General features: G+C 44.5%; 43 protein-coding genes and 3 tRNA genes (1 of these 46 cut by a window edge). 36 read left to right on the top strand and 10 right to left on the bottom strand.

Annotated elements, in window-relative coordinates; translation table 11 throughout:
- The first annotated feature begins 354 nt into the window (after nt 1–354).
- The 12 genes from G517_RS0105505 (at nt 355) to G517_RS0105450 (ending at nt 20,787) form a co-directional block, all read left to right on the top strand.
- Nucleotides 355–4,491, top strand: coding sequence for a PAS domain S-box protein (locus G517_RS0105505; protein ID WP_028303582.1), 4,137 nt, complete (start codon nt 355–357; stop codon nt 4,489–4,491).
- A 137-nt stretch (nt 4,492–4,628) separates the two neighbouring features.
- A complete protein-coding gene (locus G517_RS19990; protein WP_051206109.1) occupies nt 4,629–8,315 on the top strand; it encodes a bifunctional diguanylate cyclase/phosphodiesterase in 3,687 nt (1,228 codons plus the stop codon).
- 229 nt (nt 8,316–8,544) lie between these two features.
- Nucleotides 8,545–9,747 (top strand): methyl-accepting chemotaxis protein, encoded by a 1,203-nt coding sequence (locus G517_RS21200; RefSeq protein WP_051206107.1) that lies wholly within the window; start codon nt 8,545–8,547, stop codon nt 9,745–9,747.
- Between the two features lie 22 nt (nt 9,748–9,769).
- Complete coding sequence (locus tag G517_RS0105490) at nt 9,770–10,135, top strand: response regulator (protein WP_028303581.1); 366 nt, start codon at nt 9,770–9,772, stop codon at nt 10,133–10,135.
- 31 nt (nt 10,136–10,166) lie between these two features.
- Complete coding sequence (locus G517_RS0105485) at nt 10,167–12,800, top strand: chemotaxis protein CheW (protein WP_028303580.1); 2,634 nt, start codon at nt 10,167–10,169, stop codon at nt 12,798–12,800.
- A 13-nt stretch (nt 12,801–12,813) separates the two neighbouring features.
- Nucleotides 12,814–13,326, top strand: a complete 513-nt coding sequence (locus G517_RS17900; RefSeq protein WP_036590467.1) for a chemotaxis protein CheW — start codon at nt 12,814–12,816, stop codon at nt 13,324–13,326.
- Between the two features lie 56 nt (nt 13,327–13,382).
- Nucleotides 13,383–16,127 carry a methyl-accepting chemotaxis protein gene (locus G517_RS21195; protein ID WP_051206105.1) on the top strand — a complete coding sequence of 915 codons (2,745 nt, stop codon included), beginning with the start codon at nt 13,383–13,385 and terminating at the stop codon, nt 16,125–16,127.
- Nucleotides 16,128–16,193: 66 nt separating this feature from the next.
- Nucleotides 16,194–17,027, top strand: coding sequence for a CheR family methyltransferase (locus tag G517_RS0105470; protein WP_211224248.1), 834 nt, complete (start codon nt 16,194–16,196; stop codon nt 17,025–17,027).
- A 20-nt stretch (nt 17,028–17,047) separates the two neighbouring features.
- A complete protein-coding gene (gene cheD / locus G517_RS0105465) occupies nt 17,048–17,659 on the top strand; it encodes a chemoreceptor glutamine deamidase CheD (protein WP_028303578.1) in 612 nt (203 codons plus the stop codon).
- A 23-nt stretch (nt 17,660–17,682) separates the two neighbouring features.
- Complete coding sequence (locus G517_RS0105460) at nt 17,683–18,726, top strand: protein-glutamate methylesterase/protein-glutamine glutaminase (RefSeq protein ID WP_084632078.1); 1,044 nt, start codon at nt 17,683–17,685, stop codon at nt 18,724–18,726.
- A gap of 40 nt (nt 18,727–18,766) precedes the next feature.
- Nucleotides 18,767–19,015, top strand: coding sequence for an STAS domain-containing protein (locus tag G517_RS17890; RefSeq protein WP_051206103.1), 249 nt, complete (start codon nt 18,767–18,769; stop codon nt 19,013–19,015).
- Nucleotides 19,016–19,083: 68 nt separating this feature from the next.
- On the top strand, nt 19,084–20,787 hold the full coding sequence (locus G517_RS0105450) for an ATP-binding SpoIIE family protein phosphatase (protein ID WP_028303576.1): 1,704 nt from the start codon (nt 19,084–19,086) through the stop codon (nt 20,785–20,787).
- Nucleotides 20,788–20,892: 105 nt separating this feature from the next.
- On the opposite strand, the gene G517_RS0105445 is transcribed toward G517_RS0105450, so the two are convergent.
- A complete protein-coding gene (locus G517_RS0105445) occupies nt 20,893–21,342 on the bottom strand; it encodes a cyclic nucleotide-binding domain-containing protein (protein WP_028303575.1) in 450 nt (149 codons plus the stop codon).
- Between the two features lie 224 nt (nt 21,343–21,566).
- On the opposite strand from G517_RS0105445, the gene G517_RS0105440 reads away from it, so the two are divergent.
- Both G517_RS0105440 and G517_RS0105435 read left to right on the top strand, forming a co-directional pair.
- Entirely contained in the window at nt 21,567–22,754 is a 1,188-nt protein-coding gene (locus G517_RS0105440) for an HD-GYP domain-containing protein (protein WP_028303574.1), read from the top strand.
- 16 nt (nt 22,755–22,770) lie between these two features.
- Nucleotides 22,771–23,214: a c-type cytochrome gene (locus G517_RS0105435; protein ID WP_028303573.1), complete on the top strand. Its 444-nt coding sequence runs from the start codon at nt 22,771–22,773 to the stop codon at nt 23,212–23,214.
- 116 nt (nt 23,215–23,330) lie between these two features.
- Here G517_RS0105435 and G517_RS0105430 read toward each other — a convergent pair whose 3' ends face one another.
- Nucleotides 23,331–23,828, bottom strand: a complete 498-nt coding sequence (locus tag G517_RS0105430) for a YchJ family protein (protein WP_028303572.1) — start codon at nt 23,826–23,828, stop codon at nt 23,331–23,333.
- Nucleotides 23,829–23,900: 72 nt separating this feature from the next.
- On the opposite strand from G517_RS0105430, the gene msrA reads away from it, so the two are divergent.
- The 10 genes from msrA (at nt 23,901) to G517_RS0105380 (ending at nt 32,374) form a co-directional block, all read left to right on the top strand.
- On the top strand, nt 23,901–24,506 hold the full coding sequence (gene msrA / locus G517_RS0105425) for a peptide-methionine (S)-S-oxide reductase MsrA (RefSeq protein WP_028303571.1): 606 nt from the start codon (nt 23,901–23,903) through the stop codon (nt 24,504–24,506).
- Between the two features lie 85 nt (nt 24,507–24,591).
- Nucleotides 24,592–26,139, top strand: coding sequence for a sigma-54-dependent transcriptional regulator (locus tag G517_RS0105420; protein WP_028303570.1), 1,548 nt, complete (start codon nt 24,592–24,594; stop codon nt 26,137–26,139).
- A gap of 162 nt (nt 26,140–26,301) precedes the next feature.
- On the top strand, nt 26,302–26,946 hold the full coding sequence (gene uvrY, locus G517_RS0105415) for a UvrY/SirA/GacA family response regulator transcription factor (protein ID WP_028303569.1): 645 nt from the start codon (nt 26,302–26,304) through the stop codon (nt 26,944–26,946).
- Nucleotides 26,947–26,950: 4 nt separating this feature from the next.
- Nucleotides 26,951–28,774, top strand: a complete 1,824-nt coding sequence (uvrC, locus tag G517_RS0105410; protein ID WP_028303568.1) for an excinuclease ABC subunit UvrC — start codon at nt 26,951–26,953, stop codon at nt 28,772–28,774.
- 8 nt (nt 28,775–28,782) lie between these two features.
- Nucleotides 28,783–29,331 (top strand): CDP-diacylglycerol--glycerol-3-phosphate 3-phosphatidyltransferase, encoded by a 549-nt coding sequence (pgsA, locus tag G517_RS0105405; protein ID WP_028303567.1) that lies wholly within the window; start codon nt 28,783–28,785, stop codon nt 29,329–29,331.
- 115 nt (nt 29,332–29,446) lie between these two features.
- Nucleotides 29,447–29,522: transfer RNA gene (locus G517_RS0105400), tRNA-Gly, on the top strand.
- 18 nt (nt 29,523–29,540) lie between these two features.
- Nucleotides 29,541–29,614, top strand: a tRNA-Cys gene (locus G517_RS0105395).
- Between the two features lie 66 nt (nt 29,615–29,680).
- A tRNA-Leu gene (locus tag G517_RS0105390) sits at nt 29,681–29,767 on the top strand.
- A gap of 517 nt (nt 29,768–30,284) precedes the next feature.
- Nucleotides 30,285–31,343, top strand: a complete 1,059-nt coding sequence (locus tag G517_RS0105385; protein ID WP_028303566.1) for a hypothetical protein — start codon at nt 30,285–30,287, stop codon at nt 31,341–31,343.
- A gap of 47 nt (nt 31,344–31,390) precedes the next feature.
- Entirely contained in the window at nt 31,391–32,374 is a 984-nt protein-coding gene (locus tag G517_RS0105380) for a TAXI family TRAP transporter solute-binding subunit (RefSeq protein WP_028303565.1), read from the top strand.
- 6 nt (nt 32,375–32,380) lie between these two features.
- On the opposite strand, the gene G517_RS0105375 is transcribed toward G517_RS0105380, so the two are convergent.
- A complete protein-coding gene (locus G517_RS0105375; protein ID WP_051206101.1) occupies nt 32,381–34,051 on the bottom strand; it encodes a sensor histidine kinase in 1,671 nt (556 codons plus the stop codon).
- A gap of 378 nt (nt 34,052–34,429) precedes the next feature.
- On the opposite strand from G517_RS0105375, the gene G517_RS0105370 reads away from it, so the two are divergent.
- The 3 genes from G517_RS0105370 to G517_RS0105355 all read left to right on the top strand — a co-directional run bounded on the left by G517_RS0105370 (nt 34,430) and on the right by G517_RS0105355 (nt 38,905).
- Entirely contained in the window at nt 34,430–35,434 is a 1,005-nt protein-coding gene (locus G517_RS0105370) for a TAXI family TRAP transporter solute-binding subunit (RefSeq protein WP_245543198.1), read from the top strand.
- 203 nt (nt 35,435–35,637) lie between these two features.
- Nucleotides 35,638–38,289 (top strand): TRAP transporter permease, encoded by a 2,652-nt coding sequence (locus G517_RS0105365; protein WP_051206099.1) that lies wholly within the window; start codon nt 35,638–35,640, stop codon nt 38,287–38,289.
- Between the two features lie 166 nt (nt 38,290–38,455).
- A complete protein-coding gene (locus tag G517_RS0105355) occupies nt 38,456–38,905 on the top strand; it encodes a universal stress protein (RefSeq protein WP_028303561.1) in 450 nt (149 codons plus the stop codon).
- Nucleotides 38,906–38,934: 29 nt separating this feature from the next.
- Here the strand turns inward: G517_RS0105355 and G517_RS19980 are convergent, their stop codons facing one another.
- Together G517_RS19980 and G517_RS0105345 are read right to left on the bottom strand one after the other, a co-directional pair.
- On the bottom strand, nt 38,935–40,011 hold the full coding sequence (locus tag G517_RS19980; RefSeq protein ID WP_051206097.1) for a response regulator: 1,077 nt from the start codon (nt 40,009–40,011) through the stop codon (nt 38,935–38,937).
- Nucleotides 40,012–40,137: 126 nt separating this feature from the next.
- Nucleotides 40,138–42,732: an AraC family transcriptional regulator gene (locus G517_RS0105345; RefSeq protein ID WP_028303560.1), complete on the bottom strand. Its 2,595-nt coding sequence runs from the start codon at nt 42,730–42,732 to the stop codon at nt 40,138–40,140.
- Nucleotides 42,733–42,868: 136 nt separating this feature from the next.
- Here G517_RS0105345 and G517_RS17880 point away from each other — a divergent pair, with 136 nt between their 5' ends.
- Nucleotides 42,869–43,582: a substrate-binding periplasmic protein gene (locus G517_RS17880; RefSeq protein WP_245543197.1), complete on the top strand. Its 714-nt coding sequence runs from the start codon at nt 42,869–42,871 to the stop codon at nt 43,580–43,582.
- Between the two features lie 23 nt (nt 43,583–43,605).
- Here the strand turns inward: G517_RS17880 and G517_RS0105335 are convergent, their stop codons facing one another.
- Nucleotides 43,606–45,036 carry an aminotransferase-like domain-containing protein gene (locus G517_RS0105335; protein ID WP_028303559.1) on the bottom strand — a complete coding sequence of 477 codons (1,431 nt, stop codon included), beginning with the start codon at nt 45,034–45,036 and terminating at the stop codon, nt 43,606–43,608.
- Nucleotides 45,037–45,190: 154 nt separating this feature from the next.
- Here G517_RS0105335 and ccoG point away from each other — a divergent pair, with 154 nt between their 5' ends.
- The gene (ccoG, locus tag G517_RS0105330) at nt 45,191–46,627 is read left to right on the top strand and encodes a cytochrome c oxidase accessory protein CcoG (RefSeq protein ID WP_028303558.1); all 1,437 of its coding nucleotides are present in this window, start codon (nt 45,191–45,193) and stop codon (nt 46,625–46,627) included.
- Between the two features lie 98 nt (nt 46,628–46,725).
- On the opposite strand, the gene G517_RS0105325 is transcribed toward ccoG, so the two are convergent.
- Entirely contained in the window at nt 46,726–47,433 is a 708-nt protein-coding gene (locus G517_RS0105325; protein WP_036590464.1) for a UTRA domain-containing protein, read from the bottom strand.
- Nucleotides 47,434–47,620: 187 nt separating this feature from the next.
- Between G517_RS0105325 and G517_RS0105320 the strand changes: the two genes are divergently transcribed.
- From G517_RS0105320 to G517_RS0105295, 6 genes are read left to right on the top strand one after another with little or no spacing between them, the layout of a single operon-like run.
- On the top strand, nt 47,621–48,679 hold the full coding sequence (locus tag G517_RS0105320) for an ABC transporter substrate-binding protein (RefSeq protein ID WP_028303556.1): 1,059 nt from the start codon (nt 47,621–47,623) through the stop codon (nt 48,677–48,679).
- Nucleotides 48,680–48,689: 10 nt separating this feature from the next.
- Nucleotides 48,690–49,493, top strand: coding sequence for an alkaline phosphatase family protein (locus tag G517_RS0105315; RefSeq protein ID WP_028303555.1), 804 nt, complete (start codon nt 48,690–48,692; stop codon nt 49,491–49,493).
- A gap of 56 nt (nt 49,494–49,549) precedes the next feature.
- Nucleotides 49,550–50,386 (top strand): ABC transporter permease, encoded by an 837-nt coding sequence (locus tag G517_RS0105310; RefSeq protein ID WP_051206093.1) that lies wholly within the window; start codon nt 49,550–49,552, stop codon nt 50,384–50,386.
- Nucleotides 50,373–51,161, top strand: a complete 789-nt coding sequence (locus G517_RS0105305; protein WP_028303553.1) for an ABC transporter permease — start codon at nt 50,373–50,375, stop codon at nt 51,159–51,161. Before G517_RS0105310 ends, G517_RS0105305 begins: the two co-directional genes overlap by 14 nt.
- Nucleotides 51,158–52,177 carry an ABC transporter ATP-binding protein gene (locus tag G517_RS0105300; protein WP_028303552.1) on the top strand — a complete coding sequence of 340 codons (1,020 nt, stop codon included), beginning with the start codon at nt 51,158–51,160 and terminating at the stop codon, nt 52,175–52,177. Before G517_RS0105305 ends, G517_RS0105300 begins: the two co-directional genes overlap by 4 nt.
- 1 nt (nt 52,178) lies before the next feature.
- Nucleotides 52,179–52,847 (top strand): HAD family hydrolase, encoded by a 669-nt coding sequence (locus G517_RS0105295; protein ID WP_028303551.1) that lies wholly within the window; start codon nt 52,179–52,181, stop codon nt 52,845–52,847.
- Between the two features lie 165 nt (nt 52,848–53,012).
- Here the strand turns inward: G517_RS0105295 and hydA are convergent, their stop codons facing one another.
- The 3 genes from hydA to G517_RS0105280 all read right to left on the bottom strand — a co-directional run bounded on the left by hydA (nt 53,013) and on the right by G517_RS0105280 (nt 57,283).
- Complete coding sequence (gene hydA / locus G517_RS0105290; protein WP_028303550.1) at nt 53,013–54,452, bottom strand: dihydropyrimidinase; 1,440 nt, start codon at nt 54,450–54,452, stop codon at nt 53,013–53,015.
- 15 nt (nt 54,453–54,467) lie between these two features.
- Nucleotides 54,468–55,958 (bottom strand): NCS1 family nucleobase:cation symporter-1, encoded by a 1,491-nt coding sequence (locus G517_RS0105285; RefSeq protein ID WP_028303549.1) that lies wholly within the window; start codon nt 55,956–55,958, stop codon nt 54,468–54,470.
- Between the two features lie 86 nt (nt 55,959–56,044).
- Nucleotides 56,045–57,283 (bottom strand): Zn-dependent hydrolase, encoded by a 1,239-nt coding sequence (locus tag G517_RS0105280; protein ID WP_028303548.1) that lies wholly within the window; start codon nt 57,281–57,283, stop codon nt 56,045–56,047.
- A 323-nt stretch (nt 57,284–57,606) separates the two neighbouring features.
- Here G517_RS0105280 and G517_RS0105275 point away from each other — a divergent pair, with 323 nt between their 5' ends.
- On the top strand, nt 57,607–57,671 hold the 5' portion of the coding sequence (locus G517_RS0105275) for a TetR/AcrR family transcriptional regulator (RefSeq protein WP_028303547.1). The gene runs 580 nt beyond the window's last position; only the first 65 of its 645 coding nucleotides appear in the window; the start codon lies at nt 57,607–57,609; its stop codon lies off the right edge, out of view.

Genomic DNA, 57,671 nt, shown 5'->3' with positions numbered 1-57,671 from the left:
CTCCTGTTTTGTCCGTCTTGTTATTTAATCAATGGCTGATTTGCTATTGATCAATAGATGTTAACTGCCAGTACATTTGGGGTAGGGGTTGACCGTAATTAATTGATTACGTTCATAAATAATTATTATTTTTAGGATGGGCATAGTGTAGCGTTTTTTTATTGGCACTGCACTTTAGCTTAATGCCATAAATATAAAGCAAGAGCATCAAAAATGGCAGCTTAATACAGTTCTTCATGGGTGGAGATCAACTCTTTTAGTGTATGTTTATGCTTGTTATGATCCCCATAGGCTACAATTTGTTTCACTAAGGCGTTGTTTTTGTAAGTAGATCCATTAAACAAGGATTTCATTTTGCCGAATAGCTCGTTAAATATTCAATGGTCGAAATTTCTCGCATTGCTCGTGGTCTGCATGCTTTTAGTGCTTGCTGCTTTTAGTAGCTATAGCCATCTTCGGTCACTGTATTTTGATCGGGCAGAGGAAAATCTAAAAAGCCAAATGGGTACGCTGCATCAAAGTTTATCGGCTTGGGGGCGCTCTAAGCGTAACTATGCTTTTTCATGGTCGAGACAGCCAGAAATCACGCGGTACACGCAGACTATTTTAGCAAATAAAGCATTATCGCTGAGTAAGCTTAGCCGGTTTGCTCTTGGTGATTACCTTAGGCCTGCCATTTCAGATCCTGAAATTATACATTTTTACCTAGTCGGGCCAGGTAATAATGTTATTGCTAGCGATAACACTCAAGAAATAGGTTTGAAGTCCCATCTTATGGCTATGCCTTACCTTCTTAATCAAGCTTGGGGTGGTATGAGTGTGATTACTTACCCTGTGCGGGTATTTGACCACAAGACGCCGTCAATTTATGTGGCAGCGCCTATAAAAAATGCAACCAGTGATGCTATTGCATTGCTGGTTTTAGAGATTGACCCAACCATTAGCTTTAATGAAGTCTTTAAGAAATTTTCCTTTGCTCAGACTGGAGAAGCATATGCTTTTGATCGAGATGGCTTCCTTCTAACGCCGGGCCGAGATTGGGCGTTAACCGCGCTAAAGCAACGATCAATATACAGTGATGTGTTTTTTTCAAAAAATCTTGCGCCCGATGACGCTGCATCTAAAAATGCTCTTGACCGTGCCTTGGAAAAAACAGAGCAAAGAACTCAAGAAAAAGAGCCAAAAAGAACACGTTTAGCGGCTAAAATTGGCGATGAAACTTCTGGTATTTATGTTCATGAGCAGTTTGTCGGCCATGATGGGCATATAAAAATAGGCGCTTGGGTTTGGGATTCGCAGTTTCATATGGGATTGGCCATTGAGCAATCTGCAGATGAGGGGCTCAAGCTTCTTCTAAAAATGCAGTGGGTATTTTTAAGCTTTATTGCTTTAGTGCTTATTATTAGCTTGGGCTTTTTCTTTATTCTATCGTATTGGGCTGTGATACGCGGTAGAAAAGAAGCTCTGGCACGACAGGCATTAGTGCAAGAATTAGAAGCGCTCCATGAGAGTAATACACTGGAAATGGCTGACCGAGAAGCGAAGCACCGAGCGATTATTGATACGGCTTGGGATGCTATTTTTACAGTAGACAGCTTCGGGATTATTCAATCAGGCAACCCTGCAACATCAAGAATATTTGGCTGCACTCAGCATAAGCTGATAGGGCATCTTCTGGAGGATTCTATCTGGCTGGAAAGCCGTGATAAATTTTCTGCTCATTATCTGGCTCAGGCGGTAGGGCAAACCGTGGAGGCAATGGGGATTCGGCGAGATCATAGTACTTTTCCCGTGGCCGTTTCGATCGGTGAAACCCAGACTAGTCAAGCTACGTTTTACACCGTGATTGTGCGGGATATTAGTCGCCAAAAAGCATCAGAAGACTCTCTTTTACGCGCTCAAAGACGGTTGGAAATGAGTCAATCGTTTGCCTATATCGGGACTTGGGAGTGGGATGTGCTTCGTGATTCTATTACGGCGACAGAGATGGCCTTAAAGCTTAATGACTTAGAATGTTCGGAGTCTCGTATCAGCTTAGGTGTTTTCTTCAGTAGGATTTTTCCCGCGGATCGAACACTTCTCAGTCAAGAGATTAATAAGGCGATTGTGTCTCAAAAACCTTTTTCTATCGAGTGTCGTATACAGCGCGGGACAGAAACATTAGCCGCAATGACAGCAATCGAATGGTTGCTGGTTCAAGGAACACCCTTGGTCGAAACAGGCAGCGTGACACGGGTTATTGGGCATATTCAGCAAATTACCAAAAGTAAGGCCAGTGAACAGGCCCTAGAGAAAGCACGAAATATGCTGCGCTTGGTGTTGGATACGATTCCAACGGGTGTGTACTGGAAAAACACAGATCTAAAAATTGCCGGTGTGAATAAAAGATACTGTGAAGACATTGGGCTAATGGCAAGTGATATTATCGGTAAAACAGAAGGGGATATTTACGAGAATAAAAAACAAGCCATGCTGGTTGAATGCCTGGATCGCACTGTTGTAGAGACCGGTATCGCCCGTAATAATGATAATGGTTGTTATTATATGAACGATGGCAGTTTGCGCCATATTGAGATTAGCCGGTTGCCGATCCATGATGAGCAAGGCAATACGCTGGGTATGTTAGGGGTTTACTCCGATATTAGTGAACGACTTGAAACACAGCAGACCCTTCAGCAGCATCACCGATTACTGGCTTCTATCTACACCGCCCAGCTTCGTTATTTTGCCGGAGACAGCCGACAGCAGATTTTTGCCACTTTACTTGATGAAGTTTTGAGCCTGACAAAAAGTGAATACGGTTTTATTGGGCAAGTGTTGTATAAGCTGGACGGCTCCCCCTATCTTAAAATGTATTGCGTGAATGATCTCAATGTAAAGCAGCCTTCTGAGGCAACAGATGACTTAGATGCAGAGGCCAGTTTGGAACTCTATGATTTAGATATCCTGTTTGATCATGTATTAACCACCCATGAGCTGGTGATTCGACATCATCCCCATGCCAGAAGCTGTCCAAGTGATCTTCTAGAAAGTAACTCTATCGGCAACAGCCAGGATTGGCCGAAAGAACATCCTGTTATGGCGGGTATGAACTGTTTTATGGGTATCCCTTTGCTAAAAGGCAATGAACTGGTTGGTATGATCGGTATTGCGCATGGGAAAGAGCGATATGAGCCAAGCATCGCAACGTTTTTACAACCGATGTTTACAACTTGCTCCAACTTGATGGCAGCCTTGGAGAGTGATGCCAAAATTATTGCGACGCAGAAGCAGTTATTATTGGCGAAGAACTCAGCAGAACAAGCGAATCGAGCCAAAACTGAATTTTTATCACGGGTAAGCCATGAGCTAAGAACGCCCATGAATGCAATTCTTGGCTTTGCGGACCTGCTTTCAGAGACGGTTCAAGGCGAGGAGCCAGAGAGCTTTCTTAGCGAAATTGAGAAGGCTGGCGGCCATCTTATGAGCTTAATTAATGAAGTATTAGATCTGGAGCGGATTGAGTCAGGGAGAATTGAGCTACAGTTGGAGCATTTGCACCTTAATCGACTGATTGATGAGTGTTATTCGGTCACGGCTCAATTGGCCGCGCAGCAGAAAGTGAGTCTTGCCGTTTCTCCTGGTAATGAAGAAGAGGTCTATGTTCTGGCAGACTCGGCGCGGCTAAGACAAATATTGCTTAACCTTATTTCTAATGGAATAAAATACAACAGACCCCAAGGCCAAGTGCTGATTAGCGTACATACTACCGATGATGCGCGGGTTTGTATTACCGTTGAAGATACGGGCGTTGGTCTGACAAAAACAGAGCAAGAGCACTTGTTTGAATCCTTTAACCGGCTGCATGCGGAAAGCTCAGAGATTGAAGGCACCGGGATGGGTTTGGTTATTACTCGTCATTTGGTTGAATTAATGGCCGGAGTGCTAATGGTTGAGAGTGATAAAGGCATTGGCAGTCGGTTTATCGTATCTTTACCTTTAGAGGGTATGTCTAAAGGCGTATCTAAAGAAGGGACTAAGGTTAGTGCTGGCGCTAATGCTAACGGCTCAAGGGTTAATTGTTTAGGGCCTAGTGGTGCAAGCTTTAGCAGTGCAGACCCAGATGAGCGTACACTGAGAGCGTTAATTGCTAGCCCTCATTCATGTGTTAGTGAATGTTGTCCTGAACTGGAAACGCAATTGATTAACTATGATGTTGAACTTTCAAGTAGTGGTATTGAATTTTTAGAGTCTTGTTTACAAAAAGAATATGAGCTACTTATTTATGATGTTGCGCTCACGGATTTTTCTGCAGAAGAGTTGCTGGGTTATTTACTGGATGCTCAGCTTATAAATACCACCCCATTGCTTTTTGTTTCCGACTCTCTAAAGCTTGATCTTCCTGCTGACATTGTGTTGGGCGAAGGGGGGTACAGAGGTGTGCAGTTGCATCGTCTTGGTAACCCTGCAAAAGGTGTGTTGCAGCGACTAATCTCTGGTGAAGGCCAGTAGAATTATTTCCTGTAGAAGTGTGGGGGCTTTCTAAGTTTCTTAGAACAAAATAAAACAACTTAACCTTTGATTTTTCAGGGTTTTTGCATTATTAAGTGGTGTCCATTCATTGTTTGATTCAAATATAAGGCGTTATAGTGAATAGTCGAGCCTATCTATTAAATTGGCTTGCTGCAGTCGTAGCCATCTTTACGGTTATCGGTGGTGCCATTTATGTGGAAGAGTCTTTCTTAGAGCAAGTCCGACAAAACCGGGCGCTTGAGACACGTGCGCGCTTATCAGAAATTGGTGTTCGGATAGAAAGTGTTATCGAGTCGAACATTGTCAGTATGCAGGGTCTGGCGGCTTACCTCTCACTTGATGAAAATATCTCACAAAAAGATTTTGTAGCAACAGCTCATCTTTTTTTAAGCAACAATCCACTTATTGATACGGTGTATCGTATTTCTGGTGAGCATCAATACACCCATTACTATCCTGAATCTCTGAGTCTTGATGCTTTAAACCGTTCGGCTCAAAACAGCCCGGTCGGCGCTGATACTCAAATATTTCGTATGGCCAGTAAAGCGGTGGCGGCTGGTGAGGTATTTATTTCTGCGCCTCTGGCAATGGCTGAGGACCTTGACAAGGTCTATATTGGATTGCCTTTGCAGCAGGGATCGCAGCTTGAACCGCAGCCGAGCCAACAACAAGCAGCCTTATTACTTTTTCCTATGTCACTTCGTTTGTTATATGAGTCGTCAGGTTTGCTACGGCTCGATAGTGAAATAGATATAGCGGTGCGTGAGATACGTAATGATAGGCCTGGGTCTGTTTTTTTCGGCGAGGCCTCGCTGTTCAGCGTTTCTGATATGACTTATACGCTCTCATTGCCAGGTGCTGAATGGCAAATTGTAGCGCTAAATAATAGAGATACCTTTGTTGAGCGCTCGTCCCGTGCTTGGATCAAGCTAGCGGCAGGTTTTTTAATCGGCGTTATTTTTCTTGTGTTATGGCTGCGTATAAAAGAGTTACGTTCCTTAGGCTTGATCGAGAAGCAGCAGGTCATGCTTGACCAAGCCCAGCGTGTTGGCCGAATCGGCAACTGGTCTTGGCATGTTGTCAAAGGTGATATTTTTTGGTCTGACGAAGCGTATCGCCTTTTTGGTTTAGCAAAGGGTGATCCTGCCTTGGGTAAGGATTATTTAGATCTGGTCTACGCAGATGACCGGCCTTCTGTTAAAGACGCCTTAGATGATGCGATGGCTCGGGGAGGGCGTTATCAAGCGGACTTTAGGGTTGTTCGGTCTGCGTTTGATCAGCGATGGATTCATTCAGAGGGGTTTGTTGAGTTAAATACGGATCGCAAACCTGTACGTGTCTTCGGTACATTTCAAGATGTGACGGCTAGCCGAAAAATTGAACGTGAGTTAAAGCAGCGTGAGGCGCAGTTAAGTGCCATTACCGACGCGGCCCAAAGTCTAATTATGATTACGCGTGTGGCTGATGGCGTGGTGAAATTTTGTAACCCTTCATCATTACGCTTGCTTGGTATTCCGCCGGAGGAGTTGATCGGGCGCTCAATTATTGAGCTTTACCCAAACCCTGACGATCGCAAACACCTTCTTGAACAGGTTGATCGCGACCAATTCCTAAGCAACTATAAACTGAAACTCTGCCGTGTGGATACTGACGAGCCTGTTGTCTTTCTGATTGGGCTGCAGAGAGTGCAGTTTCAGGGCGATGACTGCTTTGTTGTCGATATGGTCGATATTAGTACGATGTTGGACGCACAGGCTGCATTGGCAGATAGTGAAGAAAAATTCCGGTTATTTGCGGAAAATGTTCCTGGGATTTTTTGGCTATCAGACCCCGATGGACATCCTGTTGAATTTTTAAGTCATGGCTATGATCGCATTACAGGACGCTCATCAGAAGATGTCTTAACGGGGCGAAGCAGTCTTTTTTCTGCGGTTGTACCTGAGGACTTAGCCTTAATTGAAGAACATATTTTTGAAGTGTCAAAGCAGCCGGTCAAATTAGAGTTCCGTATCCAGCGCCCTGATGGTGAAATACGTTGGTTGCGCAATTTATCCTTTGTGACCTACGACAAGCTTGGCCGAGTGAAAAATATCGCAGGTTTTGGGGAGGATATAACGGATGCTTACTTGAGTAATCAGCGGTTAAAATTGGCTGCATCGGTATTTGAGAATACGGCTGAAGCGATCGTTGTCACCAATACTCGCAATAGAATTGTTTCGGTTAATGATGCCTTCAGTCGAATCACAGGCTATAAGTCAGAAGAGGTTATCGGTGAGACGCCTGCGCTTCTTAGTTCTGGCAAGCAAAGCGCTGAGTTTTATGCCCAAATGTGGGAAGGACTTAATGAAAGAGGGCGCTGGCAGGGTGAGGTTTGGAATCGGAAGAAAAACGGTGAACTTTATGTTGAGTGGCTATCAATAACCGCACTAAGAAACCGTTTTAACGAGCTTGAAAATTACGTGGCGGTTTTCTCTGATATTACAGATCGTAAAGAGAAAGAGGAGTTGATTCGTTATCAAGCGAATTACGATGCGCTTACGGCGCTGCCAAACCGCGTATTGTTCAATGACCGGCTGACTCAGGCCATTAATTCCTGTAATCGCTACTCAAAAGATCGTGGCGCTTTGATGTTTATCGATCTTGATCACTTCAAAGAAGTCAATGATACCTTAGGACATGAGGCTGGTGATCATCTGCTGAAAGAAGTGGCGCAAAGACTGAAAAAATATACCCGTGAAGCAGATACCGTTGCACGACTCGGTGGTGATGAGTTTACGGTTATGATTCCTGCTATCCATTCTATTGAGCATGTGGGTAAGGTCGCTGAAAAAATTATTGAGGCGCTATCAAAGACCTTTCTACTTCATGGTAATGCGGCACACATCTCTGCCAGTATCGGTGTCACTATTTTCCCCGATGACGGTGATGAGTTGACTCGGATTTTACAAAATGCAGACCAAGCGATGTATGCGGCTAAATCTGCTGGTCGACGTACTTATCGTTTCTTTACACCTGAAATGCAGCATGAAGCGGAGCGACGTCAGTCATTGCAAAATGACTTACGTATCGCACTGATAAGGCATGAATTCGAAGTTCATTATCAGCCTATCGTTGATCATCAAGGCAAGGCCGTAAAGGTTGAAGCACTCGTGCGTTGGAATCATCCCGAGCAGGGGCGTATTTCTCCGGATCAATTTATCCCCTTAGCAGAAGAGACTGGGCTGATTATTACCTTAGGGGGATGGGTTTTTGAGCAAGCTGTGCGTGATATCGCAAAAATCCATAAGCAATACCCTGACTTAGGGGTTGCCATCAACTTGTCCTCTAAGCAAATAGGCACGGATTCCCCCCATACTGAACACTTTATTGATATTTTGCAGCAATATGACCTGCCTTCTAGTCATGTGACTTTAGAAGTGACTGAATCTCTATTTCTTGACCCCAGTGGTGATTCCGTAACCAAACTGAAGAATCTCCGGCATCAAGGGTTTGGTGTGGCGATTGATGATTTCGGTACGGGCTATTCTTCATTGAGTTATTTAAAACAGTTACCGCTGACAACCATTAAAATCGATAAGAGCTTTGTCTCTGATCTTGATAAAGATTTTGGTGATAAAATCTTGGTTGATGCGATTCTGTCAATTGCAGAGAGTATGCAACTTAGCGTAATTGCGGAAGGTGTTGAAACTCAAGCGCAGGCTGACTACCTTATTGGTAAAGGTGCGCAAATGCAGCAGGGTTGGCTTTATGGACGCCCAATGCCATTTGATGCCTTAAATGATTGGTTAAAAGGAAATAAATGACTGTTTGAACAGATAGATGCCGAAAAGAAAGTGACGAGTAAGGCTTTTTTATTAACTTTATTCGCGTATATTTACGCTATGCTTAAAAAAGTGCTGCATTTTCAATGGGAAACTCGTTTTTTGATGCAATATGTAGCCTCTTTTAGGTCGAGCTTATGCCTTTATCTCGCCTTTTTATAGTAAATTAAGCCCCGTAGATCATGCTGTGTTTTAGTTACAGGAGTTTTGGATGAATCGTGCTACAAACCCCGGGGCGGTTTCTGTCTCAGTGATGTCATTGGTTAGTGGTTTTTTTGTTTCGAGTTTAATTTGGGTTCTAGGCCGTTACCTAACGTTGAACGATAACCTTGTTTTTTCAGCCGCTATAATTGTTTTTGCTGCTATCGTTTATTTTTCTAATAAAGTAACAGCCAATAGTGATGATGATAACGCAAACGCTGATCTATTATTTGCTCGGCAAACGGCTGAGACTTTTAATGCATTTTCTACCGGGCTTTCCCAAGAGCTTAAAGAGTCCCGAGAAGAGATCGTTCAAGTTAAAACACTGCTTAATGATGCGATTGGCCAGCTCATTGGTAATTTCACTCAAGTGCATCAGAAAACACAAGAACAGCAGGCATTAACCGATAGAATTGCGCAGCATATGTCGGCGGGTGAAAATGTGGACTCCATTTTTTCTGGCTTTATTCACGACACAACAGAAACCTTTGAAATCTTTATGGATAACGCCGTGCAAGCCAGTAAGTTTGCCATGGGGCTCGTTGAAATCATGGATGATATGGCGAGCAAGATAGGCGGAATTGTTAAGCTTCTTGACGAGATTGATGAAATCGCCAATCAAACGAACCTTTTAGCCTTGAATGCTGCCATTGAAGCTGCTCGTGCAGGGGAAGCCGGTAGAGGGTTTGCCGTGGTCGCCGATGAGGTACGTTCATTGTCTCAGAAAACGGCGCATTTTAGTGATCAAATTCGCTCATTAATGACAAATTTACACAGCTCTTTTTCCAATGCGGATACTTCAATTCAGAAAATATCATCTGTTGATATGGGCTTTGCGAGTGAGTCAAAGCGACGAATTGAACAGGTCCTAGAGCAGCTAGAGTGTATTAATCATGAGTCATCAGAAGCGCTGTCATCGCAAAGCGTGCTCGCTGCTGAAGTATCAGAGAATATCAATCAAGCGACAACAGGCTTGCAGTTCCAAGATATGACAAGCCAATTATTGGATCATACGGATAGTCGATTAGATGCTATTCACGTGTTAATGGATGAACTCTCCCATTTGACCAAAGATGATAGCGGGCGTTCTTCTTGCGAAATTCTTCAGCATATCAGAGAAAAATTGCAGGAAGCCCGTTCAAAGATAGATAGCATGAAACATAGTCCAGTTTCCCATGGCAACATGGATTCTGGTGATATTGAACTCTTTTAAAAATTAGGTGGTGGATGAATTTATGGCCAAAAAAATTCTGACGGTAGACGACGCAGCCTCAATTCGTCAGATGGTGGCTTTCACCCTCAAAGGCGCAGGGTATGAAGTTGTCGAAGCAGTCGATGGGCAAGACGGTTTAAATAAAGCTAAGTCGGGCCAGTTTGATCTTGTTTTAACAGACCAAAATATGCCAAAGATGGACGGTCTTACGCTGATTAAGTCTTTGCGGGCGCTACCACAATACAGCCGTACTCCCATTCTCATGTTAACCACAGAATCCAGTGATGATATGAAAACAAAGGGGCGAGCAGCAAGAGCAACAGGCTGGTTAGTTAAGCCCTTTGATCCTGCTAAGCTTTTAGAAGTTGTGAAAAAAGTACTGGGTTAACCTCTAAAGCTATGAAAGCGGATGGTATCTAATGTCGTTTGATTTAAGCCAGTTCAACCAGCTCTTTTTCGAAGAGACTGCCGAGCATCTGACAACGATGGAAAGTTTGATGCTCAATATGGATGTTCAGAATCCTGATATGGATGATATGAACGCTGTATTTCGTGCGGCTCACTCAATAAAAGGGAATAGCGGTACATTTGGCTTTAACGACATGACCGCCGTAACCCATGAGCTTGAAACCTTGCTTGATTTAGTGCGCAAGGGGGAGACTGCATTAACGGATGCGATGGTTGATGTGACGCTTCAAGCAGGTGATGTTTTAGGTGGGATGCTTGCAGCCCACCAAAACGAAGAAGAACCGGATACAGAGCTTGCTGATGCAGTGATTAAAGAGTTAAATCGTCAGTTAGAGCTCGCGCAAAACAGCAATGCTGGCGCCGTTGTGCCTGACTCTATCGCTTCTAGATCGATGATCCTTGAACCTGAATCTAATTCGGCTGTATTTGGTTCGCCAGCGTCTGATCCAGGCGCTATTAACTCAGAAGCGATTGATTCAACAGCACTGAGCTCTGTTGAGTTAGAGACGTTTGCCCCAGACTATACGCCCTCAGAAACGCCCCTAACACAGTCTTATATTGTACGTTTCCCCGCGCCAGGTGACGAGCTTGATATGCTCTTTGATTCTTTAAAAGAGCTGGGTGATTTAACGATTATTGATGCACCGTCTGAAAACTCTCAAGATTGGTTATTCTCGATACAAACAGATTCAAGTAAAGAAGACTTAAAAGATTTGATCACCTTTATGGTGCCAGAAGAGTCTTTATCGATTGACGAGGAATTATCGGCCCGGGATGGTAGTTTTGGCTTCTTTGAAGCCGTTGGCACCGAAAGTATAGAAGATGAACTAGGCTATGGATTTTTTGATGACTTAGATAATTTTGCGGGCGATACCGAAGAATCATCCGATGATGATCTGGGTTATGGTTTCTTTGATCTACCTGAGGATGAGCTTGCTGACCCTAGTGTAGAATGTGCAGATAGCGACGCTATCTCGAGGGAAGCTTTGCCGGCCTCTCTTTCGTCTGAAATGCCTGTCGAGGCGCCAGATCTAGGTTATGGCTTTTTTGACGATGAAGATGACTTATCAGGTCCCACGGTAGAGTCTATCGATAGCATTGGCGATGGCGGCGAGGGTGTAGGGAAAGGCAAACACAAGGAAGAAAATCTTAACGCGCCGGAAGGACAAACAGAATTTGATGGTTATGGCTTTTTTGAACCGGTTAAAGATTCAGGTCAGCACAATAACTCAGCCACGACCCAAGAGTCTAAGTCGTCTGCTGTTGCTGGTAGCGCTGTTCGAGACAAGCCTGTTAACGCTAAAAAGACGAATATCAGAGCTGCCAAAGCAGAGTCTAAGGCTCTGCCTCAATCAAAAGGGGCGTCACCTGCGGTCAAGAATAATGCGACGGAGTCTTCCATTCGCGTTAGCGTGGAAAAAGTTGATCAACTGATCAATCAAGTGGGTGAGTTAGTGATTACTCAAGCGATGCTGGCTCAAATGGCCTCTGAGGTTGATCCCATTCTGCATGAGAAGATGGCTAACGGGCTAGCTCAGCTAGAACGTAATACCCGTGATTTACAAGACTCTGTCATGTCGATACGGATGATGCCGATTAGCATTGTGTTTAGCCGTTTCCCTAGGGTTGTTCGTGATCTTGCCGGAAAACTGGACAAAAAAGTGAAGCTTGAAATGCTGGGCGAGAATACTGAGCTTGATCGCAGTATGATCGAAAAGCTGACCGATCCTCTTACTCACCTTATTCGTAATAGCCTTGATCATGGCGTTGAATCTCCAGCAGAACGCATCGCTGCAGGTAAAGAGGCTACAGGTACGATTCTTCTTAGGGCCTCCCATCAAGGTGGCAATATTGTCGTTGAAGTTCAAGATGATGGTGCGGGCTTGAACCGTGAGCGGATTTTATCTAAGGCGCAAGAAAAAGGGCTTCCAGTAACAGAGACCATGCCGGACGCTGATGTTTGGCAATTGATCTTTGCTCCTGGTTTTTCGACTGCTGCGGAAGTTACTGATGTGTCTGGCCGTGGTGTCGGCATGGATGTAGTTAAGAGAAACATTACATCCTTAGGCGGACGACTTGAAATTGAATCGGTGGAGGGCATCGGTAGTCGTATTAGCATTCGATTGCCATTAACCCTTGCTATCCTCGATGGCCTTCAGATTGCTCTTGGTGACGAAATTTATATTATTCCCCTGACCAGTATTATTGGCTCCATGCAGCCTGACCCTGCAGATATTAAGACAGTTTCAGGGGAAGGTGCCGTTATTTTCGTTAGAGATGAATACCTGCCTATTATTAAGTTAGGTGAGTTACTTAATATGCCGGCTGCGTTTGATGATTATCAGCAGGGTATTATGATTATTCTTGAATCTAATGGTAAACGAGTGGGTCTCTTTGTGGACGACTTAGTTGGGCAGTCGCAAGTGGTTATTAAGAGTTTAGAAGCGAATTATCGCAAAGTTGATGGTGTGTCAGGTGCTACCATTCTAGGAACAGGCCGAGTGGCGCTTATTCTTGATGTTTCAGAGTTAATTGGCATGCATAAAAAGCGCACTAAGAAACAGCCAAATAGCATACTGGCGTAAGGGGTTAAGAAGAATGTCAGAACGAATTGTAGAGAGTCAGGATAATACTGAATACGGTCGATTACTTGGCCAAGAATATCTGACCTTCTCTTTGGGCGAAGAACACTACGCTGTCGATATCCTCAAAGTGCAGGAAATTCGCGGCTACGGCGCTGTCACTAAAATTGCTAACGCTCCGTTATTTATCAAGGGAGTGATCAATCTTCGTGGTGTCATTGTGCCGATTATTGATCTGCGTATTAAGTTCAACCTTGGTGAAGCAAGTTACAACGAATTCACGATTGTTATTGTTCTTAACTTAGAAGATCGGGTTGTGGGCATGGTTGTTGACGGTGTTTCTGACGTTGTTAGCTTAGCTGGCGAGCAGATCAAAAATCCCCCTGATTTTTCAGCTAATTTTGATTCTGAATATATTCTAGGTTTGGCTACGGTTGATGATCATATGTTGATTATTGCAGATATTGAAAAGTTGATGTCTAGCGATGAAATGGCACTTATTGATAAAACGCGTACAGACGCGATTTAAAAAAATAAACAAACGATTTGTGATTTAAAGATGCAGGTTCAGTTGGAGAACGGGCAATGAGTACAAAAACATCGATACGGTCAAAACTGCTCAGTGTAGCCTTTGCTACCGGTGGTTTGACAGCTGCCGGCGCTTTGGTAACCTTCTTAGGCGATAGCCCTAATACATTGTATTGGGCGATAGCATTAGAAGCGGCGGCAATAGTCGTGCTTTTTGCCGGTGCGCGTACGGTTATGGCACAGGTAGAACAACCGGTTCATCAGCTTATGGCGCTGGCGAAACATTTTTCAGAGGGCAAGCCTGCGCACTCAGAACCTGTTATCGACAATGAGATTGGTGCGATTATTCGCGTTCTTGTCGATGCTCAGGAGGAACTCGGTAAAAAACGTCAGAAAGAGCTGCGTCAGTTTGATCAAATGGCGCGTATTAAACGTGGTCTTGATGTTGTAAATACCAACGTAATGATTGCAGATACAGATCTGAATATCATCTACGTTAATGCCTCTATCCAACGCATGTTAAGAGAGCGCGAGCCTGATCTTCAGAAAACCTTGCCACACTTTGAAGCTACAAACTTAGTGGGCAAAAATATCGATATTTTCCACCGAAACCCGAGCTATCAGCGCAAATTGCTAACAGGCCTAGCAGGTGCCCATAAGGCGCGTATTAATGTTGGTGAAAGTGCCTTTAGCTTAGTGGTTCATCCTATATCCAGCAATGGTGAGCGTAACGGTTATATTGTTGAGTGGCAGGATCTAACCGATAGCTTGCTGCAGGAAGCGGCAGAAGCTGAAATTAAAGAGAAGCAAGAACTGCTCCATGAAGAGACCCAGCGCATTCGCAAGGGGCTTGATGTTGTTAATACCAATGTAATGATCTCTGATGCCGATCTCAATATTCTGTATATGAATGAATCGATTCTCAAAATGCTTGAGTATAACGAATCGGAAATACAGAAAGATCTGCCGCATTTCGATGCTGGAAATCTGATTGGACAGAATATTGATGTCTTCCATAAAAAGCCTGATATGCAGCGCCATATCCTTACGCATCTTAATACGACCCATAGCACCAATCTGAAAATCGGTGATAGCACTTTTAATCTCGAAGTTAATCCTATTGGTTCCCCGGATAACCGTATTGGTTTTGTGGTTGAATGGCGTGATATGACGGAAATTCTCCGTCGCGAGGCTGAAACACAGGCGGCTAATGAGAAACAGCGTGCGCTGTCCGAGATTAATCACCGTATTCGTAACGCTCTAGATAACGTCTCCAGTAATGTGATGATGGCTGACAACGATCTGGATATTATCTATGTCAATGATGCGCTGCGTCGAATGTTCCGTGAATCAGAAGCGCTGATTCAACAAGAGCTGCCAAAGTTTGCTGTAGACACCTTGATCGGCACTAATATTGACGTCTTCCACAAAGACCCTGCGCACCAACGACATTTGCTGGCGGCGCTAGAAAACCCGTGCCATACCCGAATTTCTATTGCGGGCCGTTACTTTGCCTTCATCGCGAACCCCATTTTTAACGAGAATGGTGAGCGCCTTGGTACGGTTGTTGAGTGGTCTGATACGACGAATGAAACCCATGCTCAAGCGGAAATTGCCGATATTGTTGAAGGAGCTTCGCGAGGGGACTTCAACCGTCGAATTAATGCTGAAGGTAAAGAAGGCTTTTTCCGTGAACTTGCGGATGGCATGAACAACTTGATGGAAACAACATCCGAGGGCTTATCTGAGGTGGCGCGAGTACTTAGCGCTATGTCTAAGGGGGATTTGACCGAGCGTATCGATAAAGATTTTGACGGCATGTTCGGGCAGCTTAAAAATGATGCTAATGCGACCGTTGATCAAATTTCTGAAATTGTGACTCAGATAAAAGAAGCGTCTGACGCGATTAACACTGCTGCTAGTGAGATCTCTGCTGGTAATAATGATCTTTCCCAGCGTACGGAAGAGCAAGCCTCAAGCCTTGAGGAAACCGCAGCGTCAATGGAAGAACTCACGTCAACCGTTCAGCAGAATGCGGAGAACGCTTCCCAAGCGAATAATCTCGCTCAAGGTGCTAGTCGTATTGCTCAAAAAGGCGGCGATGTGGTTAGCCAAGTGGTCAGCACGATGCGCACGATTAGTGATAACTCTAAGCAAGTGGAAGAGATTATCAGTGTTATTGATAGCATTGCCTTCCAGACCAATATTTTGGCTCTAAATGCGGCGGTTGAAGCGGCAAGGGCAGGTGAACAAGGCCGTGGGTTTGCCGTGGTTGCTACGGAAGTTCGCAATCTTGCGAAAAGAAGTGCAGGGGCTGCTAAAGAGATTAAAGAGCTGATTGTTACTTCGGTTGATACGGTTGAGGAAGGCTCTAAACTGGTCGATGATGCAGGGTCAACAATGAAAGATATTGTTGACGCGATCAGCCAGGTCACCAGTATTATGACGGAGATCTCTGCGGCATCGGTTGAACAGCGCTCTGGTATTGAGCAAGTGAACTCGGCGATTACTCAGATTGATGAAGTGACCCAGCAGAACGCGGCTCTGGTTGAAGAAGCCGCAGCCGCAGCAGAATCAACAGAGGAGCAGGCTCGCTCCTTGGTTAATTCTGTTAGCTTATTCAAACTTAGTGATGAAGGACATTATGATTCACAGGCAATACCCTTACTACCTTCTGCCCCAGTTGCAGCATATAAGGGGGAAGCCATTAAAAGTCCTGTGAGCTTAAAGTCTTCTAAGAGTAAAGAATTTGCTAAACCTATAGCTAAGCCCAGTGTTGATGATGATTGGGAAGAGTTCTAAGCACCCTCTCATTCTAAGGAACGGACAATAGGCTACCTTTGGTGGCCTATTTTTTAGGAAATGAATATGCAAACGGGTCGACCTGATCGCGAATTCCACTTCACGGATGATAATTTTAAAACCATTAAAAGCCTAATTTATGAATGTGCCGGTATCAATCTTGCTGATACGAAGCGTGACATGGTTTATAGCCGTTTGTCTCGTCGGTTACGGGCTAATAATTTAAGAACCTTTCAACAGTACCTTGAGTTGATTAATGATGCGGATAGCTTCGAGTATCAAGAGTTTGTTAATTCATTGACGACTAACCTCACCTCATTTTTTCGTGAATCCCATCACTTTGATATTTTGAAAGAATATTTTGCCAACCACCCGAGCAAAAGAAGCTTTCGTATCTGGTGTTGTGCCGCATCGACAGGGGAAGAGCCTTATTCTATTGCGATGTCTGCGGTTGAGTATTTTGAACGGTTTGATGCCCCCGTTGAGATTTTTGCTTCTGATTTAGATACTAAAGTACTCGAAAAAGCTCAAAGAGGGATCTATTCTTCTGATAGAGTAGAAAGACTTCAGGAACAAAGGCTTAAGACCTTCTTTTTTCGTGGTAAGGGTGATAACTCTGGTTTAGTTAAAGTAAAATCAGAATTAAAAGATTTGATATACTTCTTTAACTTGAATTTATTAAGTGACTCTTGGCCCTTTGATCAGTCATTTGACATTATTTTTTGTCGCAATGTGATGATTTATTTTGATAAGCCAACACAGTACAAAGTACTAAAGAAATTTGCGCCTTACTTAAAAAACGATGGCTTGTTATTTGCGGGGCACTCAGAAAGTTTTACCCATGCTACTGATATTTTTAAATTACGTAAGCACACGGTTTATGAGAAAGCACAGTCCTAGTAAGAAACGGTGGTATAGGCATGGAAATATTGCATGAAGCGTCGCAGCCTAAAATTTATTTCGACAGAATGTTTAACTGTCAGGTTGCAAAAATTTTACCTGGTGAGTTTTACGTCACGTTCGCAGATATGGCCATTAGTACTGTTCTAGGTTCCTGTGTTTCGGCTTGTATTCGAGATAAAAAGCTTAATATTGGTGGTATGAATCACTTTATGCTGCCTGGTAATTCCGATATTTTTAACCCGTTAAGCGCCTCCGCTCGTTACGGTAGCTACGCGATGGAAATATTGATTAATGAAATATTGAAACGTGGAGCAAGCCGAGAAAACTTAGAAGCTAAGATCTTTGGCGGCGGTAATGTTGTCGAGTCAATGACAACAAGCAACGTAGGTAAACGCAATGCTCAATTTGTTATTGATTACTTAGGTTTTGAATCGATACCCATCACGGCTCAGGATCTGTTGGATACCTGCCCACGAAAAGTGGTGTTTTTCCCTGCAACAGGTAAAGTGCTTATGAAGCGTCTTCGTAGTGCTGGTATTGATCGTGAGATTCTCGATATAGAGAATAAATACAGTAAAACACTTGGTCAGACACCTTTATCCAGTGACATTGAACTGTTTGACGAGTGATTGTCGTTTAAGGAATAAGCATCATGATAGAGGTCGTAATTGTTGATGACTCTGCTCTGATCCGTAATGTGCTAAAAGAAATTATCAGCGAGCAGGGTGATATGGTCGTGACTGGAATGGCACGAGACCCTCTTGAAGCTAGAGAAATTATTCGCCAAGTAAATCCAGACGTAGTGACGCTTGATGTCGAGATGCCGAAGATGCACGGCCTAGACTTTCTAGAGAAGCTGATGCGCTTACGGCCAACACCCGTTGTTATGATCTCTACACTGACAACAATGGGGTCAGATACCACAATTCGAGCGCTAGAACTTGGTGCTATCGATTTTATTGCTAAGCCGAAAGTGGGCATTACCCATGAACTGGAAGAATATAGTGACCTTATCTGCGACAAAATACGAATCGCAGCACAGGCAGGGCCTCGATTGGCGAGTATTAGAAAAAAAATGAGTCAGAATCAAGGCATGACTGAAAAACCGATACTATTTTCACCTACCGCATTGAAGAAAATTATTGCCATTGGCTCCTCAACAGGTGGAACTGAAGCGATTAAAGCGCTTCTTATGTCGTTACCAGCACAGTCGCCCCCGATTGTTATTACTCAACATATGCCACCGGGGTTTACGAAAACATTTGCAGACCGAATGAATAGCTTAGCTCGGCTTAATGTTAAAGAAGCAGAGACAGGTGATATTTTGAAGCCCGGCCATGTGTTTATAGCGGAAGGGGGGCATCATCTAAAAGTTGAGCGTAAAGACGATCTTTTTACTCTAAAGCTTGACGATGGGCCACCGGTGAATCGGCATAAACCTTCAGTCGATGTTATGTTCGATTCTCTGCTAGAGTTTGGCCCTGCGGTTGCAGGTGTTATTCTTACGGGCATGGGTGCTGATGGCGCTCAAGGATTGAAGCGTTTAAGAGATAGCGGAGCCAGAACATTTGGCCAAGATGAAGAAAGCTGTGTGGTTTATGGGATGCCTAAAGCGGCTGCTAATATTGGTGCTGTTGAGGCGGTTCTGCCGCTTAAGTCGATAGCGGTACAGCTTGCTCGGACCGTGAATAATTAATGTTACCGAATCGCGGTATATTTGTTTTTTAGGAGTTTTTATGAATATTCAAACTACTTCATCTGATGCGCAAAGTATCATGTGTTTAAATGGCCGCTTTGATTTTAATGCTCATAAGATTTTTCGTGAGACCTATCAGCAACTGCTGACCGACAAGGTTAAAGTTATTGTTCTTGATCTAAGTCGAGTTGATTATTTAGACAGTTCTGCTCTAGGCATGCTGCTTCAGTTTAAGGAAAAAGCCGATGTTCAGCGCACTACAATAAAATTAAAGAACTGCTCCCAGTGAGCAAAAGATGTTTTAGCTATTGCAAACTTCAATAAGCTTTTTGAAATTTCCTAAGCGGTATCTTGATTATGCGTATTCTTGCTGTTGATGACACTCGAGCCAATTTGGTTTTACTACAGGCGATGCTTAAACGCTCAGGCCATGATGTAGTAACTGCTGGAAATGGCGAGGAGGCTTTAAAGGTTTTTGTGGAGCAACAGCCGGATCTTGTGCTGATGGATGTCATGATGCCGGGAATGGATGGTTTTGAGGCAGCGCAAAAGCTCCAAGAAATGGCAGCACCTCGCTGGGTTCCTATTATATTTATCTCAGCGGCAGCCACAGAAGAATATTATATTAAAGGACATCAGTCTGGCGGGGCAGATTACCTATTTAAACCCATTAATCAGGTGATCCTTAACACCAAAATAGACTCTATTAAACGTATTGTTGATATGCAGGATACGCTGCATAGCCAAAACACGGCTTTGCAGGAATATGTAGAAAAAGATGAATCTGAGCGCCGAATTTCACGTCATATCATGGAGCATATGGCGGAAAGCGAGGGGCTTGAAGACCCTCTCATTAAGTCAATGATTACTCCTGCTGAGCAATTTAGTGGTGACGTGCTTTGTGCGGCCCGATCACCCAGTAACCGACTTTATATGCTAATTGGTGATGCCGTAGGCCATGGCTTAGCCGCAGCGATTAATACTTTGCCAATTTCTGGTACTTTCTATTCTATGGTTTATAAGGGATTTGAGCTTCAAACCATTGGTAAAGAGCTGAACCGGAGAATCAAAGAAGCGATGCCAACAGGGTGTTTTGTCGCCTGCGGCATTATTATGATAGATCCATCAGAGTCCTTCGCAGAGGTTTGGAATGCAGGTTTACCAACATTTTACTGTGTTGATTCCCACGGCCATGTTTCCGACACTTTTGAATCCACTCAATTACCGTTAGGTGTATTGGGCGGCGATCAATATGAAGTCAGCAGTGAGATTATACCTTATCGTCCAGGGCACCAGATTATTGTGTTCTCCGATGGTTTGATTGAAGCTGAAAATGATGAAGGCGAATTTTTTGGTATTGAACGACTTCTAGGTTGTTTGCATAACCCTGAAAACCGGCTAGATGACATACGTTATGCGCTGGAAGATTTTATGGGAGATGAAAAGCCCCATGATGATGTCACGCTTGCACTGATTGATATGCCGGCGAACGACCAGCCTGCTTTTGATGTTATAGATAGTCACTTAGAAGCAAAAATGCTGGCCTCCGTTGAAGAAGCAGATGCATTAGACTGGAAGGTACAGTTTCATCTAGGTGTTGATGAGGTGAAGGCGTTAGATTTAACACCAATGATCGTTGGCGCGATAGGGCAGTTTAAAGGCGTTAGTAGTCATAACCAGAAACTCTTTTTGATTATGACCGAGCTATTAAATAATGCGATAGATCATGGCCTGTTGAAACTGGACTCCAGATTGAAATCTGGCCCTGATGCTTTTGAGTCTTATCTTTCTGCTCGGCAAGCGCGACTGTCACAACTTGAGGCGGGATATATTGAGATTTCTGCAAGCAAACTCCGCTTACACAATGAGTCTTTTCTGCGAATTACTATCGAAGATACAGGCAATGGCTTTGATTTTGAGCAGGTTAATCATCGGCCAGCGGACCAACATAAAATGCACGGCCGAGGCATTAAACTTGTGCAGCAGCTGTGTCGAGCCGTTGTCTATGAGGAGCATGGCAATAAAGTGACCGTCGATTATGCCTTAGGCTGTAAGCACTAGGGTTAACTTAATGTGGAGCGGTTGAGGATAATAAATAAAGGGCTTGTGGGAGGGAACCCTATGAGCCGCTGTCTGTATTATTGACTGGCTATTTACTTCCGTTATTTACTTCTGGCTCTCATTTTTTTCAGACAGTAGATGCACCAGTTTTGCAATAACTTTATCTTTGATCTTTTCACGAGTCATGGAAGGTAGCGAATTCATTACTTTTTTATCGAAACGGAATAAAATACACGTTTCACTGGCAACGACATTACTGGTTCTTGGGGTATCGGTTAAGAAAGATACTTCACCGAAAAAATTACCAGGTTGAAGATGTGCTAAAGTTTTACCGTTCTCTTCGAGAGAGACTTGGGCACTGCCGTGAAGCAAGATATAAAAGGATGAATCCTTTTCACCTTGCACTATGATGCTTTCCCCCTTTTCTGCGGCAACAAATCGACTTCGAGTATCCACGATCATGCTTTTCTCGCCGACATTAAATTCACTGAAAAAATCAATTTTATCTATGATATTCAGTATCTTAACTCGGTTGATCAGTTTAATGCCTTTCATCTTTAGAATTTTCTCCCTCTATTTTGTAATAGTCTACCGCTAAGTAAGATTAAGACACAAGGCAGTTCCTAGTAAATAGCATTATAGGTAATATTATTGTGCGCTGAGTCACGGTTAATTGGTGTATTGTTGCGCTAATTCACGCTAACATGATGACTAATAATGATTTTCCTTAGGATGAGGGATCAATGCACAGGATGCTACTTGAATAAGGTTTGAACAGAATGGCAATTAACGATGAAGGCGATCTGATAAAAATTTCGGCAGATGACCTTGTGGTTGGGGATACATTGCCGTGGACGGTTTATGATGCAACGGGTCGTTTACTGATGGATTCGGGCAATGTGATCACTACTCAGTCAAGGCTACATTCAATTGTTGCTTCAGGTTATCGTTTATATGAGCTACCTACCGAGGCAGATCCAGTGATTGTGAGCGACCTGCCAGCACCTCATCAATATTCTAAAGATACAAACCCCTTTAATGAACTTGAAGAGATGTGTTTTGAGCTTGAGAAAGCGTTTGGTGGTATAGGGGGGGAAGGCAGCTTTAAAGATGGTCGTTTGGAAAAGCGCCTTTATGATTCAGCCTCTCAGATACAGGGCCTGATTAAACTGAATGCTGATGCATTGTTAGGTTCTATACACTTATCAAACAAATTTAATTACTCGATCAAACACCCGCTTCATGTCGCTATTATATCTACGATGATAGCAGATGCCCTTGAGTTACCTCAGGATGTTCAGCTGGCTATTATTGGTGCTGCAATCACCGCCAATGTAGCGATGAATGCCTACCAAGATAGTCTTCAAAACCATAAAGGTCCTCTTACGGAGGAACAAAAAAGTCGGGTCGAAAATCATCCAGAAGAAGGGCGTAAGTTACTTGAAACTGCAGGTATTACGAATCCTCTGTGGCTCGATATCGTATTGCAGCACCATGAGAAGGTGGATGGAAGTGGCTATCCGAAAGGGTTGAGAGGTGATCAGATCTGTCTTGAGGCTAAAATTGTTGGCTTGGCCGATATCTATTCTGCCATGATCTCAAGCCGCCCATACCGCTCTGCTTTAACACCGCAAAGAAGCCTTAAACAGTTGTTTCTTCAACGGGGTAGCTTCTTTGATGAATCATTGACCAATATATTTCTTGCTGAATTAGGTATCTACCCGCCAGGCGCTACCGTTGAGCTGGCTAACGGTGAAATGGGTGTGGTTATTAAACGTAAAGCTCCAGAAAGCAGCAAACCCATTGTTTCTTCTATTAGGGATCGTTTTGGTACTCGTTTTATGCACCCTGTTATGAGAGATACCGGTGACAAACGTTATAGTATCAAAGGTGATGTTAAGGTTGAGCAGCTGGGAAATGTTAACCCTTCTATTCTTTGGGGCTTAAAATTAATGCGGGTTAGCTAAAAGGTAGTATTTTCTTATGAGAAGTTTGATCGTACTGTTATTGAGTCTCTCTGTTTTTGGCTCTGCCGTGGCTGCAGATTATAGTGACCCAGATGTTGCTATTAAGGCTCGACAGGATCAGTTTGAAGATATTAAAGCAAGTTTTAAACAGCTGCGTTTTGAAGTGATTCAAAAAAACTTGAATGTTAAGGCTGCCACCCAGTATGCCAATGAGCTGGCAGATTTAAGCCAGCCGTTATTAGATATGTTTCGTGTGCGCTCACATACCGGTGATACAAAAGCACTGGATCGCATTTGGGATAACTGGCCACGCTTTGAAAAGCAAATGTTAGAGTTTCAGATGCTTACCGAAAAAGCGGCAGAAAGCCTCAAGTATGCGAACCATGAAGATGCTCGCATGTATGTGGATCAGGCGGCTAAAACTTGCAAGGGTTGTCATCGTCTCTTTAAAGCGCGTTAATATTTTTTTAGTGCCGTTATGCGAACAAAAAGCCAGCGATGAAGTTATCTTCTTCTATCTCGCTGGCTTTTTGTTTATGGCTTTTTTACCGTTAAGCGACTACACCAATTAAGGGTTTATACCAAGCAGCATTTCTTGAATTTTTTACCACTGCCACAAAGACATGGATCATTACGACCAACGGTTTTGTTAACGGGAGGCGTATAGTCTCGACCATGAACAAAAAACCAGCGACCCTCTTCTAAAACAAATTTAGAGTCTTCAGAATGGTTGATGATGTTACCATTTTGACGGTAGCGCGCAGTAAACCTAACTCGGCCTGATGCGCCATCAATATCTGTATCATGAATATTTAGACCTAGCCACTCAGAGTTTTCTGCCCAGCTTCTTAAGCCTTCGAAGTCGTACTGTGGACGTGCATCTGCTTGCGTTGTACGCTCAATATAGTCTAGGTTCGCATGCACATAAGCGCTGTAACGAGAGCGCATCAATAGCTCGGGCGTTTCTGGCAAGGCATCGCCAGAGATATAGCGTTGGCAACATGCTTGAAAGTGCGTACCTGATTGGCACGGGCATGGCTGATTCGAACTGTTTTCAGGCTGAAGGTTGCTCATCTAACGTCTCTCTATAAATAACCGTTTTAACTCGGTTTTCTTTAAAGGCGCCATCATACCGGAGTACTTACTATGTTCAATAGTGCAAAAGATGACTTAATGAATCGGGACCACTATCCCTTCTTGGTTGAGCGGCATAAGGTTTTGGGTGGGGATTTAAATGATTTAAAACACTACCCTCACCAAATTGTCTTTGGTTTGGGTTGCTTTTGGGGGGCTGAACGTCTTTTTTGGTCACTTAAAGGCGTTATATTAACGGCTGTCGGTTATGCGGGAGGTCATACGCCATTTCCTCGTTATGAAGAGGTTTGCACGGGTGCAACAGATCATACGGAGGTAGTTGCTATCGCCTACGATCCAGATCAAATTAGCTTGAGTGAGTTGCTAAAGCTGTTTTGGGAAAGCCATGATCCAACACAGGGTATGCGGCAAGGGAATGATCAGGGCAGCCAATATCGGTCAGCGATTTATTGTCGAACGGCCGCAGAGCTTGAAGTAGCCATGAAGAGCAAAGACGTTTATCAAGAGCTCTTATCGGCAAAAGACTTTCCGTTGATCACCACAGAAATAGCCCAGAATATTACGTTTTATTTTGCAGAGCCGTATCATCAACAATACTTACATACGAACCCAAATGGCTATTGTGGGCTAAAAGGAACTGGCATTGTCTGTGTTTAATCAAGTTTAGGTAATTATACGTGAGTTTTCTGGATGGACTGTATAAAATGATTTACACAATAAAAAGCCACCAATGGATTAAATGATGCGTTTAGAAATTGTCTGCCAAAACCGCGTCGGCATCATGCGGGACATTCTTGAAGTGTTTGTCGAGTTTCGGATTAATGTTGTCCGTGCGGAGGCAGGTGGAGATAAAGGCAGTGCTATCTATCTTTATATGCCGAGTATGCTCAACATGCAGTTGCAGAGTGTACGCACTCGTCTTGAAAAAATATCCGGTGTGCAGAAAATACGGCGTATTAATTTAATCCCCAGTGAACGCCGCCATTATGAGCTGGATATTTTACTACAGTCTTTAGACCTCCCTGTACTCTCGGTGGATATTGATGGTCGTGTTGTTGCTGCGAATGCTGCGACTGGTCGAGTGTTAAGTCTAAGGGTTGATGAAGTGTCCGGCGTATCTTTAAGTAAGCGTGTCAAAAATCTGGATCTTGACACCCTGCTGCCTCGACTGGAATCACGCCTTAATGGTGTGCGAGTTGAGATACGAGGTGATGCTTATTTAGCCGATATTAACCCTATCTATATGGAAGATAAGCTCTCAGGGAAAGAACCTGCTGGTGCCGTTATTACGTTGCACCCTGTTGAATCGATAGGGGCGCAAATTTATTCGTTACAAAAGCATGAAGATTTTGGTTTTGAGGCGTTACAGATTCAAGCGCCTAAAATGCTTGCGACTATTCGTGAAGCGAAGCGCATGGCACCTTTGGATGCCCCTTTATTGATACAGGGTGAAACAGGTACCGGCAAGGAGATGCTTGCTAGGGCCTGTCATATGAGTAGTCCCAGAGGGCGTTCCGCCTTTATGGTTTTGAATTGTGCCAGCTTGCCTGACAATCTAGCGGAAACCGAGCTTTTTGGTTATGCTCCGAGTGCCTTTGAAGGCGCGAGAAAAGAAGGCAAGTTAGGCTTGTTAGATTTAGCTTCTGGCGGCAGTATTTTCCTTGATGAAGTGGGGGAAATGAGCCCACACCTTCAAGTGAAACTGCTTCGTTTTTTGCAAGACGGAAGCTTTCGTCGAGTAGGTAGTGAAGATGAAATACAAGTTGATGTACGTGTTATTTGCTCGACACAAAAGGATTTAGCGGAACTGTGTGAGCAAAATCTTTTCCGTGAGGACTTATTCCATCGGCTTAATGTGTTAACGCTGGTCATTCCTCCATTAAGAAGCTGTAAAGAAGGCATTATTGATCTAGCCAATCATTTTATTAACCGAGCTTGTACCCAAATTGGCACCTCAAATCGAGTCTTAAGCGATGATGCTAAGTTAGTGCTTAACCAATACCACTGGCCGGGTAATGTTAGGCAGCTGGAAAACTTACTTTATCAAGCCGTATCTATTTGCGAAGAGGTTATTGAGGCTGACCATATACGTTTACCTGCGCTAAATAATAGCAATACCCAGCCATTGGATCTCAGTGGTCATTGGGGGGATATTATTGCCCGTATTGAACAGCAGATACTGGCATCGCTGTATCCCGATTTTCCGAGCAGCCGCCTTTTAGCGAAACGCCTTGGGGTCTCACACACGACCATTGCTAATAAATTGCGTAGTTATCGTATTGGCCAGTAGTTATCGTATTGGTCAATGGTGATCCTATTGATTAATCGATGCATGGGTAATTAATTATTTTTGAATAAGATCGTATTCATATATTGTTCTAGATTTGATTACGGTTATCATGATGGAAGATGTTAACTCGCTGTTTTATAAACTGTTCCAGTTGAGGTACGTATGGTTAAACTGCTGATCGTAGATGATCATCATATTGTTCGTGTAGCGGTTTCTAAGATGCTTGCTGACGAAGACTGGATCGATATCGTAGGCGAGGCGAGTTGTGGCGAGGATGCTGTTACATTAGCCCGAGAGGTAGAGCCTGATATCGTGCTGATGGATATCAAAATGCAGGGTATTGGTGGTCTTGAAGCTACGCGAAAAATTGTTCGTACCCTGCCCGAATGCAAAGTCATTGCATTGTCGGCCTTAGTTGAAGAAACCTTTGCTACGCGCGCGCTTGAGGTTGGTGCATCGGGTTATCTTTCTAAAGGTACGGACCCCGCTGAAATGATTCAAGCCATCCGCCAGGTCAGTTGTGGGCAGCGCTATTTAAGCTCTGAAATTGCCCAAAAAATTGCCTTAAGCCGTATGAGTCCAGGCAAAGAAAACCCCTTTGATAACCTTTCTGATCGTGAACTTCAAATTGCTTTGATGGTTGTAACCTGTCAGAAAGTCAGTGATATTTCTGATAAATTATTTCTAAGTCCTAAAACAGTTAATACCTACCGTTACCGCATCTTTGACAAGCTACAAGTGACAAGTGATGTTGAGTTAACGCATCTAGCGATTCGTCATAATATGATCGATATGGAATCTCTCTGAAATAATGTCTGAGTTTGACGCCAAATTTTTTTTAAAAACACTCTCTAAGCATCCTGGTGTCTATCGCATGTACAATGGCGAAGGCACGTTGCTTTATGTCGGCAAAGCCAAAAATCTTAAAAATCGTGTTAGTAGTTATTTTAGAAGCAGCGGTTTAAGCCTAAAAACACAGGCTCTAGTTGAACAGATTGATCGTGTTGAATTTACGGTTACCAGCAGCGAAATCGAAGCGCTTTTACTCGAGCAAACACAAATTAAGCAGCACCGGCCACCTTTTAATATCTTAATGCGTGATGATAAATCTTATCCTTATATTTATCTTAGTTCAGGTGAGTACCCTCAGATTGAATACAGTCGTGGCAAGAAGCGCCGTACAGGGCAATATTTTGGCCCATATCCGAACACAAACGCGGTTAAAGAAACCTTAAACCTGCTACATAGAGTTTTTCGGCTCCGCCAGTGTGATGATAACTTCTTTAGACACCGAAGCCGCCCCTGCCTTCAGCACCAAATAGAGCGTTGTAGCGCTCCCTGTGTCGACCTTATCAGTCAGGCCGCCTATCAAGAAGATGTGCAGCGCGCTGTACTTTTTCTTAAGGGCCGAAGTGTAGAACTGTTGCATGATCTACAGGATGAAATGGATCAAGCTGCCGCAGCGTTAGATTTTGAGCAAGCCGCGCATATTCGTGACCAGCTTATTCAGCTGCGTAAAATTCAAGAACAACAATATGTATACGGAGAACAAGGTGACGCTGATGTTTTTTCTCTTGTGTCACGTCCTGGCGGTCTAGCCATCTCGGTACTGTTTGTACGAGGGGGGCGAGTACTTGGTTCTAGGCATTATTTCCCAGCGGATCATATCTCTGATATTGAAGCTGAGACTTTGCAAGCTTTTATCCACCAGTTTTATCTTGGCTCGGGTACTCGAGAGCTACCAGCTGAGATTATTAGCAACCTTGCCTTAGAAGACAGTGCGGCTTTTGTTGAAGCTTTGCTTACGCTTTATAAAAAACGCGTTTCGGTATCATCTCAAGTACGGTCACACCGCTCACGTTGGTTGCAACTTGCGACAACAAATGCCGAGCAGGCACTGATTAGTCATCTGGGGCGAAAAGGTTCGATGGAAGGTCGCTTTAAAGCCTTGAAGCTGGCCTTAGGTTTAGAGCAAAAGCCTGAACGTCTAGAATGTTTTGATATTAGCCACAGCTCTGGAGAAGCTACTGTCGCGTCCTGTGTTGTTTTAGGGTTAGATGGCCCCATAAAAAGTGACTATCGGAAATTTAATATTGAGAATATAACGCCTGGAGATGATTATGCCGCCATGCGACAGGCCTTAATCCGGCGCTATAAACGCTTAAAAGCCGGTGAAGGCAAAAAGCCCGACATCCTCGTGTTAGACGGTGGTAAAGGTCAGCTTAAGCAGGCCCGTGAAGTTTTTAATGAATTATGTATTTCAGATGTTATTCTTCTGGCCGTCTCGAAAGGAACGACCCGAAAACAAGGCTTTGAGACACTCTACCTTGAAACAAATGATCAAGTGATAGACCTTAATTCGGATTCTAAAGCATTACATTTGATTGAACAGGTTAGGGATGAGGCCCATAGATTCGCCATTGTGAGCCATCGGCAGAGACGGGATCATACTCGGCGAACATCACGCTTCGAGTCTATACCGGGGATCGGGCCAAAACGAAGACAAGCTATTTTAAGACACTTTGGTGGTCAGAAAGAGGCATTAGATGCCAGTATACAGGAGCTCAGTAAAGTTTCCGGTATCAGTGTATCTCTTGCCGAACAGATCTATTTTCACTTACACCCTGAACAGTAGTTGGATTGATGAAGTTACCCAATATCCTTACCGCATTACGTATCGCCTTTATTCCATTGATTGTGGCTGTTTTTTATCTACCTATTGAAAACAACTTGTACATCGCCTCTGGTATCTTTGCCTTAGCCGCTTGGACGGATTGGCTTGATGGTTTTCTAGCGCGACGGTTAAATCAATCAACACCCTTCGGCGCTTTTTTAGATCCTGTCGCTGATAAGTTAATGGTCTCCGTGGCTCTAGGGCTTTTGATTGATGCTCATGCCAGTGTTTGGATGACGCTGCCGGCGCTCATTATTATTGGCCGTGAGATTGTGATATCGGCACTCAGAGAGTGGATGGCAGAATTAGGTAAGCGAGGAAGTATTGCTGTTTCTATGATAGGTAAAGCTAAAACCTCATTACAGATGCTATCGATCTTTGTTTTGCTTAGCCAGGAGCCAGGAACCGATATTGCCTTGGTCGGCATGGTGTTGCTTTATGGTGCGGTTATACTCACCATTTGGTCGATGGTGCAGTATTTGAAGGCCGCTTGGCCTGATTTAAAGTCAGGTATGTAGCCCTTTCTAGGAAGGTTTTATCTGTGTTAAGCGTGATAACTGTAATGAAAACAAAAAGTTGTGAAAAAAATAGTTGACGGAGGAAAAATTTTATATATAATACGTCCCAAGTTCAGCGGGAATAGCTCAGTTGGTAGAGCACAACCTTGCCAAGGTTGGGGTCGCGAGTTCGAATCTCGTTTCCCGCTCCAGCTTAATTTTGAGAAATAGGCCGAGTGGCAGAGTGGTCATGCAGCGGACTGCAACTCCGTGTACGCCGGTTCGATTCCGACCTCGGCCTCCATTTCTCGACATAGTAGTCTGTAGTTGTTGTTAGTATGAATTGTCGTGTTATTTATAACACCAATTAGCCCGGATGGCGAAATTGGTAGACGCAAGGGACTTAAAATCCCTCGGTGGAAACACCGTGCCGGTTCGATTCCGGCTCCGGGCACCATTTGACTGTATCTAGCCATCCAAGACAGTCTAATCTCCAAAGAACATATTATTTATCAAATAAGCGCATTTAGCGCTTTTTTTGTGTCTGTCATTTCTTTCTTCCCGTTGTTTTCCCTTATTTTTTCTTCCTATTTCTATTTCAAATATTTCAAAGTTTTAAGCGTTTCTTAATAGTGCTAAGCCTGAGCTCTTTCTTGTATTTCAGATAACCTGTTACGGCAAAGTTAATGTTTTTTCGCCTATAGTTTTTAATATGGTTTAAGCATTTATTCTGATTTGTTTGAAATGCCTTTAGCTATGTCATAGCTTTTCTATTTTTTTATGTCCAAATAGTGACGCATTATCCTAAGCTTTTGGCATCAAGGTGCTTGAGATGATTGATAATTTGTGCGCTCGAGGATGCTGCATTACACTGCTGTTGACGGGCGATAAAATCGTCTGATGGAATAATAATAATGATATTTTCTGGGGGTCTTTATATGAGTCTCAGTATTAACAGAAAGTAAGGAAACGTCATGTCTAGTCATCTTAGGGCTTATAGTAATTATCAAAAGCGAGTGATTAAAGGGGTTGCCGACCTTGTTGGTGATTTGCCTTTTACCTATGAAAAGTCGAGTAACAATCACCTGCAGATTAAAATTAAAGGTGTTGATCGAGTTTTCTTCACCAGCTCCACTCCTTCTGATCGCCGTTCTTATGAAAATATTATGTCTGATATAAGAGGGGAGCTAAAACGGATTGAGGTTGAGGAGCAGCCTACTCCGGTTGATGAGAGTCTTCCTGAATCAGCGGAGAAGTCCGCCGCTAGGCAGGCGCTACAGGAAATGATGGATAAAAGTGTGCGTACCATCATTAAAAAGCATCGTAATTCAATCGATAAAATCAAAAAAGATGAGTTCCAAGCTTTTCTTGCGGCAGACTTTGATAGTGAGGGTGACGTTGTGCGTGAGTTTCGTAAAAACTTAATAAAAAGTGAAATCGAGCGAGTATTAAAATCAAGAACTAATAACGAGTTTATTCCACCAGGAATGATTAATAAATCTAAGAAGCAGATAGAAGAAAACCTTAACTTTATGTTGCCATCAATGGCTCACTATCAAAGCTTAGGGCGAGATCAAGCACCGGCAGAGCATTCTGACTTAGAGCCGCTTGAGCACTCTAGCTTAGAACCGGCCTCCACTATTTCTGCTAAAGATAAAGTTGATGATAGTGCCGTTGAGGATTTATCTTCTGATGATTTGACCGGTAGTAACAGATCTTCGAGTGGTGTTGTTTCCTTGGATCATGTTAGCCATTCAGTTGTTAAAGACTCAGTTGCTAAAAACACTGTCGCTAAAAATGTGGCCGAGGTTATAGCTGAATCAAAAGACTTTTTACCGCAGTTACTCGATGAAAAGCCCCATAAGCGTTTAGCTGCTATCAAAGCGTTATCCAAGAAACAGATTGCGCTATTGATCGAAGACTGCCAAAAAGCGTTAGAGCAAAAGCATCAAGAAGATATTCGGGATTTAGCCCATCAAATACAGGCAAAAGGCATTAGTATTGAAGAGCTAGAAGCAGCTCTTAGCCGGTGATATAGCAGCCTATGCACAGGATGAATAAATGTTTAAAGAGACCCGCTATGTGGGGTAGTCACTGTTTTTATCTCGGGGTTTTCTTACGTTTATGTCTTAGTTCTTTTCTGGTTTTAACGGCTTTTTTCGTCCAAGCAGACAATCGTATTTTAACCTTAGGTACTGGGGGGGTAACGGGACTTTATTATCCAGCCGGTGGTGCGATTTGCCGGTTGGTTAATCTAAACCGTGAAAAACATGGTATGCACTGTGCGCTACGTAGCACTTTGGGCTCTGTGGCAAATATCCAAGATGTCATTTCTGGTGACTTAGATTTAGGTGTGGCAGAGGCAGGGCAGTTAGAAAGTGGTTTCAAAGGACGTGGTGTTTTTAGTCAGCCCGCGCCCAATCTAAGAACTTTGGTTGGGTTGTTTCCTGAGTATATTTCAATACTGGCTCGGCGTGATTCTGGGATTCGGAGTTTTGCAGACCTTAAACACAAGCGGGTTAATATCGGTACAAAAGGTGGTAGCCAGCGGGTAACACTGGATATTTTAATGAAAGCCCGAGGCTGGCAACAGTCAGATTTCTCTCACTATGAAGCGCTTGCGCCAGCAGAGCAGGCCAATGCGCTGTGCGATAACCGAATTGATGCGACGCTTTATGTGGTAGGGCATCCCAGTGGTGCCATTAAAGAGGCGATTAGGGATTGTAACAGTCAGCTTGTGGGGCTAGAAAAGCGTGATGCTCAGGTGTTGGTGAAATTCAGTCATCATTATCAGGTTTTGACGTTGCCCGGCTCTACATACTCAACCCATCAAGCGGATGTGTTAACGGCAGGTGTGAATGCTATTCTATTTACTCGGGCTGACCTACCCGATGATGCCGCTTACGCCATTGTTCAATCATTATTTGAACAGTTTGCACATTTCCAAACACTGCATCCTGCATTTTCAGGGCTAAAAGCGGAATCCATGGCTCAAGTTCCCTTGGCTGCACCGCTGCATCCTGGGGCACGGCGTTATTTTAAAGAGCAGGGTTGGCTTAAATAATTGGCTTCAAATAGGTAGCAGTGATACTGGTAGCGTTATACGAAAATGCGCCCCTGATAGATTAGATTCTTTTTGAATAGCCAGGCTCTGAATCTGTCCTTGCAATAATTGGCTGACAATATTGTAAGTAATATGCATACCTAGGCCGCTACAATCCAAATGCCGTTTAGAGGTTACAAAAGGTTGGAACAGCTTGCTATGCCAGTCTTCGGTGATACCTTTGCCGTTATCAAAATAGTCGATCTGTATATGGCTGGCTTTTTCTTGTTCCTGCACGGTTGTGGTGGTGTTGGCTGTGGTCTGTAATAAACTGATTTTAATAATGATTTCACCACCGGTTTGATGCTCGAAGCCATGAATGATCGAGTTGATAATCAAGTTGCTGAAAATTTGATAATAGCTACCAGGGTAGCTGTCAATGATCAGTTGGCTTGGGCCTTGGATATCAATGCTGGGTCGGCTGGTTTTAAGTCGGGGCTGTAGGGATAACAGAATTTCATTGAGGTAACTGATTAGATCAAAGCGACGGCTTTGCTCGCTGGATTGATCTACGGAAACTTGTTTAAAGGCTCGAATCAGCTGGGCGGCCCGCTCTAAGTTTTTACAGATTAACTCGCTACCTTCAAGGGTTAGGTTTAGTAGACGAGCCTCTTCTGACGATAGCCCTTGAGGCTGAATCTTTCTAACTTGATCGGATAGATAGGTCGCGGCAGTAAAGCCGATGCCAATGGGGGTATTGATCTCATGGGCGACCCCAGCGACAAGCTCACCCAATGCCGCCATCTTTTCTGATTCGACGAGCTGTTTCTGGGTTGATTGCAAGGCAATAAGGGTATCTTGTAGCTCTTTATTGCGGCTTTCTAGCTCTGCGCTGCGTTCGTTTAACTGAGTTGTACGTTCGATAACCCGCTGTTCTAATTCTGTGTTTAACGCTTCTAATTGTTGGTTTGCATCCGCCAGATCCTGCTCTGCTTGCTGGCGCTTTTGCATATCTTTCATCATGGAGCGTCGCATGGCGTTAATGGCGATAACCACATCATTTAGCTCATCATCTTTCTCATACTGGCGATTTAATATTAGCGGTTTGTCCAATTTATCCAGTTTTAAACGGCGGGCGTAACGGGCCATAGCGCTTAAATGACGGGTAATAAACTGATGAAAAATAATAAGAATAAAAACCGAAACTAAAAAAGTTTTTACACCCTGTGAAGCTAAGATAAGCAGGATTTTATTTGCAAGACGGCGATACACTTCATCCAAACTAACGATTAGGGTTAGCTTGCCAACGATAATGGTTTTACCGCTGTAATCATCGTGTTCTAACGTGTAATAACGCTTGAGTAGTTGACTGGATTTAGGTTTTTTACCGGCAAAAAAGAGTTCGCCATAGGGAGAGCTAATCTCTAAATAGCGCACATCTGGCAGTTGTAACAAGCCCTCTAGTTGAACTTGTACTTGTGCAGGATTGATCTCCCAAAGGCTGTTAGAAAGACTTCTGATTGAGCTGTTTTCAATTTGTCGTAACCGCTCATCAATAGCAGAGCGTTCATAGCGATAGTCTGACCAAAGCTGAACACCTGTGGCAAATAAAGTGATCAAAGAGCTGTAGATCAGAATAGACGTTAAAAGACGTAGTCCCAAGGGGTTTTGACGATAAAACGCTTTAATACGCTGCATTATAAAAGGCCTTGTCTCATCTATTATTCTTGGGTGGCTCTGGATGGTCTGTTGGTGTATTTCGTAACGCATTGTCAGTAATTTTTTTATAAAGTGAAATGATTGTGTCTTTTTTGGCACGGAAGGAGGTTTTATTGGCATGAAAAAAGGCCGACCGTAACAACACTTTGCAGTACCTTAGTTTGACCTCCTAGAGCGCACCAGGGGAGGCCGGCCAAGATTTATAGTTTCGGTAGGGTTTAATACCGCTAATTAAGACCGTATTAGCAAGCAAGCTGCAGTGGTGTCTTAGCACTACCGAAAAAGTCTTTTGCCGAGTTTAGCTGTTTATAAAAATCGATTCCCGCTTAAGGGATAATAATGATAAGAAGGGTTACTATGTTTTCAAAAACAATGTCTCTTAAGACTAAATTTGCGACTTCTGTATTGCTTTCCGCTATGGGTCTTGCCGCCGCATTAACGCCCGCGACGGCTAGTGCTGACCAAACGTTTGTGACGATTGGTACGGGTGGTCAAACTGGCGTTTATTACGTGGTTGGCCAATCTATGTGCCGCCTAGTAAACCGTGGCACCAGTGATCATGGTATCAAGTGTACTGCGCCTTCAACCGGCGGTTCTGTTGCTAATATCAACGCCATTCGCCAAGGTCAGCAAGATATGGGCTTGGCTCAGTCTGATTGGCAGTATTACGCGCTAAATGGTCAAAAACATGATTCATTTAAGCAGCAAGGGCCATTTAAAGAACTACGTGCTCTGTTCTCTGTACATAATGAACCCTTTACTGTTGTTGCCCGTGCTGATTCCGGCATTGAGCATTTTGATGACCTAGCGGGTAAGCGCGTTAACCTTCAAAATCCAGGTTCTGGTACCCGTGGTACGATGGAACTTATCATGGCTGAGAAAGGCTGGGATAAAGACACCTTTAAGCTAGCGGCAGAGCTAAAAGCGTCTGAGCAAGCTCAAGCGCTTTGCGATAACAAAATTGATGCCATGCTGTACTCTGTTGGTCACCCATCTGGTGCGATCAAAGAAGCGACCACATCTTGTGACGCAAAAGTGATTCCGGTAACAGGCCCCGTTATCTCTAAACTGATTGATAACAATGCGTTCTATGCGAAAGCAACGATCAAAGGTGGCATGTACAACGGTACCGACAGTGATGTAACAACTTTTGGTAACGCCGCAACAATGGTAACGTCCGCCAATGTTGATGCTGATACGGTTTATCATGTTGTTAAAGCCGTATTTGATAACTTTGACCGTTTTAAGCGTTTGCACCCTGCATTTGCTAACCTAGATCCTAAGACAATGATTTCTGATGGTCTATCAGCTCCCCTTCATGAAGGTGCGATCCGTTACTACAAAGAGCGCGGTTGGATGTAATTCCTGCAATTTTTAACCACTCAGGCACCTATGTTGGTGCCTGAGTGCGTTTTCTAACGTCCTATCTTTTTTTGAGCTATCTTTTTTATTAACCCTTGGCTATTAGGCTCAGTGTTCAATGACTGATTGCCGAGGGCTTTTTTATTGTTGAGGGCTTTTAGCCTTTCTTCTAGCCTAAGCCTCATCTGTTTTAAGGAGCTGATATGACACGTCACCACAGCAGTGCGGATGACACTCCAGTTACCGTGGACGAAAAAGAGCTACAGGATATGGTATCGGCTAACGATACCGGCGCTCGTATTCCTGGTGGTTGGCAGGGAAAGCTTTTATTGACTGTTGCATTAATATGGTCACTATTTCAATTATGGATCGCCTCACCATTACCGTTTTATGATTGGCCATTAATAGGCAGTTTTGGCATCTTTAATGATACAGAAGTTCGGGCTTTGCATTTAGGTTTTGCAATATTTCTAGCCTTTACCGCTTATCCTGCGCTGGCCCATTCGCCCCGCGATAGAATTCCTACGCTTGATTTTGTTCTATCTTTATTGGCAGCGTTAGGCGCGTCTTACCTGTTCCTTTTCTATGAACAACTGGCTTCACGCCCTGGTCTGCCGAATACTCAAGATATTGTGGCATCGGTTGTTGGGCTTGTGCTGTTACTTGAAGCAACGCGACGTACCTTAGGGCCGCCATTGATGATTGTGGCGATGGTGTTTTTGGTTTACTCCCTTGGGGGAGCGTATATGCCAGAGATCATTGCTCATAAAGGGGTCGATCTAGAACAGTTATTGAACCATCAATGGCTGACGACCGAAGGGGTTTTTGGTATTGCCCTTGGGGTCTCTTCAAGTTTTGTCTTTTTGTTTGTGCTGTTTGGCGCTCTACTGGATAAGGCCGGTGCCGGTAACTACTTTATTCAGGTGGCTTTCTCACTATTGGGCCATATGCGTGGCGGCCCAGCAAAAGCAGCCGTGGTATCGTCAGGTTTAACGGGCTTGATCTCAGGATCATCAATTGCCAATGTTGTTACCACGGGTACTTTTACGATTCCGATGATGAAACGCGTGGGTTTCTCATCTGAAAAAGCCGGTGCGGTAGAAGTGGCTTCATCTGTTAATGGGCAGATTATGCCTCCTGTGATGGGTGCAGCGGCCTTTTTGATGGTGGAATATGTCGGTATCTCCTATGTACAGGTGATTACGCACGCTTTTCTACCCGCATTAATTTCCTATATTGCTTTGATCTATATCGTACACTTAGAAGCCTTAAAGCAAGATATGAAAGGCCTGCCTCGTCAAGGGGTTGTTAAGCCTTGGCACTTGCGTTTAATTGGGCTGCTTAGCGGTTTCTTAGTCACTTGTGCTATCGCCGGTGGGGTTTATTACGGTATTGGATGGATCAAGCCTGCCTTTGGTGCCTATGCCGGTATTGTGATTAGCATCTTACTGATGGCTGCGTATGCTGCTCTGGTGCGATTAGCGGCAATGGGGCCTGACCTAAAACTGGATGATCCTAACGAACCCATGCTGGCGCTACCGGAAGTGGGCGCTACGGTTAAATCAGGTTTGCACTTTTTACTACCGGTTGTCGTTCTGGTTTGGTGTTTAATGGTTGAACGCTTGTCCCCTGGGCTATCTGCTTTTTGGGCAACGGTATTAATGATCTTTATCTTGTTAACCCAGCGTCCTCTAATGGCCTTTTTCCGCAAGGAAGATCTATTTGATGGGCCGATTCGCCAGGGTTTTAACGAGCTGATTGATGGTTTAATCACCGGCGCACGGAACATGATTGGCATCGGTATTGCTACGGCAACGGCGGGTATTATCGTGGGTGCGGTATCACAAACCGGTGTGGGGTCTGTGTTAGCGGATTTGGTTGAGGTGCTCTCAATGGGTAACCTGTTACTGATGTTGCTATTAACGGCGATCCTAAGCTTGATCCTAGGTATGGGACTGCCAACGACGGCTAACTATATTGTGGTGTCCTCGTTGTTAGCACCTGTTGTGATCTCTTTAGGGCAAGAAGCGGGCTTAATCGTACCTTTAATTGCGGTTCACCTGTTTGTGTTCTATTTCGGGATTATGGCGGATGTGACGCCACCGGTTGGCTTAGCCTCTTTTGCTGCGGCAGCGGTTTCAGGTGGTGATCCGATTCGCACCGGCTTTGTTGCTTTTTCCTATAGCTTAAGAACCGCAGCGCTGCCTTTCCTCTTTATCTTTAACACCGATCTTTTGTTGATCGATGTGACATGGGTCGAGGGGATACAAGTCTTTATTGTGGCAACGATTGCGATGTTGGTATTTACAGCCGCCACTCAAGGCTACTTCTTTAGCCGTAATCGCTGGTATGAAACAATATTGCTGCTATTGATCGCTTTCTCACTGTTCCGCCCAGGTTTCTGGATGGATCGTATTGTTGAGCCTTATCAGATGGTAGAGCCTTCTTCGGTTGTTTCAACCATGGATCAGGTTGAGGCTGGTACTGAGCTACGATTCTGGATTGATGGCTTTGATGGCGTTGGTAATGCGCGCTCATTTGTTACCCATCTAGCTCTTGCTGAAGGCGCTACTGGAGTCGATCGTTTAGCGAATACAGGGATCGAGTTTCTTAACGATGATAATCGTTTAGTGGTTGATTTTGTCGGCTTTGATAGTGCCGCAGAAAAAGCAGGATTAGCCTTTGATCAGGTCGTGACAGGGGTTCAGGTACCCCAAGCACAGCCTCCGCATCAATTGATCTTTATTCCTGCACTGGCATTATTAATTGTGATTCGCGGATTGCAGCTAAGACGCCGCAAAAAAGAAGAAGAGCATAAATCTAAAGAAGATGGTCAAAAAGCAGTAGCCGGATAGGTTTACTCTTTTAAATTTATCTTTAGGTCTATCTTTAAGCCCATATGAGTAGGTGCGCCTTTGGCGTGCCTATTCTTGTATAGGTTCCTTCTTTGATCGTTCAGGGTTATCTTTAGGGCGATCATTTTTTTAGGATAATCATCCATAGGGGAAAGGGGACAAGCTGATGTTTAATAAAGTATTAGTACCGATTGATCTAGGTGAGTCGGATTTTAGCCAGCAGGCACTTAAGCTGGCCATACGTGAAGTCGTTGATAATCACGCTGAACTGCATTTGATTACAGTTGTTGCCGGTTATGGCAATCCTATCGTAGCGGGGTATTTTAGTGAGGATGATCACCACGACGCGGTAAAAAAAGTTGCGGCTCAGCTTAAACAGTTTGCCCATGACAACGTTTTAGCCAATGAGAACGTACCTGCGGATGCTAAGGTTGTGCTTAAGGTATATGAAGGCTCGCCTGCAGAAAATATTCTGCACCATATTAAGCATGAAGGGATAGACCTTGTTTTGCTAGCAGCCCATCACCGATCACGCTTGGATGAATTCTTGCTAGGATCTGTGTCATCAAGAGTTGCCGAACGGGCTCGCTGCTCGGTTATGCTGTTAAAAAGTTAGACTAAGAACTCACTGGCTGGTTAAGTGATTTAATCAGCCAGTTGTATTTGGCAACAGATCACACCGCCTTCATCAATTTCTATAAAACGGCCCTGCAATTGTTGTGTTAGCTGATGCAGCTTCTGTCGTAAATGCTGTGCCCACGGGGAGCGATCAAGTACTGGTTGTCCGCTACTTTGCTCAATATGCAGTTGCAGTTGTTGAGGGCTATCGCCATGCTGCAGCGTGATCTTAATATCTTCCCCTTTAGCCTGTAATAGTGCCAACTCTATGCCCGTCATCAGCAATGTTTTGACTAAGGCTTGGTCGATCATCAGGATATCAGATAGCTCTGGCGCTAAACGGTAATCAAGCAACCAGCCTTCCTGCCGGCTTAATGGTAAAAAAACGTCTAAGATATCATTCATCAAACGACTGGCCACCACCGGGCTAGGCTTATGCTTTGTTTGAGTTTCTAAGTCTACGGGCAGAGGCTCTAATGCCAGTAGCCGAATACTGTTGCTTAATCTGGCGTGGTAGGCCTGAATATCCTGTACTAAGCTGGTTGCGACAGGGTTTAAGTCTAGCTGGCAGAGACGCTGGCCTTGCTTTAAGGCCGAATTAAGCTGTTGTTTCAGCCTCGGTACTGCTGCGGCCAATAATGCAGGTTCTGGGCTTGGTTCCACCGGTGAGGGTTTTGCTTGCTGACGAGCCTGCTGAATATCCCGATAAGAGCGCAAAGCCACAATAACCGAAGTCAGTAATCTGGAGGCAGATAGTTCTGCTTTGCTCAAATAATCATTAATATCATAACGAATAATAACCTGAGCTTCCGGCGCATAACCAGGATGCCCTGTGCGTAAAATAATGCGCACATCGGTATTATGTAAATGATGACGAATATGTTCGACCAGATGCAGCCCTGCATTTTCAGACTCCATCACCACATCCAAAAGAATCAAGGATATGTCGGGGTGCTGTTGTAATTTCTCCTGAGCTTCTAGGCTACTCATCGCGCTAATTAATTCGATGGGGCGCTGCTCAAACATGTAATCACGGAAGATCATCCGAGTGATGCCGTGAATACCTTCTTCATCATCAACAACCAGTATTTTCCAAGGCGTCATAGATTTTTTTATCGCTTAACTTATGAAGTGGTAGAGGGGCAATATTGTGCCAGTAAACTTTATTGTCAGGCTACTATTAAACCAAACCAAACCAATTTATAGCCAGGAGGGGATGGATTATGAGGTTTATTGTTCTAGCTGAGCCACTTTAGCACTCGCTCCCCATGATTGATAAAGCTGTTTAGCTTCCTGCTGGCAAAAAATGGCTAGGCTATCTTGCTGCACTTGGTTGAGGTAATTACTGTATCGCTCATAGGCCAAGGCTCTGTGGTGTATAAAAGGGCTGACGTTAAAGGTTTTAAGGGCTTTCTCGTAGTAATGATGAGTAGGCGGCTCTTGGTGTTCCTGTTGAAATTCTAGCCTACTTTTTTCAGCTTGCAACAGTTGTAACTGTCCTGAGAAGTTCTCTGGGCAGTGCTGTGCCCATAAGGCAAAGCGTGCTTCTATTTGCTCAATCATTCGCTGTCGTCTAGGGCTATTTTGTAGCGCTTGTTGCGATAATATTAAGCGCATCATGCCGATATAAAAAAGTGTTTCACTAATGATAAAGTAACCTGGAAGCTCGCTTTCAAGCCGTGCCTGCCAATGGAGCAGTTCTGGCCATAATGCTTGATGATTAAGTAAAAAAGCAGCTCGTATAATCGCTGTCCCCCGCCATGCATCTTGGTAAAGACAAGAGGATGGCAAAGGCACTTTACCTTGTAAATACAGTGCAAGCTGCATACCGCTTGCTTTTAATTGCTCGGCTTGCAAAGGGTATTGAGGACTTATCTGTTGGTATTCTTTTTCACAGCGTTGGGCGATATCCGTTAATGATTGCCCACCGGCAAGAGTGTTAAGTTGATAACACAGTAGGCGTTGCTGGTGATTGAGTAGGCAGTCACTCGTCTTGTTGAATGCTTCGGCGGTTTGCTGAAGTTTTTCTATCACCTTGGCGATGGGTTCTAGCCAATGCTGTACTTGACTGCAGTGACGCAAGTGGCTGCTTAATTGTTGTTTGACCTGGTCTTTCTCTTTCTCTTTCTCGTGATCTTGGCCTGCGGGATATAAGTCTTTATTCTGCTGTAAGCCGAGATTTAACATGATGGCCGATAATGCATAATCGGCGAAAAACCAGTTAGCAACCCATGCATAGCCTATATAGGCATACTGGGCGTGATCATGGTGTCTATCTGGTGGGGTATTTACCTTTGATCGTAGGTCTCGCTTTAGGCTTATTAGTGTCATCTGGCTAATGGCGCAGGCGGATAAAAGTGGTTTGGCATCCCGCTGGGCTAGCAAGCTAATACGTTCTAGTGCAGCAAGCTGGTTTTCATATTCAAACGGGTTTTTATACTCAAGTTTAGGCAACACTAAGACGCTATCGTCCTTGTTTGGTAATAATATTTCATTGTCAGGTTGTAACGATAATAGGGCGAGAATCTTTTCCAGTAACTGAAAGAGATAGAACCGCTGATCTTGATCTTTTCTGGGTAAAGTATCATCTAGCTTTTCAAGCAGTAACTCGATTTTAAACTGATCAGCCTGAGATTCGATCTCTTTAGATGAAGTGCTAGCCTCCAAAAGAGGTGTATCTAGAATAGGGGGTTGTGTTGAGACGGCCTCGATTGATGATACGGTTGCATGGCGCTGTTCGCGGTAGCGGCTAGGGGCCATCCCCATCCAGCGTTTAAAGGCTTTCTGAAAGGCAGATTGATTGGAGAACCCTAATTGAAAGGCGACTTCACCAAAGCTTAGTGCTCCTTTGTCGATAAGCTGCAAACATAGTGCTTTACGGCTTTGATCATAAAGGCTTTGAAAGTTAGTATTTAGCTCACCCAGTTTGCGCTGTAAGGTCCGTAAGCTTAAGCCGAGCTGCTGGGCGATATCTTCCCGTTTTATCGCTTCGTTTTGGTTCAACAGTTGCAGGCGAATTAAAGAGCGTACTTGAGCAGCAAGGGCTGTTTTTTGATGACGCTTACTGAGTACGCCATCGGCAAACTCTTTATGGAGCTGGTGCATCTCCCTATTGGCATCAGTACAGGGTTGATCCAGATAGACTGTCGGTAACTGAATACTGTATCTATCGGCATTAAAAAATACTTCTGCGGCAAAAAGTTGCTGATAAGATGCGGCGTGTTCAGGCTCTGAAAATGCCAGTTGTACTCGGTTGACAGGGATTTGGCTTCCTGTCAGCCAGCGGGGCCAGTTGATCAAGCAGGCAATAAAAAACTCAATAACATTTCTAGGCTCATTGTGGGTATTTAGCACCAGTTCAGAGGTTTCCTGCCCTCGTTCCAGTGTAAAGTTGATGCCTTCATAAAGAATGGACAGATAGTCTTCCAAGACATGTAGGGCTTGGCCTAGGGTTTCAGCGGTAGAGATCAGAAAACCGGTTGAGCCGAGCATTCTAGGTTGTGTCGCTTCGGCTAATCGTAAACAAATATGAGGGTTGCCGCTGGCGCGAGTCAGTTGTGACAAGACTGTGCTGAAGTTTGCCGTAGGAAAGCGGGCATCGGGGTGGCTAAAATCCGTGTGAGTTAGCCCTGCCACGGCTAAAATATCTTTTTGAAGATTGGCTTTATTGTCTAGGCCTTTATCTTGGCCATTCGCTTTATTTTGCCCAAAAACGGTTGATGGCTCGCTGGATGAGGTGTAATGACCAGCCAGTTGTAGTATGGGTTCTAGGAGCTTGCTAGATGCTGTCGCTGTTGGCATAAAATAAGTGATAATGCGCTGCAAAAGTGATCGTTGATATTATGAGTAAGGATAATACAGGGTTTTGAAGAATAATGCCTACGGGGCCAAATGGATTATATTGTGCTTGGTTATAGTGTGGTTGCTTCTGGGGTTTACTCTGTCCGTTAATGGGGCGGATTTGGATAAGACCTCTGCAATTAAGCCTATGAATGATACTCCTCGCTTGCGGGTTGGTATGCCATTGCCAGGTGCTGTCCCTTTTTTCTGGCAAGATACTGATGGCCATTTTCGGGGGATCTATGCTGATATTTTAAGGATGATCGCTCAACGTCTAGAAGTAACCTTGGAGTTTATACCTTTGACTCAAGCGCGGTTAATTCGTCAGTTTGAGATTGGTCAACTTGACCTTGAAGTTGGGGTTGTGGAAGAGTCAAAGCAAAATGCGCCGCATTCCACATTGTCGAGTTTGTCACTGTTTACCCAGTCATTTTGGGTGGTTAACAATGTTATTATCTATCGACCCGAGCTGTCATTTCCTATTTTTATTCTGCCGGATCTAAAAGGTAAAACGGTTGCGGCAGTGCGCGGCAGGCCCGTACCTGAGCATCTTGTACGAGAGGATTTCACCAATCAATGGCAGATTGCTCAGCGTGTTCACCGTGGATGGAATGAAATTGGACTGATGACGGAGTCCGTGGCACTGTATTATCAGCGTCGTCATCAATTAAATTATAAAATATCACTACCCTATGCCAGTGATCCTGTCTCTTTTCGTTTGCATCGTAATCAAGCCCATCGATTAGCTGACTTTAATCGTGTGATCTCTGAGCTTGAGCAGGAAGGGTTGCTCGATAAATTGGTTTGTCTCTATTTATGCGGCAAAAGCCGTTAAAGCGGGTTATACGATAAAAGCCGTTAAAGCTGGGCCAATTGTTTTAATGCTTTAATCCGTGCGGGAGTCCAGTTATGGGCAAAACTCAGTCGCAAACAGTTATGGTATTGTCCTGAGACGGAGAATAGTGCCCCCGGTGTAATCACAATGCCTTGGGATAGAGCCTTACGGTAGACGGACAAACTGTTGTAATCCTCTTCTAGCTCTAACCAAAGCGCCAAGCCTCCATTGGGCTGACTAAACCGGATATGTGGCGGCCAATCATGGCGTAAAAACTGTAGGAGCTGGTCTCTGCGTTGCCTTAGGTCGAGTTTATAACGCCGTATATGGGCCATATACCCCCCTTCTTGCATAAAATCCGCGACGCCTTGTTGTAAATAGCGGCTACTGGCAAGCTGCGTGACCAATTTGATACGTTGAATTTTGCTCTGCCATCGACCGCCAGCAATCCAGCCTAAGCGCAAATCCCGAGAAAGGCTTTTAGAAAAAGAGCTGCACAATATCACGCGCTGATTTTGATCCAACGCTTTTAAAGGCTCCGGTGCTTGGCTAAAACTGGTATCGGCATAGATATCATCTTCGATAATGGCTAAATCATAGTGTTCGGCTAAGTTGAGTAATGTTCGCCGTGCGGTATCCGATAGACAAGCGCCGGTCGGCGTTGAAAATGCTGGAGAGACCACGCAAGCACGAATCGGCCATTGCTCTAATGCCTCAGCCAAGGCGACCATATCCATGCCTTCGGTAACAGAGCTAGGAATCTCAACAACCTGCAGCTCTAATTGATCCAGTAGTTGCAGCATACCGTAGAAGCAGGGGGATTCCACGGCCACCACATCGCCTTTCTTACAGGTTGCCATTAGCCCTAAAAAAAGTGCATTTTGACAACCGGAGGTGGCACAAAACTGATCTCGATGGCAGGCGTAGCCTCGGCGTTGATAATGCAAGGCGAGCTGTTCTCGAAAACCTTCATCCCCAGTCGGTGGGTCATAATATTGCGATTGTCCACTTCGTTGACGGCGCAGGGCTCGACCAATAGAGCGGTTTAAGGCTGTTAAGCCAGGGGTTTGGCTTGATGGTGCTTGATTTAACAGGTCTTGATTGGCTGGCATCTGATTGGATAGCAGATCAAAGGCTGCGCTTCGCGTCATAATGTCGGTAAAGACTTCACTAATCGTTGCCAGTGCTGGTGGGCGTACTTCTCCGCGTGTTTGGGGTATGGCTAAATCATATTGATTAGGTTTTAAAACAAAGTAACCGATCTTAGGGCGAGACTCGATTAACCCCATTGCTTCCAGCCGTTGATAGGCGTGTAGAACCGTCGCTTTGGAGACTTGTTGCAGTTGACATAGGGTTCTAATAGAGGGCAGACGCTCTCCTAATGGCCAGCGTTGCTGCTGTAATCCTTTTAGTAACCATTTCTCTAATTGCTGGTATCGGAACTCTTCGGTCATAGCCTATGCCTTTCTGTTCTCAATAGGGACTTTTGATCGTCGTTAGTTTGTCATAACGGTTAATCTGTGCCTATTATTTTTCATTTTTTTATGCCTGTCACTAACTATGGCTTAGGAGTAATCTGCGCTCAATCTAGCTTAGAGGATCTCTATCATGGCAAAAACACCCTTTATACAACTTAGCGAACCAACCAAATATCATGTGCGCTTAATTGAGGGCTATTATCAGACATTGCGTCGATTAATCAGCTGGCCGCTTATTGGCGCTTTCTTTATTTTGGCTTGGGTGCAGGTTGATGGCACGCCTTGGCTTTTTTTCTCATTTGCCGAGCGGAAGATCTTTCTATTTGGTAGCGTTGTCTCTTGGCATGACCTGCCCATTATGGCTGGCTTAATGATTGCTGGCGCGTGTTTGCTGTTCTTTATGGCTGTCGCTTGGGGACGTGTATGGTGCGGTTTTGCCTGCCCCCAAAGTATCTGGACATGGTTGTTTATACGAATAGAGCAAATAACCGAAGGCAAAGCGAATATTCGGGCAAAAAATGATCAGCTGCCCCTAACCGGCATCCGTTTATTACGCCGAATTAGCAAACATTTTCTATGGGCGGCGGCGGCCTTAATTACCGCTATAACCTTCACCGGTTATTTCACGCCTATCAGCGCACTGGTCTATGATCTTTTCACTTTAAATAGCTCTTTGGCCACGGCTGGCTGGATTATAACCATGACCGCTTTAACCTATTTAAACGCTGGCTTGGTTAGAGAGCAGATCTGTCTACATGCTTGCCCTTATTCTCGCTTTCAAGGCGTGATGTTTGATTCTGATACTCGTACCGTAAGCTATGATTTTAAGCGAGGAGAACCACGCCGGCTGCGTGGAAAAAAACTGAGTAATAGCAATCCCCATGACAGCAAATCTTATGGCAATAATACGGCACTGAAAGACAATATGATCGCAACGGATGCCATAACTGAGAACGGTAACTCTGGTGACTGCATCGACTGTACTATTTGTGTTCAAGTGTGCCCTGTTGGTATTGATATTCGTGATGGCTTACAAGCAGCGTGTATCGACTGTGGTGCTTGCATTGACGCTTGTGATGACGTGATGTTGAAAATAGGCAAGCCAAAGGGGTTGATTCGTTTTGCCTCTGAGCATCAGCTAGAAGGCCAGAAGTCCCGAAGTCTATTTAGACCTAAGCTTGCAGGGTATGCCGGTGTCGTTACAGTGGCAGCTGCAGGTGTTTTATTCGGTTTTATGAACACAACCGACCTGTTGGTTGAAGTACGCAGAGACCGACAAAACCTTTATACCAAGCTGGATCAGCATACGTTTTGTAATCAATATCGAGTGAAGGTAGAAAACTTTGATTCAAGCTTAGGCACATTGACCGTTAATGTTATAGGGCTTGAGGCGCTACAGCTACACGGCAGAACTGAGATTAACCTAAGTAATGATAACGCCACTTGGCGGGCTTATCGGGTGTGTAGTAGTCAGGCAAAACAGTCTAATAACCGGATTGAGTTTGTCTTTAACGGCAGCGGTAAAGAGATTCGTAAAACAACAACCTTTATCACCGGCGCGATTTAGATTGTTCTCGTAAACCGTTAAAAATGCAGTTAAGAGTATTCTCATAGGGGGATATGGGGAGATATGGCTGTCTAGTGATAGTCCTCCCGCCCTTTCATCTAATGCTCGTTGCTGTCAATTCTGATCATCACAGCGTCGGGCCGCCAATATTCAAACTCGCAGTCCATGAGAAGACCGTTTTGATTGTAGTTTACTCGGCATATTTTCAGAATTTGCTGCCCTTCTGCCAGATTAAGCGCCTTGGCCACATGCTCAGGGGCGGCGGTTGGAATAACATCAAAGTGAGAGTGGACGGTGTGATAGCCGTAGTGTTCTTTGTAGAGCGAGGTTAGGGATTGAGAGAGATCATGCTGCAACAGACCAGGAAAGAGTGTTGTGATTAGACAGTTTTCGACAAAGAGCACTACGCGATTATCAACGGATCGTAAACGCTGAATCCGGTGAATGGACTGTAGGCTTTTTAGCTCTAACACTTTGGCTACGTCGCTGGAGGCCAGCTCGGTTTTAATATCCAGAACTCGGGTTGAGGCTTGTCGCTGCTGCTCTGCAACCATTCGATGAAAATGACTACGGGACAGCGGGTTGTATTTAAGACGAGGTGGTGACACAAACCAGCCTCGACGTTCTTCACGGTAGATCAAGCCCTCGGTTTCTAATCCGATTAGCGCATCTTTAAGGATAATGCGGGTGGTTTGAAATAGTTCACTCAGCTCCCGCTCTGAAGGCAGTTTCTGCTGGCAGGTATATAGGCCACCGGCAATCTGTTCCTTGATGATGCCTTTAATCGTCCTAAGCTGGGTTCTCATTTGTCGCCTTCTGATCTAGTCCAAAAATTAGGAGCCAGATTCTAACAGTTTGAATTGTAATTTTGAATATACCTCTTTTTAACCGATTTTCGTGTCACAAACCGTCATTATTTTTTAATCAAACGGTCATGTTATCGCTCTAGCATTCATTTCATACAAACTGACCTAGTCCAGAAGGATGTTAGAAATGAAACGACTGCTTAAAGCGGCTACCTGCGTATTGACCACCACGGTGTCATGCGCGACATGGGCCTCTGATACAACGAATATCGATGCGCTTATTCACGCGGCACAAAAAGAAGGCGCGGTTTACAGTGTTGGTATGCCTGATAGCTGGGCAAACTGGAAAGATACTTGGCAAGATTTGAATAATAAATTTGGTATCAAGCATCAAGATACGGATATGAGTTCTGCTCAAGAGATTGCCAAGTTCCAAGCTGAGAAGAAAAATGCGACAGCAGATATTGGTGATGTAGGCTTTGCTTTTGCCCGTGTAGCCGTTCGCAAAGGGGTTACGCAGGCTTATAAGCCGTCAACATGGGATGAAGTTCCTACATGGGCAAAAGATAAGGACGGTCACTGGGCATTGGCTTACACCGGCTCTATCTCTTTTATCTCGAACAATAAATTGGTTAAAGATGCACCTAAAAGTTGGAATGATCTGCTAAAAGGTGATTATAAGGTAACTGTTGGTGATGTCGGTGTGGCTTCTCAGGCAAATAATGCGGTGTTAGCTGCCGCTTTTGCAAATGGCGGCCATGAAGGTAACTTGAAACCTGCCATCGAATTTTTTGCCAAACTGGCGAAGCAAAATCGCCTTTCGTTTAACAACCCAAGCATTGCTAACCTTGAAAAAGGTGAAGTAGAAGTTGCGATTCTTTGGGATTTTAATGCCCTTAACTACCGTGACAAGATTGACCGTAATAATTTTACCGTCTCTATCCCTCAAGATGGCTCGGTTATCTCAGGCTACACCACTATCATTAATAAGTTTGCTAAAAACCCGAACGCTGCAAAATTGGCTCGCGAGTATATTTTCAGCGACAAAGGCCAAATCAACCTTGCTAACGGTTATGCCCGACCTATTCGTAGCAACATCACTATGCCTGCATCGGTTCAAGAGAAACTATTGCCGAACGAGCAATACAAAAATGTTAAGCCGATTACCGACTTTAACGCTTGGGAAAAATCCGCTCGAAAACTACCGCGCCAGTGGCAAGAAAACGTTCTAATTCACCAGCAATAAGGCTTTAAAAATGAACAATAAGGTTATTCTTGTTGTTCTTGACGGCCTTAACTTTCACATAGCTCAAGATTGTATGGGCTATGTGAATGGGCTTGTTGAAGACAATCAAGCATCGCTCTACAAGATTCAATGCGAACTCCCTTCACTTTCTCGGCCTTTGTACGAATGTATTTTAACGGGTGTTAAGCCAGTGCAAAGCGGAATTGCCCATAATCAGGTTACGCGTCGGTCTCAATGGGAATCCATTTTTAGTTTGGCGAAGAAAAATGGCCGGACAACGGCTGCTGCGGCTTATCACTGGGTGAGTGAACTTTACAACCGAACACCTTATAACGCTGTTGAAGATCGCTTTACCCAAAATGAAGCACTGAATATTCAATATGGCCTGTTCTACCATTGGGATCATTATCCTGATGAAGCGCTTTTTTTAGATGCAGAGTATCTACGCCGTCAGTTTGATCCTGATTTTTTACTGATTCATCCGATGAATATTGATGATGCGGGTCATAAATTTGGTTTGGATTCCCGTCAATATCGTAATACAGCACGCCGTGCGGATATTGTGCTGTCTGATTATTTACCGACATGGTTGGCAGAGGGTTATCAGGTGTTAATCACTAGTGATCACGGTATGAATAACGATCACTCCCACGGCGGTACATTAGCCGAAGAGCGAGATGTGCCTTTGTTTGTGATCGGACAGCGCTTTAGCCATCAAGCTTCTTTAGTTAAACAAACAGAGATTTGCGGTACGGTTTGTGAGCTATTGGGACTTTCCCATGACAAAGCTTTTCCCCGTGAGATTTTGCGATGAACCATAACGCCCCTTCTTTACCGTTAACCACTAGTGTCCGTTACAAAAGGCGTCTTATGCCAAAGCTAAATCGATTAAAACCCATTGTGGCTGTACTGCCTTTTATTGTGTTCTTTTATCTGTTTCAGCTAACGCCATTATTTTGGGTGTTAGTCAATAGCTTTATTAGCGAGGGCGAGTGGTCTTTAGAGCATTATCAAGAGATTTTAGACTCTGCCTTTATTTTACAGGGGTTTAAGAACAGTGTTTGGTTGGCTTTTTGGTCAAGTTTATTTGGTCTGCTTATTGCGGCATGTCTGGTGTCATCGTTACGCCATCTTGATGGCAAAATACGCGATGCGGTTGTGGCCTTTACCAATATGAGTAGTAACTTCTCTGGGGTGCCGTTAGCCTTCGCCTTTATCATTATTTTGGGCACCAATGGTGCGCTGACATTACTATTAAAGCAGTACGGCATTATTGATGATTTCAATCTTTACGGTAGTCATGGCCTGCTGGCGCTTTATATCTATTTTCAGATTCCTTTAGGGGCTTTACTGCTTTACCCCGCCTTTGATGCCCTAAAAAAAGATTGGCAAGAAGCGGCAGCGTTGCTTGGTGCCTCGCAAAGACAGTATTGGCTTAAGATTGCATTACCAGTGCTTTCCCCTGCGCTACTGGGCACTTTTATTATTTTGTTTGCCAATGCCATTGGCGCTTATGCCAGCGTTTACGCTTTAACCGCGGGCAACTTTAATGTGGTGACGGTGCGTATCGCTAGTTTGGTTTCCGGTGACCTGTTTTTAGAGCCTAACTTAGCGGCGGCTATTTCTGTTGTTTTGATTGGTCTATTGGCCTTTATTACGGCGATTAATCAGTGGTTGGTGAGTAGGAGTTACCATGCAAAACGTTAATCTTATGGCTCACCGTATTACGGTTTATAGCATTATTGCCTTATTGGCTCTGCCGATTATGGCTACATTTGTTTATTCGCTCTCAAGCCACTGGGGAGCTTCGATTCTTCCCGACGGATTCACCTTTAAATGGTACGCAGAGCTATTTTCTGATAGTCGATTTATTGCCGCTTTTGGCCGCTCTCTGTTTGTGTGTGTGCTGGCCCTTGTTTTGGCAATGTTGCTAATGTTGCCGACTATCTTTGTGGTGTTTTATTACTTTCCTCAGTACGACAAGGTTATGAATATCCTTATTTTACTGCCCTTTGCAGTGCCGCCAGTGGTGTCATCCGTTGGTCTGTTGCAGTTCTATGCTGATAGCCCTTTTACCATGCTGGGTACACCTTGGATCTTGATCGGAACCTATTTCACAATCGCTTTACCCTTTATCTATCGGGCGGTTTCAAACAGCTTTATTGCGATTAATGTTAAAGACTTAGTGGATGCGGCTCATCTGCTAGGAGCATCGACACCAAAAGCGTTTCTATTTGTGATTTTACCCAATCTCAAAAAAGGGATTATGGCCTCGATGTTCTTATCCTTCTCTTTTCTTTTAGGGGAGTTTGTCTTTGCCAATATTCTGGTGGGAACCCGTTACGAGACCTTGCAGGTTTATCTGTACAACATGCGACAAACAAGCGGCCATTTTACCTCAGCCCTTGTGATGACTTACTTCGCTTTTATCTTTTTATGCACTTGGCTTGGCAGCCGTTTCAGTAAAGGAAATCTTTCATGAGTTATGTTCAGGTTAAACAGCTGTCTAAATCCTTTGGCAAACAGCGTGTATTTGATGCTATTGATTTCACCATTGATCAGGGTGAGTTTATTACTCTTTTAGGCCCCAGCGGCTGCGGAAAATCCACCTTATTACGATGTCTTGCGGGCTTAAATCCCGTGGATCAGGGGCAGATTTGGGTTGATGGTGAGAATATAACGGATCTCTCACCTCAAGAGCGGGAAATGGGGATGGTGTTTCAATCCTATGCGTTATTTCCCAATATGACCGTTGCCGAAAATATTGGCTTTGGTCTTAAAATGAAATCTACGCCTGCCGCACAGGCCCGTAGCTTAATTCAGCGTTTTGTTGAACTGGTTGAGCTTAAAGGTAAAGAAGATCGTTATCCGCATCAGCTATCAGGCGGTCAATGTCAACGGGTTGCACTAGCCCGAGCCTTGGTCATGCAGCCCCGTATTTTGCTGTTGGATGAGCCGTTATCGGCTCTTGATGCCAAAATCCGCAAAAGCCTGCGCCAGCAGATTCGTGATATTCAAACAGAGCTGAATCTGACTACGGTATTTGTTACCCATGATCAGGAAGAGGCGATGTTAATGTCTGATCGCATTTTCTTAATGCACCAAGGTGAGATTGTGCAACAGGGTTCACCTGAGAGTATCTATACCCAACCTGCCAATGAGTTTGTGGCCGGTTTTATGGGCCATTACAACCTGTTAGATAAACAAGTGGTTAAAGCACTCTTCGATCTTGATAGCCCCCATAAAGTTGCGGTTCGACCTGAGTCTATTTATGTCAAAGAAGAGGGTCGGCAGTATGAAGCACATATCTCATCACCCAAAACGGCCCATGTATTAAATCATCAGCTATTGGGCAATGTGATTCGCTATAAAGTGCAGATAGAACAGCAAGAGATGACGGTTGATCTACTTAATCGCTCCTCCGAACGTTTATTACCCGCAGGAAGTCGCCTTGAGTTGCTTTTTAACCTTAATGAAATGCAGCCGGTGAGCCCATAAAATGAAACAAGATCTCTACGTTTTTGATATGGATGACACCTTAATTCAAGGTGATTGCGCCATGATCTGGAATACCTTCTTGGTTGAAAAAGGTTTTGTTGATTCGTCAGGTTTAACTGCACAGGGCTTTCTAGAGCAAGATAAGGTGCTTATGGCACTATACAGCGAAGGAAAAATGGGAATGGAGGAGTATTTAGCCTTCTCTTTGTCACCGGTGCTCGGGCTTTCTAAGGCTCAGATACAGCGCTTGGTGGATGAATGTATCACCCAGAAGATTTTGCCAAATGCCTACCCAGAGGCGCTGGCGCTTATTCAACAGCTTAAGAACAAAGGACAGGATATGCTGGTTATTTCAGCAACCGTAAGCTTTATCGTAAAGCCTGTGGCTAAGGCACTGGGTATTGATGAGGCTCTGGGGATCGATTTGGTTGAAACGGATACTGGCTACACCTCGACGATTAGCGGGGTTGCCAGCTATCGAGAAGGTAAAGTCCAGCGTTTAAACCAGTGGCTCGATAGTGCCGCAACGGGCTATAAGCAGATACATTTTTACACCGACTCCATCAACGACCTACCCCTGTGTTTACACGCGGATCAGATCTATTTGGTAAACCCCTGCTCTAGGTTACTGGCCAAAGCGAAACCAGAGTGGCAGGTGTATCGGTGGTAGTATTCTATTCAAGAGCTAGGGAGGCGGCTTTACAGTTCTCCTAGCCTCCTAGCTCTTGATTTACTGACCTTGATTTACTGACCTTGATTTACTGACCTTGATTTACTGACCTTGATTTACTGACCTTGATTTACTGACCTTGATTTAGATGCTTAATTTTACTGGTTAGACGCGCTCAACCGGTTTTGACTCCGCCAGTGATAAGCGTTTCTCTAATGCCTGGTAGAAAGGTGCATAGGGTGCGCGTTTAACATATTGCCCATCTCCTTGTGCAGCTAAAAGCTTGCCGTTATCGAAGGCTACTTTGCCATTACAAATGGTGGTAACAGGGACTCCTGATACGGTCATGCCTTCAAAGATGCTGTGCTCAATATTAGACCAGTGGCTCTTCGCTGAGAGAGTTTTGCTCTGCTCTGGGTCCCAGATCACTAAGTCCGCATCAGCACCTTCACGAATAGAGCCTTTTTGAGGATAAAGATTAAAGATCTTCGCCGTATTGGTTGAGGTTAGCGCAACAAACTCATTGGCGGTAATCTTGCCGGAGTTGACGCCTTTATCCCACAACACCATTAAGCGCTCTTCCACACCGGCTGTCCCGTTTGGAATCTTGGTGAAATCCTCTTTACCCATGGCTTTCTGTTCCGCGCAGAAGGCACAGTGATCCGTTGCGGTGGTTTGTAAGGTTCCGCCCTGAACCGCTTTCCAAAGGGCATCCTGATGATGCTTGGGCCGGAATGGCGGGCTCATGACATGGGCGGCAGCGGTTTCCCAGTCAGTGTTCTGATAAACACTGTCATCCACAACTAAGTGCCCTGCCAGCACTTCACCAAAGACCGTTTGACCGTGATCTTTAGCATAGCGAATAGCATCTGCCGCTTCTTCCGTAGAAACATGCACCAGATAAATCGGAGCCCCCAGGGTCTTGGCAATAGAGATCGCCCGGTTGGCGGCTTCACCTTCGACTGACGATGGGCGGGATAGAGGATGAGCTTCAGGGCCGTTCATACCTTTTTGCAGCATTTTTTGCTGCAGATGGAAAACCAATTCGCCATTTTCCGCATGGACGGTCGGTACAGCGCCGAGCTCTAAGCACTGGGTAAAACTAGCCACCAGAATATCATCCGTGGCCATAATGGCATTTTTATAGGCCATAAAGTGTTTGAAAGAGTTAACCCCATGCTCTTTTACCAAGGTGGTCATCTCTTTGGCGACGGAATCATCCCACCAGGTAATCGCCACATGGAAGGAGTAGTTGGCATGGGCTTTCTCAGACCAGTCACGCCACTGCTGATAGGCTTCCAGTAGGGATTGCTGTGGGCTTGGAATAACAAAATCAATAATGGTCGTGGTGCCACCGGCCAGCGCAGCGGCGGTTCCGGAGGCAAAGTCATCTTTTGCCACGGTGCCCATAAAGGGCAGCTGCATATGGGTGTGTGGGTCGATACCGCCGGGCATAATCAACTTGCCGGTTGCATCGATCACCTCAGCATCGGGTGCTGATAAATCAGCCCCTATTTGAATGATTTTACCGTTATCGCACAGAAGGTCCGCTTCTCGGCTTTCTTCATGGGTAACGATAGTGCCACCTTTAATCAGTAACATAATTTTTGTCTCCCTTAATTAAGCGGCGCTGCTGCTAACGGTTTGTTGTTTATTGGCTGCAGACTGTTTGCTTGCCATCAGAAAGTAAACAAAAGCCCCTGTAAAGGCACCGGTAAACCAGCCGTAATCATAGAACCAGCTAAGGGCATCAACACCAAAAGATGCAATGGTAATAGCAACCGGAACCGCAAATGCGGTAAGACCTGCGGCATTAAAAGCAGGGTAATCACCATTACTTGAGTAAAGGGCAACAAGATCAAGGTTTTGTTTTTTGATCAGAAAATAATCTACGATCATAATACCGGCAATAGGGCCGAGAAGGCTTGAGTAGCCTAATAACCAGTTGGTGTACATGCTCTCGACACTAACATCGGACACGATCCAACCCATTTTCTTCAGCAGTTCCCAGCCCATCAATACAATACCTACTGCACCGGTCATCAGTACGCCGCGGGTATGGTTGATCAGTTTGGGGGCAATATTCTGGAAATCATTGGTAGGGGATACAATGTTGGCAGCGGTATTGGTGGAGATGGTGGCAATGATAATTAAAACCATCGCAATAGCGACCCAGAACGGGCTATCGATTTTACCGATTAAAGAGATAGGGTCAGAGATGGTTTCCCCTACCAGTGTTGTTGATGCCGCCGTCAGAACAACACCTAGTGCGGCAAAAAAGAACATGGTCAGAGGTAAGCCTAAAATCTGGCCAATAACCTGATCTTTTTGAGATTTAGCATAGCGGCTAAAATCGGGGATATTCAGTGATAGTGTAGCCCAGAAGCCGATCATTGCGGTTAAGCCGCCAAAGAAATAACCCCAAAAACTGGCACCTTCAGGGCGTGTTGCTGGTGTTGCTAATACTTCAATAAAAGACACCTTGCCGCTGGCCCAAAACATCAAGCCCAAGCTAACGACTAACAGCAGCGGTGCGGCCAGGGTTTCCAACCACTTGATAGACTCTGCGCCACGGATCACGACGTACATCTGTAATGCCCAGAAAATAAAGAAGCCAATCACCTCACCGACGCCCCCTAAGGAAGCCCAGCTGTCTGAGAAGGCCGAGAACAATAAGTGAATCGCTAAACCGCCAAACATGGTTTGAATACCAAACCAGCCACAGGCTACCAGCCCACGGATAAGGCAGGGGATGTTAGAACCTACAATACCAAATGAGGAGCGCAAAACCACAGGGAAGGGGATACCAAACTTGGTTCCGGGGTAGGCGTTGAGCGTTAGAGGAACCAGCAGAATAATATTGGCGACCAGAATCGTTACCAGCGCCTCCGTTACCGACAAACCAAAGTAAGCGGTTAATACACCGCCCAGGGTGTAAGAGGGTACGCAGATCGCCATACCAACCCAAAGGGCTGCAATATTAAAAATACCCCAGGTTCGCTCCTTGATTTTTGTTGGGGCCAGGTCATCGCTGTAAGCGGGGCTGGATTTCAGATCATCTTTTGCATCCAGTTCGTAAAATTCGCCTTGTTTTATCGCTTTACTCGTCATCTTTGCACCTTTCGATTTTTGATTTTGGTGTGCAAAAGCACGGTTCTCATGGGGGAAATATTGCTTCTATCTAAATGGATAAATAGTTATTGAACTGAAGCTAAGCGGTGACTTGCTTCAAGCATGGTATGCAGCAAAACATTGGCGCCGGCTTCACATTGTTCGGGGGAGCTGTATTCAACTTCGTTATGGCTGATACCACCTTCGCAGGGAGTAAAGATCATGCCGGCGGGTACTAGGTCTGCCATATAGCAAGCATCATGACCGGCACCGGCATAGATATCCATGTGGCTGTAGCCGAGCTTTTCTGTGGCGGCTTTTACATCATCGGAGGCGTTAAACTCCACCGGCGCGAAATACCAGAACGGGTCTAGGTTGATCTCAAGGCCGCGTTTGTCTGCAACGCTTTGGCAAAAGGCGGTTAGCTCTTCATGCATGGCGAGCAGTACATCCGGTTTGGGGTTACGAAGGTCGGCACTGAATTTAATATTGCCGGGAATGGTGTTGCGGGAGTTGGGATAAACCTGCATAAAGCCAACAGTGCCTAAGCCGTTTTCATGGCGGTGGGCGATGTTTTCAATCTCGGAGATGATTTCAGCAGAGGCCACCATGGCATCTTTACGCAGATACATAGGGGTGGTTCCCGAATGGGATTCTTGGCCGATAATCTCAATGTTGTACCAGCGAATACCTTGGCCGAGGCGAACAATACCGATGGCTTTGTCGGCATCCTCTAAAATAGGGCCTTGCTCGATATGAGTCTCAAAAAAAGCACCAACATTACGGCTACCAGGCTCTGCATCCCCTAAATAACCGATACGTTTAAGCTCATCGCCTAAGCGGATACCATCGACATCGGTTTTATTCAGTTCGGTTTCAAGATCAAAGCGCCCAGCATAAACACCGGAACCTTGCATGGCCGGTTGAAAACGGGAACCTTCTTCATTGGTCCAGACAGAAAATTCCATGGCGGTTGGGGTTTCGATCTTGTTTTCATGCAGTGTACGTAATACCTCCACACCGGCCAGTACACCAAAAACACCATCAAACTTACCGCCTGTCGGCTGGGTATCCAAATGACTACCAGTGCCTACGGCGGGTAGATCATTATTTTTACCCGGACGACGGGCAAAGATATTACCAATCTTGTCGATAGTGATCTCACAGCCTGCAGTTTTACACCAAGATACGAATAGGTCTCGGGCTTGCTTATCTAAATCAGTTCCTGCCAGGCGATTGCAGCCGCCTTTTTCGGTAGCGCCAAATTGTGCGATCTCCATCAGGCTATCCCAAAGGCGCTCTTTATTAACTCGTAAGTCCTGCATATATGACTCCTAAAAAGTGAAGTAAACTACGTATAACGTTGTTAATAATGATTTCATTCAGTTAGTCGTTAATTCGGTGTTTTGTTTACCAACTGGTAAAAATATAATCTAAACAAACCCTCTGTAATGATCGAACTACAGAAGGGTTTAATGATCGAAATATCACGGAAAGGGCTAATGCAAGTGAGAGGCCAACTTTATAAAGTGAGGTATAATTCGAGGGGAGTCATGTTGTTTTATAAAGCGTTTTAGAGATGGGGAAGGTATCTGGATATTATTTTCAATAACTCTTTTAATTCAATAGGTTATAAGGTTGATCTTTCGTGGTAAATAAAGGCAGTAAGAAAACGAAACAGGCGATTAATCGAGAAATTTTAGAGTCTCGGAT

Origin of the sequence: Oceanospirillum maris DSM 6286 (assembly GCF_000422865.1) — a bacterium.
GTDB lineage: Bacteria > Pseudomonadota > Gammaproteobacteria > Pseudomonadales > Halomonadaceae > Oceanospirillum > Oceanospirillum maris.
This window is presented reverse-complemented; position numbering and strand designations above follow the sequence as displayed.

What these genes read in the sequence shown, in the direction of transcription:
- cheD (WP_028303578.1), top strand. Translation starts at nt 17,048, where the DNA reads ATGGAAATATTGCATGAAGCGTCGCAGCCTAAAATTTATTTCGACAGA.
- G517_RS0105320 (WP_028303556.1), top strand. Translation starts at nt 47,621, where the DNA reads ATGAAACGACTGCTTAAAGCGGCTACCTGCGTATTGACCACCACGGTG.
- G517_RS0105310 (WP_051206093.1), top strand. Translation starts at nt 49,550, where the DNA reads ATGCCAAAGCTAAATCGATTAAAACCCATTGTGGCTGTACTGCCTTTT.
- G517_RS0105440 (WP_028303574.1), top strand. Translation starts at nt 21,567, where the DNA reads ATGGCAATTAACGATGAAGGCGATCTGATAAAAATTTCGGCAGATGAC.
- uvrC (WP_028303568.1), top strand. Translation starts at nt 26,951, where the DNA reads ATGTCTGAGTTTGACGCCAAATTTTTTTTAAAAACACTCTCTAAGCAT.
- G517_RS0105385 (WP_028303566.1), top strand. Translation starts at nt 30,285, where the DNA reads ATGTCTAGTCATCTTAGGGCTTATAGTAATTATCAAAAGCGAGTGATT.
- G517_RS0105460 (WP_084632078.1), top strand. Translation starts at nt 17,683, where the DNA reads ATGATAGAGGTCGTAATTGTTGATGACTCTGCTCTGATCCGTAATGTG.
- G517_RS0105365 (WP_051206099.1), top strand. Translation starts at nt 35,638, where the DNA reads ATGACACGTCACCACAGCAGTGCGGATGACACTCCAGTTACCGTGGAC.
- G517_RS0105450 (WP_028303576.1), top strand. Translation starts at nt 19,084, where the DNA reads ATGCGTATTCTTGCTGTTGATGACACTCGAGCCAATTTGGTTTTACTA.
- G517_RS0105300 (WP_028303552.1), top strand. Translation starts at nt 51,158, where the DNA reads ATGAGTTATGTTCAGGTTAAACAGCTGTCTAAATCCTTTGGCAAACAG.
- G517_RS0105370 (WP_245543198.1), top strand. Translation starts at nt 34,430, where the DNA reads ATGTTTTCAAAAACAATGTCTCTTAAGACTAAATTTGCGACTTCTGTA.
- G517_RS0105325 (WP_036590464.1), bottom strand. Translation starts at nt 47,433, where the DNA reads ATGAGAACCCAGCTTAGGACGATTAAAGGCATCATCAAGGAACAGATT.
- G517_RS0105315 (WP_028303555.1), top strand. Translation starts at nt 48,690, where the DNA reads ATGAACAATAAGGTTATTCTTGTTGTTCTTGACGGCCTTAACTTTCAC.
- G517_RS19980 (WP_051206097.1), bottom strand. Translation starts at nt 40,011, where the DNA reads ATGACGCCTTGGAAAATACTGGTTGTTGATGATGAAGAAGGTATTCAC.
- G517_RS0105380 (WP_028303565.1), top strand. Translation starts at nt 31,391, where the DNA reads ATGTGGGGTAGTCACTGTTTTTATCTCGGGGTTTTCTTACGTTTATGT.
- G517_RS0105280 (WP_028303548.1), bottom strand. Translation starts at nt 57,283, where the DNA reads ATGCAGGACTTACGAGTTAATAAAGAGCGCCTTTGGGATAGCCTGATG.
- G517_RS0105470 (WP_211224248.1), top strand. Translation starts at nt 16,194, where the DNA reads ATGCAAACGGGTCGACCTGATCGCGAATTCCACTTCACGGATGATAAT.
- G517_RS21200 (WP_051206107.1), top strand. Translation starts at nt 8,545, where the DNA reads ATGAATCGTGCTACAAACCCCGGGGCGGTTTCTGTCTCAGTGATGTCA.
- G517_RS0105335 (WP_028303559.1), bottom strand. Translation starts at nt 45,036, where the DNA reads ATGACCGAAGAGTTCCGATACCAGCAATTAGAGAAATGGTTACTAAAA.
- G517_RS0105375 (WP_051206101.1), bottom strand. Translation starts at nt 34,051, where the DNA reads ATGCAGCGTATTAAAGCGTTTTATCGTCAAAACCCCTTGGGACTACGT.
- G517_RS0105285 (WP_028303549.1), bottom strand. Translation starts at nt 55,958, where the DNA reads ATGACGAGTAAAGCGATAAAACAAGGCGAATTTTACGAACTGGATGCA.
- uvrY (WP_028303569.1), top strand. Translation starts at nt 26,302, where the DNA reads ATGGTTAAACTGCTGATCGTAGATGATCATCATATTGTTCGTGTAGCG.
- G517_RS0105355 (WP_028303561.1), top strand. Translation starts at nt 38,456, where the DNA reads ATGTTTAATAAAGTATTAGTACCGATTGATCTAGGTGAGTCGGATTTT.
- G517_RS0105430 (WP_028303572.1), bottom strand. Translation starts at nt 23,828, where the DNA reads ATGAGCAACCTTCAGCCTGAAAACAGTTCGAATCAGCCATGCCCGTGC.
- G517_RS0105295 (WP_028303551.1), top strand. Translation starts at nt 52,179, where the DNA reads ATGAAACAAGATCTCTACGTTTTTGATATGGATGACACCTTAATTCAA.
- G517_RS17900 (WP_036590467.1), top strand. Translation starts at nt 12,814, where the DNA reads ATGTCAGAACGAATTGTAGAGAGTCAGGATAATACTGAATACGGTCGA.
- G517_RS0105485 (WP_028303580.1), top strand. Translation starts at nt 10,167, where the DNA reads ATGTCGTTTGATTTAAGCCAGTTCAACCAGCTCTTTTTCGAAGAGACT.
- msrA (WP_028303571.1), top strand. Translation starts at nt 23,901, where the DNA reads ATGTTCAATAGTGCAAAAGATGACTTAATGAATCGGGACCACTATCCC.
- G517_RS21195 (WP_051206105.1), top strand. Translation starts at nt 13,383, where the DNA reads ATGAGTACAAAAACATCGATACGGTCAAAACTGCTCAGTGTAGCCTTT.
- G517_RS0105490 (WP_028303581.1), top strand. Translation starts at nt 9,770, where the DNA reads ATGGCCAAAAAAATTCTGACGGTAGACGACGCAGCCTCAATTCGTCAG.
- ccoG (WP_028303558.1), top strand. Translation starts at nt 45,191, where the DNA reads ATGGCAAAAACACCCTTTATACAACTTAGCGAACCAACCAAATATCAT.
- G517_RS17890 (WP_051206103.1), top strand. Translation starts at nt 18,767, where the DNA reads ATGAATATTCAAACTACTTCATCTGATGCGCAAAGTATCATGTGTTTA.
- G517_RS0105420 (WP_028303570.1), top strand. Translation starts at nt 24,592, where the DNA reads ATGCGTTTAGAAATTGTCTGCCAAAACCGCGTCGGCATCATGCGGGAC.
- G517_RS0105305 (WP_028303553.1), top strand. Translation starts at nt 50,373, where the DNA reads ATGCAAAACGTTAATCTTATGGCTCACCGTATTACGGTTTATAGCATT.
- G517_RS0105435 (WP_028303573.1), top strand. Translation starts at nt 22,771, where the DNA reads ATGAGAAGTTTGATCGTACTGTTATTGAGTCTCTCTGTTTTTGGCTCT.
- pgsA (WP_028303567.1), top strand. Translation starts at nt 28,783, where the DNA reads ATGAAGTTACCCAATATCCTTACCGCATTACGTATCGCCTTTATTCCA.
- G517_RS0105445 (WP_028303575.1), bottom strand. Translation starts at nt 21,342, where the DNA reads ATGAAAGGCATTAAACTGATCAACCGAGTTAAGATACTGAATATCATA.